This is a genomic window from Streptomyces sp. NPDC060031 (assembly GCF_042736805.1).
In the GTDB taxonomy this organism is placed as follows: Bacteria; Actinomycetota; Actinomycetes; order Streptomycetales; family Streptomycetaceae; genus Streptomyces.
Map to the genome: position 1 here is coordinate 92,633 of NZ_JBHWVM010000006.1, position 47,621 is coordinate 140,253.

At 71.9% G+C, this 47,621-nt stretch carries 48 protein-coding genes and 1 pseudogene (1 of these 49 cut by a window edge); 25 read left to right on the forward strand and 24 right to left on the reverse strand.

The window, feature by feature from the left end; genetic code table 11:
* Positions 1 to 481 carry the final stretch of a hypothetical protein gene (locus ACFWB8_RS04235; RefSeq protein ID WP_385222241.1) on the forward strand. The gene continues 551 nt to the left of window position 1, outside the view, so the window shows 481 of its 1,032 coding nt (coding positions 552–1,032); its start codon lies beyond the left edge, outside the window; the stop codon is at positions 479 to 481.
* A 34-nt stretch (positions 482 to 515) separates the two neighbouring features.
* Here ACFWB8_RS04235 and ACFWB8_RS04240 read toward each other — a convergent pair whose 3' ends face one another.
* From ACFWB8_RS04240 to ACFWB8_RS04250, 3 genes are read right to left on the reverse strand one after another with little or no spacing between them, the layout of a single operon-like run.
* Positions 516 to 731 carry a hypothetical protein gene (locus tag ACFWB8_RS04240; protein WP_385222244.1) on the reverse strand — a complete coding sequence of 72 codons (216 nt, stop codon included), beginning with the start codon at positions 729 to 731 and terminating at the stop codon, positions 516 to 518.
* Positions 677 to 1,627 (reverse strand): arylamine N-acetyltransferase, encoded by a 951-nt coding sequence (locus tag ACFWB8_RS04245; RefSeq protein WP_385222247.1) that lies wholly within the window; start codon positions 1,625 to 1,627, stop codon positions 677 to 679. The genes ACFWB8_RS04240 and ACFWB8_RS04245 overlap by 55 nt, the downstream gene beginning before the upstream one ends.
* Positions 1,624 to 2,766, reverse strand: a complete 1,143-nt coding sequence (locus ACFWB8_RS04250; protein ID WP_385222250.1) for an NADH-quinone oxidoreductase subunit D — start codon at positions 2,764 to 2,766, stop codon at positions 1,624 to 1,626. Before ACFWB8_RS04250 ends, ACFWB8_RS04245 begins: the two co-directional genes overlap by 4 nt.
* Positions 2,767 to 2,863: 97 nt before the next feature.
* On the opposite strand from ACFWB8_RS04250, the gene ACFWB8_RS04255 reads away from it, so the two are divergent.
* From ACFWB8_RS04255 to ACFWB8_RS04280, 6 genes and pseudogenes are all read left to right on the forward strand, one after another.
* Positions 2,864 to 3,355, forward strand: a complete 492-nt coding sequence (locus ACFWB8_RS04255; RefSeq protein WP_385222253.1) for a PH domain-containing protein — start codon at positions 2,864 to 2,866, stop codon at positions 3,353 to 3,355.
* 56 nt (positions 3,356 to 3,411) lie between these two features.
* On the forward strand, positions 3,412 to 4,722 hold the full coding sequence (locus tag ACFWB8_RS04260) for a PH domain-containing protein (protein WP_385222256.1): 1,311 nt from the start codon (positions 3,412 to 3,414) through the stop codon (positions 4,720 to 4,722).
* Positions 4,723 to 5,522: 800 nt separating this feature from the next.
* On the forward strand, positions 5,523 to 6,728 hold the full coding sequence (locus ACFWB8_RS04265) for a hypothetical protein (RefSeq protein WP_385222259.1): 1,206 nt from the start codon (positions 5,523 to 5,525) through the stop codon (positions 6,726 to 6,728).
* Positions 6,729 to 6,864: 136 nt separating this feature from the next.
* The gene (locus ACFWB8_RS04270; RefSeq protein WP_385222262.1) at positions 6,865 to 7,206 is read left to right on the forward strand and encodes a hypothetical protein; all 342 of its coding nucleotides are present in this window, start codon (positions 6,865 to 6,867) and stop codon (positions 7,204 to 7,206) included.
* Positions 7,207 to 7,271: 65 nt separating this feature from the next.
* Positions 7,272 to 7,604, forward strand: coding sequence for a hypothetical protein (locus ACFWB8_RS04275; RefSeq protein ID WP_385222265.1), 333 nt, complete (start codon positions 7,272 to 7,274; stop codon positions 7,602 to 7,604).
* 62 nt (positions 7,605 to 7,666) lie between these two features.
* Positions 7,667 to 7,849, forward strand: a pseudogene (locus ACFWB8_RS04280) (IS701 family transposase); the annotation flags it as partial.
* 159 nt (positions 7,850 to 8,008) lie between these two features.
* On the opposite strand, the gene ACFWB8_RS04285 reads toward ACFWB8_RS04280, so the two are convergent.
* Positions 8,009 to 8,521 (reverse strand): SRPBCC family protein, encoded by a 513-nt coding sequence (locus ACFWB8_RS04285; protein WP_385222268.1) that lies wholly within the window; start codon positions 8,519 to 8,521, stop codon positions 8,009 to 8,011.
* A gap of 64 nt (positions 8,522 to 8,585) precedes the next feature.
* Here ACFWB8_RS04285 and ACFWB8_RS04290 point away from each other — a divergent pair, with 64 nt between their 5' ends.
* Entirely contained in the window at positions 8,586 to 9,173 is a 588-nt protein-coding gene (locus ACFWB8_RS04290) for a TetR/AcrR family transcriptional regulator (RefSeq protein WP_385222271.1), read from the forward strand.
* A gap of 76 nt (positions 9,174 to 9,249) precedes the next feature.
* Here the strand turns inward: ACFWB8_RS04290 and ACFWB8_RS04295 are convergent, their stop codons facing one another.
* Both ACFWB8_RS04295 and ACFWB8_RS04300 read right to left on the reverse strand, forming a co-directional pair.
* Positions 9,250 to 9,927, reverse strand: coding sequence for a response regulator (locus ACFWB8_RS04295; RefSeq protein WP_385222274.1), 678 nt, complete (start codon positions 9,925 to 9,927; stop codon positions 9,250 to 9,252).
* Between the two features lie 30 nt (positions 9,928 to 9,957).
* Positions 9,958 to 11,160, reverse strand: coding sequence for a sensor histidine kinase (locus tag ACFWB8_RS04300; RefSeq protein WP_385222276.1), 1,203 nt, complete (start codon positions 11,158 to 11,160; stop codon positions 9,958 to 9,960).
* Positions 11,161 to 11,266: 106 nt separating this feature from the next.
* On the opposite strand from ACFWB8_RS04300, the gene ACFWB8_RS04305 reads away from it, so the two are divergent.
* The gene (locus ACFWB8_RS04305) at positions 11,267 to 12,331 is read left to right on the forward strand and encodes an SAM-dependent methyltransferase (RefSeq protein ID WP_385222279.1); all 1,065 of its coding nucleotides are present in this window, start codon (positions 11,267 to 11,269) and stop codon (positions 12,329 to 12,331) included.
* A gap of 42 nt (positions 12,332 to 12,373) precedes the next feature.
* On the opposite strand, the gene ACFWB8_RS04310 is transcribed toward ACFWB8_RS04305, so the two are convergent.
* Positions 12,374 to 13,930 carry a M28 family metallopeptidase gene (locus tag ACFWB8_RS04310; RefSeq protein ID WP_385222282.1) on the reverse strand — a complete coding sequence of 519 codons (1,557 nt, stop codon included), beginning with the start codon at positions 13,928 to 13,930 and terminating at the stop codon, positions 12,374 to 12,376.
* A gap of 172 nt (positions 13,931 to 14,102) precedes the next feature.
* Complete coding sequence (locus ACFWB8_RS04315; protein WP_385222285.1) at positions 14,103 to 15,227, reverse strand: DUF5937 family protein; 1,125 nt, start codon at positions 15,225 to 15,227, stop codon at positions 14,103 to 14,105.
* A 126-nt stretch (positions 15,228 to 15,353) separates the two neighbouring features.
* Between ACFWB8_RS04315 and ACFWB8_RS04320 the strand changes: the two genes are divergently transcribed.
* On the forward strand, positions 15,354 to 15,566 hold the full coding sequence (locus ACFWB8_RS04320; RefSeq protein WP_385222288.1) for a hypothetical protein: 213 nt from the start codon (positions 15,354 to 15,356) through the stop codon (positions 15,564 to 15,566).
* A 52-nt stretch (positions 15,567 to 15,618) separates the two neighbouring features.
* Here ACFWB8_RS04320 and ACFWB8_RS04325 read toward each other — a convergent pair whose 3' ends face one another.
* Genes ACFWB8_RS04325 through ACFWB8_RS04345 form a run of 5 tightly spaced genes read right to left on the reverse strand, consistent with a single transcriptional unit; the run spans position 15,619 to position 21,072 of the window.
* Positions 15,619 to 16,428: a type III pantothenate kinase gene (locus ACFWB8_RS04325; protein WP_385222291.1), complete on the reverse strand. Its 810-nt coding sequence runs from the start codon at positions 16,426 to 16,428 to the stop codon at positions 15,619 to 15,621.
* Positions 16,429 to 16,431: 3 nt separating this feature from the next.
* Positions 16,432 to 17,400, reverse strand: a complete 969-nt coding sequence (gene nadC / locus ACFWB8_RS04330; protein WP_385222294.1) for a carboxylating nicotinate-nucleotide diphosphorylase — start codon at positions 17,398 to 17,400, stop codon at positions 16,432 to 16,434.
* Between the two features lie 2 nt (positions 17,401 to 17,402).
* Positions 17,403 to 19,145, reverse strand: coding sequence for an L-aspartate oxidase (locus tag ACFWB8_RS04335; protein WP_385222297.1), 1,743 nt, complete (start codon positions 19,143 to 19,145; stop codon positions 17,403 to 17,405).
* On the reverse strand, positions 19,142 to 20,134 hold the full coding sequence (gene panC, locus ACFWB8_RS04340; protein ID WP_385222300.1) for a pantoate--beta-alanine ligase: 993 nt from the start codon (positions 20,132 to 20,134) through the stop codon (positions 19,142 to 19,144). Before panC ends, ACFWB8_RS04335 begins: the two co-directional genes overlap by 4 nt.
* Positions 20,131 to 21,072, reverse strand: coding sequence for a Rossmann-like and DUF2520 domain-containing protein (locus ACFWB8_RS04345; RefSeq protein ID WP_385222303.1), 942 nt, complete (start codon positions 21,070 to 21,072; stop codon positions 20,131 to 20,133). Before ACFWB8_RS04345 ends, panC begins: the two co-directional genes overlap by 4 nt.
* A 98-nt stretch (positions 21,073 to 21,170) precedes the next feature.
* Here ACFWB8_RS04345 and ACFWB8_RS04350 point away from each other — a divergent pair, with 98 nt between their 5' ends.
* The 7 genes from ACFWB8_RS04350 (at position 21,171) to ACFWB8_RS04380 (ending at position 25,381) form a co-directional block, all read left to right on the forward strand.
* Positions 21,171 to 22,331 carry a threonine aldolase family protein gene (locus ACFWB8_RS04350; RefSeq protein WP_385222306.1) on the forward strand — a complete coding sequence of 387 codons (1,161 nt, stop codon included), beginning with the start codon at positions 21,171 to 21,173 and terminating at the stop codon, positions 22,329 to 22,331.
* 190 nt (positions 22,332 to 22,521) lie between these two features.
* Complete coding sequence (locus ACFWB8_RS04355; protein WP_385222309.1) at positions 22,522 to 22,707, forward strand: DUF397 domain-containing protein; 186 nt, start codon at positions 22,522 to 22,524, stop codon at positions 22,705 to 22,707.
* Between the two features lie 98 nt (positions 22,708 to 22,805).
* The gene (locus tag ACFWB8_RS04360; RefSeq protein WP_385222312.1) at positions 22,806 to 23,411 is read left to right on the forward strand and encodes a hypothetical protein; all 606 of its coding nucleotides are present in this window, start codon (positions 22,806 to 22,808) and stop codon (positions 23,409 to 23,411) included.
* 174 nt (positions 23,412 to 23,585) lie between these two features.
* Positions 23,586 to 23,759 (forward strand): hypothetical protein, encoded by a 174-nt coding sequence (locus ACFWB8_RS04365; protein ID WP_385222315.1) that lies wholly within the window; start codon positions 23,586 to 23,588, stop codon positions 23,757 to 23,759.
* Positions 23,760 to 23,886: 127 nt separating this feature from the next.
* Positions 23,887 to 24,333, forward strand: a complete 447-nt coding sequence (locus ACFWB8_RS04370; protein WP_385222318.1) for a BlaI/MecI/CopY family transcriptional regulator — start codon at positions 23,887 to 23,889, stop codon at positions 24,331 to 24,333.
* Positions 24,334 to 24,343: 10 nt separating this feature from the next.
* Positions 24,344 to 24,874 carry an amino-acid N-acetyltransferase gene (locus tag ACFWB8_RS04375; protein ID WP_385222320.1) on the forward strand — a complete coding sequence of 177 codons (531 nt, stop codon included), beginning with the start codon at positions 24,344 to 24,346 and terminating at the stop codon, positions 24,872 to 24,874.
* Positions 24,875 to 25,039: 165 nt separating this feature from the next.
* Positions 25,040 to 25,381, forward strand: a complete 342-nt coding sequence (locus ACFWB8_RS04380) for an Lsr2 family protein (RefSeq protein ID WP_385222322.1) — start codon at positions 25,040 to 25,042, stop codon at positions 25,379 to 25,381.
* On the opposite strand, the gene ACFWB8_RS04385 is transcribed toward ACFWB8_RS04380, so the two are convergent.
* Complete coding sequence (locus ACFWB8_RS04385; protein WP_385222324.1) at positions 25,360 to 25,944, reverse strand: SCO3374 family protein; 585 nt, start codon at positions 25,942 to 25,944, stop codon at positions 25,360 to 25,362. The two genes, ACFWB8_RS04380 and ACFWB8_RS04385, sit on opposite strands and share 22 nt — an antisense overlap.
* A gap of 464 nt (positions 25,945 to 26,408) precedes the next feature.
* Here ACFWB8_RS04385 and ACFWB8_RS04390 point away from each other — a divergent pair, with 464 nt between their 5' ends.
* Together ACFWB8_RS04390 and ACFWB8_RS04395 are read left to right on the forward strand one after the other, a co-directional pair.
* A complete protein-coding gene (locus ACFWB8_RS04390; RefSeq protein WP_385222327.1) occupies positions 26,409 to 28,934 on the forward strand; it encodes an ATP-dependent Clp protease ATP-binding subunit in 2,526 nt (841 codons plus the stop codon).
* 370 nt (positions 28,935 to 29,304) lie between these two features.
* Positions 29,305 to 30,009 (forward strand): M23 family metallopeptidase, encoded by a 705-nt coding sequence (locus ACFWB8_RS04395; protein ID WP_385222329.1) that lies wholly within the window; start codon positions 29,305 to 29,307, stop codon positions 30,007 to 30,009.
* An 82-nt stretch (positions 30,010 to 30,091) separates the two neighbouring features.
* Here ACFWB8_RS04395 and ACFWB8_RS04400 read toward each other — a convergent pair whose 3' ends face one another.
* From ACFWB8_RS04400 to ACFWB8_RS04430, 7 genes are all read right to left on the reverse strand, one after another.
* Positions 30,092 to 31,270, reverse strand: a complete 1,179-nt coding sequence (locus ACFWB8_RS04400; RefSeq protein ID WP_385222332.1) for a LamG domain-containing protein — start codon at positions 31,268 to 31,270, stop codon at positions 30,092 to 30,094.
* A gap of 42 nt (positions 31,271 to 31,312) precedes the next feature.
* A complete protein-coding gene (gene cseC, locus ACFWB8_RS04405; protein WP_385222335.1) occupies positions 31,313 to 32,626 on the reverse strand; it encodes a two-component system sensor histidine kinase CseC in 1,314 nt (437 codons plus the stop codon).
* Positions 32,627 to 32,638: 12 nt separating this feature from the next.
* Positions 32,639 to 33,352 (reverse strand): two-component system response regulator CseB, encoded by a 714-nt coding sequence (gene cseB, locus ACFWB8_RS04410; RefSeq protein WP_385222338.1) that lies wholly within the window; start codon positions 33,350 to 33,352, stop codon positions 32,639 to 32,641.
* A gap of 25 nt (positions 33,353 to 33,377) precedes the next feature.
* On the reverse strand, positions 33,378 to 34,052 hold the full coding sequence (locus tag ACFWB8_RS04415) for a hypothetical protein (RefSeq protein ID WP_385222341.1): 675 nt from the start codon (positions 34,050 to 34,052) through the stop codon (positions 33,378 to 33,380).
* Positions 34,040 to 34,609, reverse strand: coding sequence for a SigE family RNA polymerase sigma factor (locus tag ACFWB8_RS04420; RefSeq protein WP_365923948.1), 570 nt, complete (start codon positions 34,607 to 34,609; stop codon positions 34,040 to 34,042). The genes ACFWB8_RS04415 and ACFWB8_RS04420 overlap by 13 nt, the downstream gene beginning before the upstream one ends.
* Before the next feature lie 230 nt (positions 34,610 to 34,839).
* Complete coding sequence (locus ACFWB8_RS04425; protein ID WP_385222343.1) at positions 34,840 to 35,751, reverse strand: A/G-specific adenine glycosylase; 912 nt, start codon at positions 35,749 to 35,751, stop codon at positions 34,840 to 34,842.
* Positions 35,752 to 35,781: 30 nt separating this feature from the next.
* Positions 35,782 to 36,390: a phosphatase PAP2 family protein gene (locus tag ACFWB8_RS04430; RefSeq protein WP_385222346.1), complete on the reverse strand. Its 609-nt coding sequence runs from the start codon at positions 36,388 to 36,390 to the stop codon at positions 35,782 to 35,784.
* Positions 36,391 to 36,550: 160 nt separating this feature from the next.
* Between ACFWB8_RS04430 and ACFWB8_RS04435 the strand changes: the two genes are divergently transcribed.
* Positions 36,551 to 37,357 carry a hypothetical protein gene (locus ACFWB8_RS04435; protein ID WP_385222348.1) on the forward strand — a complete coding sequence of 269 codons (807 nt, stop codon included), beginning with the start codon at positions 36,551 to 36,553 and terminating at the stop codon, positions 37,355 to 37,357.
* 181 nt (positions 37,358 to 37,538) lie between these two features.
* Here ACFWB8_RS04435 and disA read toward each other — a convergent pair whose 3' ends face one another.
* Both disA and radA read right to left on the reverse strand, forming a co-directional pair.
* The gene (disA, locus tag ACFWB8_RS04440; RefSeq protein ID WP_385222351.1) at positions 37,539 to 38,663 is read right to left on the reverse strand and encodes a DNA integrity scanning diadenylate cyclase DisA; all 1,125 of its coding nucleotides are present in this window, start codon (positions 38,661 to 38,663) and stop codon (positions 37,539 to 37,541) included.
* A 138-nt stretch (positions 38,664 to 38,801) separates the two neighbouring features.
* The gene (gene radA, locus ACFWB8_RS04445) at positions 38,802 to 40,217 is read right to left on the reverse strand and encodes a DNA repair protein RadA (RefSeq protein WP_385222354.1); all 1,416 of its coding nucleotides are present in this window, start codon (positions 40,215 to 40,217) and stop codon (positions 38,802 to 38,804) included.
* A gap of 169 nt (positions 40,218 to 40,386) precedes the next feature.
* On the opposite strand from radA, the gene ACFWB8_RS04450 reads away from it, so the two are divergent.
* On the forward strand, positions 40,387 to 42,123 hold the full coding sequence (locus tag ACFWB8_RS04450; protein WP_385222356.1) for a hypothetical protein: 1,737 nt from the start codon (positions 40,387 to 40,389) through the stop codon (positions 42,121 to 42,123).
* A 23-nt stretch (positions 42,124 to 42,146) separates the two neighbouring features.
* Here ACFWB8_RS04450 and ACFWB8_RS04455 read toward each other — a convergent pair whose 3' ends face one another.
* Positions 42,147 to 42,968 carry a hypothetical protein gene (locus ACFWB8_RS04455; protein WP_385222359.1) on the reverse strand — a complete coding sequence of 274 codons (822 nt, stop codon included), beginning with the start codon at positions 42,966 to 42,968 and terminating at the stop codon, positions 42,147 to 42,149.
* A gap of 63 nt (positions 42,969 to 43,031) precedes the next feature.
* Between ACFWB8_RS04455 and ACFWB8_RS04460 the strand changes: the two genes are divergently transcribed.
* From ACFWB8_RS04460 to ilvD, 4 genes are all read left to right on the forward strand, one after another.
* Positions 43,032 to 43,979, forward strand: coding sequence for a Ppx/GppA family phosphatase (locus tag ACFWB8_RS04460; RefSeq protein ID WP_385222362.1), 948 nt, complete (start codon positions 43,032 to 43,034; stop codon positions 43,977 to 43,979).
* An 86-nt stretch (positions 43,980 to 44,065) separates the two neighbouring features.
* Entirely contained in the window at positions 44,066 to 44,896 is an 831-nt protein-coding gene (locus ACFWB8_RS04465) for a sugar phosphate isomerase/epimerase family protein (RefSeq protein WP_385222365.1), read from the forward strand.
* Positions 44,893 to 45,513 carry a TetR family transcriptional regulator gene (locus ACFWB8_RS04470; protein WP_385222368.1) on the forward strand — a complete coding sequence of 207 codons (621 nt, stop codon included), beginning with the start codon at positions 44,893 to 44,895 and terminating at the stop codon, positions 45,511 to 45,513. Before ACFWB8_RS04465 ends, ACFWB8_RS04470 begins: the two co-directional genes overlap by 4 nt.
* A 134-nt stretch (positions 45,514 to 45,647) precedes the next feature.
* Positions 45,648 to 47,501, forward strand: a complete 1,854-nt coding sequence (ilvD, locus tag ACFWB8_RS04475) for a dihydroxy-acid dehydratase (protein ID WP_385222371.1) — start codon at positions 45,648 to 45,650, stop codon at positions 47,499 to 47,501.
* Positions 47,502 to 47,621: the final 120 nt, after the last annotated feature.

The following is a 47,621-nucleotide window of genomic DNA, read 5'->3' on the forward strand; positions in this document are numbered from 1 at the left end:
CCACGCGGCCCTGACGGCGCTGGCCCGCAAGGCCGGGGCGGCCGCCCCGGCTCCGGCGGGCCCGGCCGCCCTGCCGGCGGCTCCGGCCGCTCTGGCCCTGGAGGCGCACTCCCGGCCCGCGCCCGGCGGCAGTGGGCCGGCCGCCGCGGTCCCCGCGCGCCGGCTGGCGGCCGCGGTGGCCCCGTACTCCCCGCAGCGCCGGCCGGCGTCCCGCGTCGAGGGCGGCTTCGACTTCTTCGGCACCAAGACCGCGGCGCAGGCCCGTGCGGTCATCGAGTCGGTCCAGAACGAGGACCTGGCCGACGTGGTCGGCGCCGAGGTCCTCGCGGTCCACAAGGCCGAATCCGCCCAGGGCGCCGCGGAACCGGAGTTCAAGCAGGCCACCGCCGAACACCGTGCGGTGGGCCAGGTCATCGACCTGACGGCCCACGACGAGACGGAACCGATCGACGTGGCCCAGCTCCGCACCGCGATCTCCTAGCCCCCGGGTGCGCCCCCCCGTACCGGTCACGGCACTAGAACAGCGGTAGCTGTCCCGGGTGTTGCGGCAGTACGAAGCCGTCCAGTACGGGCGCCGACGCGCCGAGCACCACCCGGGCGCGCGAGCCGGGGCAGGACACGAGGTCGCCGCGGGAGCGCCCGGCCGGGGGGTCGTGGCGGGCGATCCGGCCGGCGGTCACGGCGCAGTCGCGGCCGCATGCGGGGCAGGCCCGGCGGGGGGAGTGGGACATGCCCCCAAGTCTGCCCTGCCGGCACCCTTGTCCGCCCCGTCGGCGCCCCTGTCGGCCTTGCCGGCCAGCCACGCCTCGTGCGCCCGCCCCACCCGCGCCCACAGCGCATCCCGGTCCGCCGGGGTGAGATCGTCGATCCGGCGCCCGAAGACGGTCTCGATGACGCGGAAGAACTCCCCGGGCGTCTCCAACTCCCGTTCGCTGGTGCCCCGCACCGGGTCGATCCGGCTCAACACCCGCCCCCGCAGAGCGTCGACGCCCCGCGCGTCGCGCCGCAGCAGCGCGAGGGTCCGTACGAAACCGGACTCCGCGGAGGTGGACATCCGCAGGTGTTCGGCCTCGAACTCGGCCATGTCGGCGGGCCCCGCGTGGAAGTTCATCACCGGCGCGGATCCGGCGTCGTTCACGTACCGCCAGCCGGCCACCGGACCGCCCAGCTCCTCCAGCCGGTACGTGAAGCCGCCCCGCCGGTACGTGCCCGCGCGCAGCGGCAGCGGCTCGTGCGGCCCGTCGCCGAGCCCGGTGTCGACCACGTACGCCGCGCCGTCCACCCGTACGGTCAGCGCGAGGTGGTCGCCCGTCGCGTCGCGCCGCTCCCGCTCCACCGGGAGGTGCACGGCGGCGAAGTGCCGGGTCACGTCGTAGCCGAGGGCGCGCAGGAGCACCGAGAAGGCCCCGTTGAGGTGCAGGCAGTACCCGCCGCGCCCGGCGGCGATGCGGCGCACGGACAGCTCGGGATCGATGCCGGGCGGCCGGCCGAGCTGGATGTCGAGGTTCTCGTACGGGATGCGTTCGAGGTGGGCCCGCTGGAGCGCGAAGAGCGCCTCGGCGGTGGGGCGCGGCGGCCCGGCGAACCCGAGCCGCCGCAGATAGCCGGCGAGGGGTGCGGAGATCACTTGTCGATGTCTCCGACCACGAAGAACAGCGAGCCCAGGATCGCGACCATGTCGGCGACGAGCTGCCCCGGCAGCAGGACCGACAGGGCCTGGATGTTGTTGTACGAGGCCGAGCGGAGCTTGAGCCGGTACGGAGTCTTCTCGCCCTTGGAGACCAGGTAGTAGCCGTTGATCCCGAGGGGGTTCTCGGTCCAGGCGTACGTCTCGCCCTCGGGCGCCTTCAGCACCTTGGGCAGGCGCTGGTTGATCGGCCCGGGCGGCAGCTCGGCCATCCGGTCCAGGCAGGCCACGGCCAGGTCGAGGGCGTTGTGCGTCTGGCCCAGCAGGACCTCGAAGCGGGCCAGGCAGTCGCCCTCGGTGCGCGTGACGACCTTGAGGACGTCCTGGAGTTCGCCGTAGGCGAGGTACGGCTCGTCGCGGCGCAGGTCGAAGTCGACGCCGGAGGCGCGGGCGATGGGGCCGGAGACCCCGTACGCGTGCACGGCCTCGGCGGACAGGACCCCCACCCCGCGGGTGCGGCCGCGGAAGATCTCGTTGCCCTGGACCAGCTTGTCGTAGACGTCCATGCGGGTGCGGACGTCGGCGATGGCGGCGCGGGCCCGGCCGAGCCAGCCGGCCGGGAGGTCCTCCTTGAGGCCGCCGACGCGGTTGAACATGTAGTGCATGCGGCCGCCGGAGATCTCCTCCAGGACGGCCTGGAGCTCTTCGCGCTCGCGGAACGCATGGAAGATCGGGGTGATCCCACCCAGTTCGAGCGGATACGACCCGAGGAACATCAGGTGGTTCAGCACCCGGTTCAACTCGGCGAGCAGGGTCCGCATCCACACGGCCCGCTCGGGCACCTCCATGCCGAGCATCCGCTCGACGGCCATGACCACGCCGAGCTCGTTGGAGAACGCGGACAGCCAGTCGTGGCGGTTCGCGAGCATCACGATCTGCCGGTAGTCGCGGGCCTCGAAGAGTTTCTCGGCGCCGCGGTGCATATAGCCGACGACCGGCTCGGCGCTGACGATCCGCTCGCCGTCCAGGACGAGGCGCAGGCGCAGGACGCCGTGCGTGGAAGGGTGCTGCGGCCCGATGTTGAGCACCATGTCGGTGCTCTCCGCCGCGCCGCCGATGCCGACCGTGGTCTCCGTCATGCGGGCATTGTCGCAGCCGCCGGGGGTGGCGTGCCGGGCAGGCCGGATCCGCCGCGAGCCCGGCCCGCCCGACACGCCACCCCCCTAGGCTGGGCGCATGGAAACCGGGACGAACGGTGAGACGAACGGGCCCGTGTGGGTGGGGCTGCCGGGTGGGCTGCTCACCCTGCGGCGGCTGCTGCTCGTGGTCTGGACGGGCCTGCTCACGGCGGTGACCGCCGTCCTGCTGGGCCTGCTCGTCGGGCCCGCGTGGGCCGCCGTCGGGGCCTGCTGGCTCGCCGTCGCGGTCTGGGGCTGGGTGCTGCTCGGCCGCAAGTGGCGGTCCTGGCGGTACGCCGAGCGCGCCGACGACCTGCTGATCAGCCGGGGCGTGCTGTGGCAGGAGGAGACCGTGGTCCCGTACGGCCGGATGCAACTGGTCGAGGTGACCTCGGGCCCGCTGGAGCGGCGCTTCGGACTGGCCTCCGTACAGCTGCACACGGCGGCCGCGGCCTCGGACGCTCGGATCCCCGGGCTGGTGCCCGCCGAGGCGGAGCGGCTGCGCGACCGGCTGACCGAGCTCGGCGGGGCAAGGTCGGCGGGGCTGTGAGCCTGGGACCGGTGCACCAGGGACCGGTGCACCAGGGACCGGTACACCAGGGACCGGTGACCCAGGGGCCCGTCCGCGACGCCGAGCGGCGGCTGCACCCCCTCACCCCGCTGCGCCGCGCCTGGGTGCCGATCGCCGCGACCGTCGGCGTGATCGCCCAGCAGGGCGAGAACGTGACGCGGTGGATAGTGGACCTCTCCGCCGTCCTGCGGGTGCTGGGGGTCGCCGGGCTGATCCTGGTCTTCGGCGCGTACGGCTTCCTCAGCTGGTGGTTCACGCACTACGCCGTCACCGACACCGAGCTGCGCATCCGCAGCGGTCTGCTCTTCCGCCGCACCGCGCACATCCGGGTCGACCGGATCCAGGCGGTGGACGTCACCCGGCCGCTACTGGCCCGCGTCGCCGGGGTCGCCAAGCTCCGGCTCGACGTGATCGGCACGGAGGACAAGGACGAGCTGGCCTTCCTGAGCGAGAGGGACGCGGTCGCGCTGCGCGCCGAACTCCTCGCGCGGGCGGCCGGCTTCGCCCCGGCGGAGGCGGCCGCGCTGGGCGAGGCCCCCGAGCGGGAACTGCTGCGCGTGCGCCCCCGGGACCTCGTGGTCTCGCTCCTGCTCAGCCTCGGTTTCTGGGCGGCGGTACTGGGCGGGCTCGGCGCGCCGGCGGCGGTGTGGTGGGTCAGCTCCAACCCCTGGGCCGCCCTCGTCACCCTCCTGCCGGTGCTCGGCGCGGTCTGGGCGGGCACCGTCGGCCGCTTCCTCGCGGAGTACGACTGGACGGTCGCGGAGTCCCCCGACGGGCTCCGGCTCGACCACGGACTGCTGGACCGGGCCCACGAGACGGTGCCGCCCGGGCGCGTGCAGAGCGTACGGATCGTGGAGCCGCTGCTGTGGCGGCGGCGCGGCTGGGTCCGGGTGGAGCTGGCGGTGGCCGGCTCGAAGAACGACGTCCTGGTCCCGGTGGCCTCCCGGGCGGCGGCGCACGCGGTGGTCGCCCGGGTCCTGCCGGGCGTGGACCTCGCCGGGCTGGAGTTCACCCCGTCCCCGCAGGCGGGGGCGCGGTGGGTGGTCCCGGTGTGGTGGAAGGGGTACGGCCTGGCCGTCTCCCCGGACGTGTTCGCCGCCCGCCACGGGCGCCTGTGCCGGCGTACGGAGATCGTGCCGCACGCCAAGGTGCAGAGCGTCCGCCTGAGCCAGGGCCCCTGGGAGCGCGCCCGCGGCGTCGCCGACGTACACGTGGACACCGGCGCCAACGGCACGGTCACGGCCCGGCTGCGCCCCTCGGCCGGAGCCGCCGCGCTCCTGCACGCGCAGGCGGCCCGCTCCCGTACCTCCCGGGCGTCGGCCCGCCCGGACCGCTGGATGACCTGACGGAGTCGTACTAGAACTAGGCCGACGCGGACGAGAACCTGAACTGGGCGGTCTCGGTGGGCTCCACGATCGTGCGGGCCCATCAGCATGCCGGCTGGGGCCCGCAAAAAGGGGTCCCAGCCGGCAAGCCGGATGACCTGCCGTCGGCCGGTCCCGCGGTGGGCTGACCACGACGATCCACCTCGCGGCCGGTGGACGCTCGATTGGTCCTCCTCGGGTCAATGAGGCTCGGTCAGTGACGGCCGGTTTCGAGGTAAAGCCCTGCACCATGCGAAAGCACGACCTTCGCAAAGATGCCGCCCAGCTGCGAACGGGCAACGCACGCAGCACGATGGCCACTTGGCGCAACCTCGCCTCGGCGCCCTCCGCCTTACCGGACACCGCGCGATCACTGCAGGGCTCCCGCAGGAAATACCCGCGACGACATCCGGCCCCTCGCGCGGTCCTCGCCATCCCGTGATCAAAAAGGGAGAATTACAGCTTCACGCCGAAGATCGGCGGTACTGGCAACTCGCCGTCCGTAGTGCAGAATCGGTCGCCTCGCCACGGGATATCTTGCTCAGGATAGACACCAACTCGCTCAGGATAGACGCCAACTCGTAAATAGAGGCACAGTGGAATAATGCCAGCTGAGATCCATGCGCGACTAGGGGCGCGGACACGACGCGATGCCGCGAATCTACTCAACAGGCGATCAAAGAACGTCAAGCGTAGGCTGGAAGGTGCTTCAGCGGAGGCTAGCGTTCCCTGGTGAGCATATGCACCCAACCCAGATCCGCATGCCAGGATCGGAGACTGTGATGGCTTCCCAGCTTATCGTGCCGATCATACGAGGCTACGACTTCGGTATCGGAGCCGAACTCAACACCGGAACTCCTATGTCCCGAGTCGTTGAGGGTGAGCGCAGCACTACGGAAGGCTCAGGCGGCGCGATCGTCAACTTTGCTCTGCAGCGCGTTCATACGACCAAAGAGCTGGAGCAATCCTTGGGAATCGATGTCGACTTGAACCTCGGTTGCGCGGCATTCGGTGCTGGCGTAAGTAACCGATTCTCATTCGCCAAGAACTCTAAAATCCAGTCGAGTTCACTATTTATGACAATCACTATAAACATGAATCTCGCGTCCATGTCCATTGATGAGCCTGTGCTTACGCCTGATGCAAGTGCGCTCGTTGATAACTCGCTAGTGTTCGCCCAGCGCTTCGGCAATATGTTTGTCCGCGGCGTGGGTCGAGGAGGATTGTTCGTGGGTGTGCTGCGCATCGAAACGTCCAGTAGCGAAGAAGCGCAGTCAATGTCAGATGACCTGTCAGGTAGCTACGGGCTATTCTCCGGAGACGCCCAGGTGAAGTTGTCCAACGTCCAGAAGTCGCACCAATCAGACCTGAGTTATCTCATGTACCACGAGGGCGGCCCTGTGGACTTGGAAGTGAAGCGCCCGGATGACCCGATAGAAATGCTGAATAACGCTAGCTTGTTCATACAGAGCTTTCACGAGCGACCGGACGAGGTGGCGGTCCCATACGATGCGGTGTTGGCTCCTATCACGATGGCGCGAGGTCCCTTGCCTCCGAACGCTGCCGATGTCCAACACGCCCAGGATGTCTTGATCTTCTGCTCTCGTCAACGAAGCGTGCTGCTTGACCAGCTGAACCTCTTGCAGTACATCGTCGATAACCCCTCCCGTTTCGACTTCTCCAACGGATCGGACCGACAAGCAATTGGTGCTGCAGCAACCGCCAAGCAGACAGATGTGGATCTCATTGCGGATTGCGCCAGTCAGGCCATGAACAGCCCCTCACAGGCAGCCTTGCCTGCGGTCTTTGCCACCCAGCACGGGACCCACTTCCCGATGACAGAAATGCCTGATCCGTTGCCTCTGGCGAAGACGGGTGAGCCTGTCGTCACGGCTCCACCCGTGCCCACCAGTCCGCCCGTGCAAGTCCATGCGAGCGATCTGGGCATAAGGCTGGCCCCGCGGCCAGGGATGATACTCGGCCCCTGAGGGTTGACACCACTCTGCGGCATCTCGCCGAGGCACTTACCCACGGGACAGAGGGGTAGAAGAACCGGACGAGATCATCTGTGGCAGAGATACAGGCTAGTGGTGAACGTTCCGATTCTCTCGAAGGAGAGACACCGTGTCGTACCAGGAAGAATTCGCTACCGCCATGGCGAGCCAGGGCGTTGCCATCGACGCCGGTATGGTGCCCGATCAAGCCACAGTCGACAATGATCTCAATCAGCTGAGCGACTGGCTCACGTCGCTTGAGACCGACACCCTGGCCGCGATCGACAGGGTGACGGCCGACTTCCCAGTTAAGGCCCACCTTGCGGATCCTTCGGTCGGCGTCGCCCCAAACTTGGGAGCACTTCTGCAAGCCTTCGACAACCTTGAGTCCAGCATCCCCGTCTCCTCAACCCTCAACATGATGAGGGCTGCTTCGACACAGGCTGCCGCAGCCGCCGAAGGCGTCGCCTAGCCAATGCGAGGGCGGCAGACGAGACCACAGGTAGCAGACGATCGCTCGTAGGGCGGAGGACTCTGATGACTACTCAGATTGACGACTTTAAGGAATGCTGCAGGATCCAAGGCGGGTTGGATCTGGAAGCCGTGGACGTCGCATTCATTGAGCCGCTGAAAGACCTCCACGCTTGGTGGCAGCGTCAGGCTGGTTCTACGCAAGCATTCCTCGGCTTCTTGGGGACTGGAGCCCTGACGGCGTTCGTGGCCGACCTTTTCAAGACGACCGCGTCGGTAGTTGCGCAGAGTTTCGGCGCTGCTGTTGCAGCCGTCACCTTGGGTATCGGCCTTGGCGTCGCGATGGACGTTCTCGGGCGATGCAAGCTCCAAGAGATTGAGCACATGGTCGACGGGTGAAGGCCGTGCTCGGCTGGGATACCGCCGCTCCACGCCTGCGGTCGGTGAGCAAGGCTCGGTAGGCGCGGTCGGGCTGGCGCATCGAGCACGACTACCGCGAGGTGAAACAGGCCTTGGGCCTGGCCCACTTCGAGGGCCGCACCTGGAACGGATGGCACCACCACGTCACCCTCGTCTCCGTCGCCCACGCCTTCTGCACCCTGCAACGACTGGCCAGAGCCCCAAAAGACACGGCGCCGGCCTGAGCCTCTACCGCATCATCCGCGAGCTACAGACCCTCCTCGCGACATGGACCGGCGTCTGCCCCACCTGCCACCACGGCATACCCACACCAGCCCAACCCGACCAGGCCCTGCCAGCGCTGTGACCCGGGTGGTCGGCCGGGTTGCCCGTCGGCTCCGGGGTCAGGCGGCGGACGGCTCCGCGGGCTCCCGGGTGCGGTAGCCGAAGACGAGGCGCAGCAGGCGGACCCGGGCGGACCAGCGGGCCGGGTGGGGCAGGTGGTGCGTGGCCGCGCGCTGGATGTTGTCGAAGACGTCCTGGAGCAGGGCTTCGTGCAGCCAGCGGATCACCAGGGGCCACATCAGGAGCATCTTGCCCTCAAGGCGCCCTGCGGCGGTGTGGGAGACCCGGCAGCGGGCCGGCCCCTCGGGGGTGATCAGGAATTCGTGGTACCCGGTCATGCCGAGCCCGGGAGCGAAGGTGAACCGGACCCTTCGGCCCGGTTCGTGAGCGGCGACCGAGTAGCGGATCCTGCCGTGGCCGCCGCTCGAACCGACCGCCAGGCCCGCGTCGAGGCTCAGCGGGGACCAGGCCGGGGTGGGCCAGATCAGGTCCTGCGGGGAGCCCAGCCGGTCGAGGAGGGCGCCGACCTCGGCGGCGGGCGCGTCGATGAGGCGCTGCTGGAAGTTCTGCACGTCGTCTCCTTGCCCCAGCCTCCATACGGAGGCGTATGGAATGACCGTACGGTAGCGTATGGACGTGGATCAAGGGCGACGACGACTGACGGCGGACGACTGGGCGGCGGCAGCGCTCGACGCGATCGGCGAGCGCGGGCTCGGCGCGGTGGCCGTGGAACCGCTCGCCGCGCGGCTGGGCACCACCAAGGGCAGCTTCTACTGGCACTTCACCCACCGCGACGCGCTCATCGAGGCGGCCCTCGCGCTGTGGGAGAGCCGGTTCACCGAGGCCACCATCACGATGCTGGCCGCCGAGCCCGACCCCAGGGCCCGACTGCGGGCCCTGCTCACGCGGGTGACCGGGGGCGCCGGACGGGGCGCCGCGGCGGCGAATCTGCTCGCGTCGGCCGACCACGAGCTGGTGGCGCCGGTGGTGCGACGCGTGGTGCAGCGACGGCTCGACTACACGATCGAGCTCTTCCAGGAGATCGGCTTCCCGCCGGCCGTCGCGGCCCAGCGCGCGATGCTCGGCTACGCCGCGTACGTCGGCCACGACGAGCTGGCGACGCGGCTTCCCGGCGTGCTCCCCCTCAGCAGCGACAGCCAACTGGCCGGCTACATCGACTCGGTGCTCGACCTGCTCCTGCACGGCGCGCCCGCCCGCCCCTAGCCCGTACGACCGCCAGCCGGGGCCGGGGCCGGCGACAGCACGGCGAGCACCGCCCCGGCGAGGTGTCAGTTCGTCGTCACGTGCCGGGGTTGCCGCCCGCGCGGACCAGCCCCGTCTCGTACGCGAGCACCACGACCTGGACCCGGTCGCGCAGGTTCAGCTTGGTCAGGATCCGGCCCACGTGGGTCTTGACGGTGGCCTCCGACAGCACCAGCCGGGCCGCGATCTCACCGTTCGACAGGCCCTGGGCGACCAGCAGCATGACCTCGCGCTCGCGCTCGGTCAGCCGCTCGACGTCCTTGTTCCGCGGCTCCTGCGCGGTGGTCGGCAGCATCGGGGCGAACCGGTCCAGCAGGCGCCGGGTCGTGGACGGGGCCACCACGGCGTCGCCGCTGTGCACGGACCGGATGGCCGCCAGCAGCTCGCCCGGCGGGACGTCCTTGAGCATGAAGCCGCTGGCACCGGCCTTCAGGCCGGAGAAGGCGTACTCGTCGAGGTCGAAGGTGGTCAGGATGATGACCTTGGGGTGTTCCTCCGGCTCGCAGATCCGGCGCGTGGCCTCGACCCCGTCGAGCCTGGGCATGCGGACGTCCATCAGCACCACGTCCACCTTGGTGGCCCGCAGCACCTCCAGCGCCTCCAGGCCGTCCCCGGCCTCGGCGACGACGTCCATGTCCGGCTGTGCGGCGAGCACCATCCGGAAGCCGGTGCGCAGCAGGACCTGATCGTCGACCAGCATCACTCGGATGGACATGAATTACCTCTTCTGAGTCTTCTGCGTCTTCTACGTCTTCTTGAGCGGGAGCAGAGCGCTGATCCGGAAGCCGCCGCCCGGGCGCGGGCCCGCGTCCAGGGTTCCCCCGACCATACCGATGCGCTCGCGCATGCCGATCAGCCCGTGTCCGGCGCCGTCCGCGCCGCCGTCCTCGTACATCTCGTGCGGGGAGCCCCGGCCGTCGTCCTCGACCAGCAGGCCGAGCCCGTCGTCGAAGTAGACCAGCCGGACGCTCGCCTTGGCGGCCGGGCCGCCGTGCTTGCGGGTGTTGGTCAGGGCCTCCTGCACGATCCGGTACGCCGTCAGCTCCACACCGCTGGGCAGCCGGCGCGGGGTGCCCTCGACCTCGAAGTCCACCGTGAGCCCGGCCGCCCGTACCTGCTCGACCAGGACCTCGATCTGCTCGACGTCCGGCTGCGGCACGTAGTCCTCGGACTCCTGCGGCTCGCCGGTGCGCAGGACGCCCAGCAGGCGGCGCATCTCGGCCAGCGCCTGGCGCCCGGTGCCGGAGATGGTCTGCAGGGCTTCCTTGGCCTGTTCCGGGGCCACGTCCATCACGTACGCGGCGCCGTCGGCCTGGACCACCATCACCGAGACGTTGTGCGCGACGACGTCGTGCAGCTCGCGGGCGATCCGGGCGCGCTCGGCGGCGACGGCCACCTTGGCCTGGGCCGCGCGCTCCTTCTCCAGGCGCTGGTTCCGCTCGATGAGCTGGGCGTAGTAGGCCCGGCGGGTGCGCAGGGAGTCGCCCATCACCCAGGCGAGGACGAAGGGGACGATCATGAAGAGGGTGAAGAGGACGTTGTCGACGGTGTTGGTGCCCTTGTCCACGCCGTACCGCAGGAAGTACAGCGGGGCGGCGACCAGCCCCCAGCCCAGGGCGGTACGGGAGACCCAGCGCGGGACCTCGCTCGCGGCGACCGTGAAGAGGATCACGAACATGGCGACGTCGTAGAACCCCGCGACGATGCCCAGCGCCAGCTGGTAGACCCCCGCTCCGAGGGTGAGCCAGAACATCGCCTGCGTCCACTTGCGGCGCAGTGCCACGGCGGTGCTCAGCGCGATCACCACGGGAACGGCAGCGAGCTTCAGCCCGGTGCTGAGCCCGGACTCCGCCGCGACGTTCAGCATCGAGAACCCGAACAGGAGGACAGCCCAGAAGCTGTCGACGCCCGTCGGGTGTCTGCGGAGGAAGTCGTAGAGGCGTTGCACGTAACCCAGAGTAGGGAACGGATATAGGTGCTGGAGTCAACCACAGGTGCGATCCGGTCCGAGGGGGTGTACTCCCCAAGGTGGACGTGAGCTTAGCCTTTCAGCGATGAGCACTCAGGGTGAACGCGTAGGTCCGGCGACTCCCGCGGGGCCCCCGGTCCGGTGGCTGACGGCGATGGAGCAGGCGCTGTACGGGCCGGGTGGTTTCTACGTACGCCCTGGCGGGCCGGGTCCGGCCGGGCACTTCCGGACCTCGGTGCACGCCTCGCCGCTCTACGCGGGGGCGGTGGCCCGCCTCCTGCTGTGGGTGGATGCCGAGCTCGGCCGCCCGGAGGAGCTGGACCTGGTCGACGTGGGGGCCGGGCGGGGGGAGCTGCTGTCCGGGGTACTGGCCGCGCTGCCGGGGGAGGTGGCCGCGCGGGTGCGGGCGTACGGGGTGGAACGCGCGGGCCGGCCCGACGGGCTGGACGGGCGGATCCGCTGGGTGGCCGAGGCGCCCCGGCGGACGCGGGGGCTGCTCTTCGCGAACGAGTGGCTCGACAACGTTCCCCTGGAGATCGCCGAGGACGGGAGGTACGTCCTGGTGGCGCCCGACGGCACGGAGAGCGCGGGCGAACCGGTGCGCGGCGAGGACCTGGCGTGGCTGGAGCGCTGGTGGCCGGGCCCGGGCCGGGTGGAGATCGGCCGGGCGCGGGACGAGGCGTGGGCGGGGGCCGTCGCCACCGTCGAGCGGGGGCTCGCGGTGGCGGTGGACTACGCGCACGTGCGGGGGGCGCGGCCGCCGTACGGGACGCTGACGGGCTTTCGCGCGGGGCGGGAGGTCGCGCCGGTGCCGGACGGGAGCTGCGACGTGACCGCGCACGTGGCGCTGGACGCGTGTGCGGGGCCGGGTGCGGTGCTGCTCCCTCAGCGGGAGGCTCTGGCCGCGCTCGGCGTCTTGGGCGCGAGGCCGGCGCTGGCGCTGGCTTCGGCGGATCCGGTGGCGTACGTCCGGGCCCTCGCCTCCGCCGGCGAGGCGGCCGAGCTGACCGCCCGCGGCGGGCTGGGGGACTTCGGCTGGCTGGTGCAGCCGGTCGGAACCGCCCCCTGGCCCGGGACCCCCGGGCTCCGCCCGGACCCTGCCCCGGACTCCGTCCGGGAGGGGCGCCCGCCCAGACGCCGGACGGGCTGACATCGCCCTGCGGGCAACCCAGCCCGTCCGGGCGGAATTCCGCTACTGCTTCGCCTCGTGGTCGTGACCCTCGCGGAGGCCGCCGCCGGCGCCCGCGGAGCCGTCCGTCGGCTTCGAGGCGACCGGCTGCGTCAGCGGAGCGAGGTCGTACGCGTAGTGGCCCACCGCGTTCGCGATGACGTCGACGTTGATGTCGAGCGCCTTCTGGTCGATGTTCGCGATCGTGTCGCCCTTGCCGTGGTAGTTCACGTCGTACGCGACCCCGGCCCGGCCGCCGAACTTCGCTGCCTGGGCCTGCGTCTTGATGCCCTCCGCGCCCGTGTCCGTGCCGCCGGACGGGATGCCCGCCTCGATGAACGGGCCGTAGTCCGAGCGGCCGGTGAAGTCCGAGCCCTCGTGCGGGATGTTCCGCGCGTCGAGGAAGTCGGTGATGCCCTTCTCCAGCTGCGCCGAGCCCTCCGGGCCGGGGCCCGAGCCGACGTGGTCGGAGTCGTCGCCGTCGTACACGAAGTACGCGGCGTTCGGCGAGGCGATCATGTCGAAGTTCAGGTAGAGCCTGATCTGCTTCTTCTGCTCCGCCGTCAGCCCGCCGACGTACGCCTCGGAGCCGAGCAGACCGAACTCCTCCGCCGACCACCAGGCGAACTTGACCTTGTTCTTGATCTTCGTCTGGCTGCTCGCGAGCCGCTGCGCGACCTGCAGGATGCCGGCCGAGCCGGAGCCGTTGTCGTTGATGCCGGGGCCCGCCGCGACCGAGTCGAGGTGCGCGCCGAGGAAGACGGTGTTGTTCTCGTCGCCGCCGCGGGTCTCCGCGACGACGTTGTACGTCTTGCGGTTCTCGCGGAACTCGCGGATGTCCAGGGTGACCTCGACCGGGCCGGCCGCGGCCTCGGCGGCGAGCTTCTCGCCCTCCTCCTGGGAGAGGCCGCCGGTGGGGACCTTGCCCGCGTCCGGCTCGCCCAGGGTGCCGTTCAGGGCGCCCGCGGTGTTGTTGTAAATGACCGCACCGACCGCGCCCGCCGCCGCCGCGTTGGCCTGCTTGGCCGCGAAGGTGCAGCCGCCGCGCTTGATCAGGGCGATCCGGCCGGTGAAGGCGCCCCCGGCGAAGTCGCCGGGCTCGCAGCCGTTCGTGTTGTCCGCGTCGACGGGGGCGACGGCGATCCGCGCCCTCACACCGTCCGCCGGGCCGCTCGCGGTGTACGTCATCAGCTTGATCGGGACGTCGCGGCCGGCGGCCCCGTTCACCGTGAGCGTCTCGGCGACCGTCTCGACGTACACGAAGTCGAACTCGTTCTTCGTGACCTTGTAACCCGCGGCGCGCATCACGGCCTCGACGTACTGCGCGGACTGCACGTGGCCCTTGGAGCCGGCCACGCGGGTGCCCTTGTTGTAGTCGGCGATGGCCTGCAGGACCTTCAGGTGGTTGTTGGCGCCCTTGCCGGTCGCCTCCTTGACCAGCTTCTTGGCCAGGGCGTCCCCCCGGGCCGCGTCGCTCTGCGGAGAGCCGGTGGCTCCGGCCGGTCCGGCGAGCAGCAGCGGGGAAACGAGGGCCGCGGCAGCCAGGGCGGCCGTTGCTGCGGCTATACGACGTGAGGGCATGAAGGTCCTTCCACGAAAGTGCACGGACAGGCGTGAGCAGTACGTGTGACGCGGGGGGAGCGGTGGACGCACGTTAGACAGCAAGTGGCCGCCCTGGCCAGAGTTTTCGCCGATTCCGGTTTATGAATTCCTTATATCGGAGCATCTGCGCCGTCGGAATCCGGCCACAGCGCTAGCGCAGGATGCCCTCGATGAAGTCCGACCCGATCCGGGCCACCACGGACAGGTCCAACTGGTGCTGGGCGTACCGTCCCTGACGGCGCGTGTGCAGCAGCCCGGCCTTCTTCAGAACCGCCAGGTGACGGGAGACCTCCGGTGCGGTGATCCCGTACACGGCGGCCAGCTCGCCGGTCGTGTACGGGGCGCGCGCCAGGCTCCGGCACAGCATCATCCGCATCGGGTGGGCCAGGGCCTCCATCCGCCGCTGGAGCAGCTCCACCGAGCCCGGCGCGGGGGCCAGTTCGGGGGAGTCGAGCGGATAGTGGACCACCGGGCGCCAGCCGGGCGCGTGCAGCACCAGCAGGTGCGGCCAGCCGAAGTTGGTCGGCACGAAGACCAGGCCGTCGCCTATTCGCGGATCGGTGGCGGTCGCATTGCCGTTGACCATCTTGTCGGCGGTGATCGTGGTGTGCTTCTCGTCGACGCTCAGCGCCGCCGAGACCTCCTTGAGCGCGGTCGCCAGGCCCTTGTGGCGCAGCACCTCGGTCTTGTGGCGGGCGTCGGCGCTCTGGCGGGGCTCGACGCGCTGCCACGTCCGCGCGAAGAACGCCTCGTCGCAGTCCTCCAGCAGCCGCCGCAGCCACACCCGGACGCCGGCGGGGTCGTCCAGCAGCCGGACGGAGAACTCCAGTTGCCGCGGCCCGCGGGCGGCGGCCGTCTCCAGCGCCTTGGCGCGTGCGCGCGGGTCGTGCAGCGGGGAGGGCCCGCCGCCCTCGTTGTACAGCGCGAGCCAGCAGTGCTCCAGGGCGGCCATCACGAACCGGTCGTCGTCCAGCCGGTCGAGTACGTCGAGCTCCTCGGCCAGGGTCGCGGCGGGCAGGCCGGTGCCGCCGGGGAGCCCCGCGAAGGGCATGAAGATGTCGGCGAAGGAGCCCCGCCACATGAAATCGGCCTCCAGCAGCCGGTCCGCGAGGCAGGGGTCGAGCCCGGCGGTGGTCGCGGTGGTCCAGGAGGCGAGCCCGGGGTGGTGCGCGGGCTGCGAGAGCGCGTGCAGGGCCATGCAGAGCTCCGCGAGCGGGGAAGGCGCGAAGGCGATCCGCTCGACGGGGAGCCCGGCGATGTCGATGGTGACGCTCATCGCACCATTCTGTCGCGGGCCGCGACCGGTGGCGGCGCGGGCCCGGCCGGACGGCCCAACGGACGTCGTTTGACGCGGAGCGTCAATCGTCGCGCGCCCCGCGCCGGGCGGGTTCAGGGTGGATACATGACCGCGATCGAGCAGTACCTCATCGACACGTACCGGGCGTCCCAGCAGGGTGCCCCGATGCCCCCGCCACCGGGTCGCGACGACGTGGCCGTCCTGCGCGCGGCCCGCTCGTACGAGCAGTTCCACGCCGTCCTGGACGGCCGCCCGGCCCGCCACCCCTGGCGCTCGGCCTTCCAGCGCCTGCTGGGCCGCCCGCACCACCCCTGCTAGGTCCTGCCCGGGGGCGGTGGGGCCGCGGCGCCGCGGGGCGGCCGGGGGCGGGCTACTCGAAGTTCGGCGCGTTGCGCTCGTAGACCAGACGCAGGCCGATCAGGGTCAGCCAGGGCTCGTGGTCGTCGATCACCGAGGCTTCGCCGAGGACGATCGGGGCCAGGCCGCCGGTGGCGATGACGCGGACGTCGTCCGGGTCGCCGCCCGGGCCCGCGAGCTCCTTGGCCATGCGGGTGACGATCCCGTCGACCTGGCCCGCGAAGCCGTAGACCACGCCCGACTGCATCGCCTCGACCGTGGACTTGCCGATCACGTTGCGCGGGCGGGCCAGCTCGATCTTGCGGAGCTGGGCGCCCCGTACGCCGAGCGCCTCCATGGAGATCTCGATGCCGGGGGAGATCACCCCGCCCACGTACTCGCCCTTCGCGGACACCGCGTCGAAGGTGGTCGCCGTACCGAAGTCGACGACGATCGCCGGGCCGCCGTAGAGGTCGACGGCCGCGACCGCGTTGATGATGCGGTCCGCGCCGACCTCCTTCGGGTTGTCCATCAGGATCGGGACGCCCGTCTTGATCCCCGGCTCCACCAAGACCGCCGGCACGTCCCCGTAGTACCGGCGGGTGACCTCGCGCAGCTCGTGCAGCACCGAGGGCACCGTCGAGCAGATCGCGATGCCGTGGATGCCGTCGCCCAGCTCGCTGCCGAGCATCGGGTGCATGCCCATCAGGCCCTGCATCAGCACGGCCATCTCGTCGGCCGTGCGACGCGGGTCGGTCGAGATGCGCCAGTGCTCGACGATCTCGTCACCGTCGAACAGGCCCAGGACCGTGTGGGTGTTGCCCACGTCGATGGTGAGGAGCACGGCTTACACCGCCTCGCGCAGATCGAGGCCGATGTCCAGGATCGGGGAGGAGTGGGTCAGGCCGCCGACCGCGAGGTAGTCGACGCCCGTCTCGGCGTACGCGCGGGCGTTCGCCACGGTCAGGCGGCCCGAGGACTCCAGCACCGCGCGGCCGTGGACCAGCGCCACGGCCTCCTCGGTCTCCATCGGGGTGAAGTTGTCGAGCAGGATCAGGTCCGCGCCGGCCGTCAGGGCCTCCCGCACCTGCTGGAGGGTGTCGACCTCGACCTCGACGGGCAGGTCGGGGAACTGCTCGCGCACGGCCTTGAACGCCTCCGCGACACCGCCCGCCGCGATCACGTGGTTGTCCTTCACCAGCGCCGCGTCCGACAGCGACATCCGGTGGTTGACGCCGCCGCCGCAGCGCACCGCGTACTTCTCCAGGCAGCGCAGGCCGGGGGTGGTCTTGCGGGTGTCGCGGACCTTGGCCTTGGTGCCCTCCAGCTCGTCGGCCCACTTGCGGGTCGCCGTCGCGATGCCCGACATCAGGCACAGCAGGTTCAGCGCGCTGCGCTCGCCGGTGAGCAGGGCGCGGGTGCGGGCCGTGACCGACAGCAGCACCTGGCCGGCCTCGACGCGGTCCCCGTCCTCGGCGTGCCGCTCGACCTCGAACGCGTCGGTGCACACGATCGAGAGGACCGCTTCGGCGACGCGCAGGCCGGCGACCGTGCCCGCCTCGCGCGCGGTGAAGTCGGCCGTCGCGACGGCGTCCTCGGGGACGGTGGCGACGGTGGTCACGTCCACCCCGCCGTCCAGGTCCTCGGACATCGCCATGTGGGCGATGTCCTCGACCTCGATGGGGTCCAGGCCGGCGTCCTCGAGCAGCTGGGCCAGCGCCGGGTCGAGCCCGGTCTCCTCGCCGTCGCCGCAGGCGCAGTCGTCGCCGCAGCCGCCGTCGTTCTGGTCGATCAGGGGGAGTTCGGGGGTGCTCACGGTCACTGCTCCTGGCTGTGGGGACTGAGGGGGTGGAGTACGGAAGGGAAGTCCGCGGAGTCGGTGGGGATGACGACCAGCGCCCGCCTCTCGGTGGCGGACAGCCGTACGACGAGGTGGCGGCGCCACGCGGCGTCGTCGCGGTCGGGGTGGTCCTCGCGCCAGTGGCAGCCGCGGGTCTCCGCGCGCCGCTGGGCGGCGGCGACCAGCACCCGGGCCACGCACAGCAGGTTCGTGGCCTCCCAGGTGTCGACCCCGGGTTCGGCGGTCTTGCCGTGCGCCTCGAGGTTGTTCAGCGCGGTGGCGTACAGGGCCTCCAGCGCCTCGGCGGCCGTGCGCAGCGACTCGGCGGAGCGGAGCACGCCCGCGCCGCCGGTCATGATGCGCTGGATCTCGTACCGCGCCTCGGCGGGCTGGAGCGGGCCGGTCGCCGGGACCGGGATGCCGGGGCCGCTGCCGGCGGGGGCGTGCGCCACGATGTCGTCGGCGATGCGCTCGGCGAAGACCAGGCCCTCCAGCAGCGAGTTGGAGGCGAGCCGGTTCGCGCCGTGCACGCCGGTGCAGGCGACCTCGCCGCACGCGTACAGGCCGGGGACGGTGGTGCGGCCGTGCAGGTCGGTCCGTACGCCGCCGGACGCGTAGTGCGCGGCGGGCGCGACCGGGATGGGCTCGGTCACCGGGTCGATGCCGTGCGAGCGGCACGCGGCGAGGATGGTGGGGAAACGCTGCTCCCACATCTCGGCGCCGAAGTGGCGGGCGTCCAGGTACATGTGCTGCGCGCCCTGTTCCTGCATGCGGCGCATGATGCCCTTGGCCACGATGTCGCGCGGGGCCAGCTCGGCGAGCTCGTGCTGGCCGACCATGAAGCGGACGCCGTCCGCGTCGACGAGGTACGCGCCTTCGCCCCGGACGGCTTCCGACACCAGGGGCTGCTGCCCCTCGGCGTCCGCGCCCAGGAACAGCACCGTCGGGTGGAACTGCACGAACTCCAGGTCGGAGACCTCGGCCCCGGCGCGCAGCGCCAGCGCCACGCCGTCGCCGGTGGACACCGACGGGTTGGTGGTGGCGGAGAAGACCTGGCCCATGCCGCCGGTCGCCAGGATCACGGCGGGCGCGTGGACGGCGCCGACGCCGTCGTGCTGGCCCTCGCCCATGACGTGCAGGGTGACGCCCGCGGTACGGCCGCGCGCGTCCTGGAGCAGGTCCAGTACGAGCGCGTTCTCGACCGTCTCGATGCCCGCCGCCTGCACGGCTTCGACCAGGGCCCGGGAGATCTCGGCGCCGGTGGCGTCGCCGCCCGCGTGCGCGATCCGGCGGCGGTGGTGGCCGCCCTCGCGGGTCAGCTCTATCTCGCCGGTCTCGGCGGAGGTGTCGAAGACCGCGCCGGCCGCCATCAGCCGGCGCACCGCGTCGGGACCCTCGGTGACCAGGAGCCGCACGGCCGTCTCGTCGCACAGGCCCGCGCCCGCCACCAGGGTGTCGTCCAGGTGCTGCTCGGGTGTGTCGCCGTCGCCGAGGGCCGCGGCGATGCCGCCCTGGGCCCAGCGGGTCGAGCCGTCGTCGAGCCGGGCCTTGGTGACCACGACCGTGCGGCGTCCCGCGGCGGCGCAGCGCAGGGCCGCGGTCAGGCCGGCGACGCCGGAGCCGACGACGATGACATCGGCGTCGAGGGACCAGCCGGGGGCGGGGGCGTGCAGCCGTATGCCGGTGCTTCCGGGGGCGGGGCCTCTGCCTGGGGTGCTCACGAGTGCGCTCCGAACTCCAATGGGATGTTGTCGATCAGCCGGGTCGTGCCCACCTTCGCGGCGACGGCCAGCACCGCCCGGCCGGTGAAACCGGGCCCGGCGTCGGTGAAGTCCTGCGGGTCCACCAGGGCGAGGTAGTCCAGTACGAGCGGCGGGTCGTAGCGGCCCGCGTCGTCCAGGACGTGCCGCGCGGCGGCCCGTACGGCCTCCGGCAGGCCGGCGCCCGCCGCCGAGACGGCGTGCGCGTCGGCGGAGGCCCGGATCTCGCCGAGCCTGGCCAGCGCGGTGGCCCGCTCGTCGCTGGCCGGGGCCGCCTCGGCGCGCGCCTGCAGCGCGGCCTGCGCGGCCAGCCGGTCGCGGCCGGCGAACAGGGCCCGCGAGAGCGCCAGGGCCGTGCGGCGCTCCAGCTGCGAGAGGTAGCGGTTGCGCGAGGACAGCGCGAGCCCGTCCTCCTCGCGGACGGTCGTGACGCCGACCACCTCGACGGGGAAGTTCAGGTCGGTCACCATCCGCCGGATCAGCGCCAGTTGCTGGGCGTCCTTCTGGCCGAAGAGGGCCAGGTCGGGGCGGGTGAGGTGGAGCAGCTTCGCGACGACGGTCAGCATGCCGTCGAAGTGGCCGGGGCGGGTGGCGCCTTCGAGGCGCTCGCCCATCGGGCCGGCGCTGATCCGCACCTGGGGGTCGCCGCCGGGGTAGACCTCGTCGACGGCCGGGGCGAACACGGCGTCGGCGCCCGCCTCCCGGGCGATCGCGAGGTCGGCGTCGAGGGTGCGGGGGTAGCGGTCGAGGTCCTCGTTCGCCCCGAACTGCAGGGGGTTGACGAAGACGGTGACGACGACCTGCCCCTCGGGCCCGGCCTGGTCGCGCGCCGTGCGGATCAGGGTGGCGTGGCCGTCGTGCAGGGCGCCCATGGTCATGACCACGGCCCGGCGGCCGGTGCGCGGGAGCCGGTGCAGCTCCTCGGCGGTGTGCAGCAGCAGGTCGGTCACCGGGTCCCCCCGTCCAGATCCGGGTCTGTGTCCGTGTCCGGGTCGGGGTCCGGGTCGGCGAGGACACCGAGCAGGTCCTCGGCGAGTTCCGGCTTGAGCAGCCCGTGCGCCAGGGCCCGGTCGGCCGTGGTGCGGGCCATCGCCAGGTACCCGGGGACCGTGGCCGGGGCGTGCTTGCGCAGCTCCGAGATGTGGGCGGCGACCGTACCGGCGTCGCCGCGGGCCACCGGGCCGGTCAGGGCGGCGTCGCCCGAGCGCAGGGCGTTGTCGAGGGCCGCGCCGAGGAGCGGGCCGAGCATCCGGTCGGGGTGTTCCACGCCCGCCTTGGCCAGCAGCTCCATGGCCTGTGCGACCAGGGTGACCAGGTGGTTCGCACCGAGGGCGAGGGCCGCGTGGTAGAGCGGACGGTTGACCTCCGCGATCCACTCGGGCTCCCCGCCCATCTCGATGACCAGCGCCTCGGCGGCGAGCCGCAGCTCGTCGGGGGCGGTCACGCCGAAGGAGCAGCCGGCCAGGCGCTGGACGTCCACCTCGGTACCGGTGAAGGTCATCGCCGGGTGCAGGGCCAGCGGCAGGGCGCCCGCGCGGCGCGCGGGGTCAAGCACGGCGGTGCCGTAGCGCCCGGAAGTGTGGACGATGAGCTGCCCGGGGCGCACGGCGCCCGTCTCGGCGAGGCCCTCGACCAGCGAGGGCAGTGCGTCGTCGGGGACGGTGAGCAGCACGAGGTCGGCGTACTCCAGGACCTGCGCGGGCGTCACGACCGGCACGTCCGGCAGCATCCGGGCGGCGCGCCGCCGGGACGCGTCGGAGACACCGGACACGGCGACGGGCCGGTGCCCGGTCTGCTGCAGGGCGCGGGCCAGCGCGGGGCCGACCCGCCCGGCCCCGACGACGCCGACGGTGAGCCGGGCAGGGCGCGGCTGCTGTGATGAGTTCACGCGGGGTGGGCCTTCCGTTCCAGTCCGCGGGGGGTACCGGACGATACGTCGCCATGCTAGCTCCTGGGTGTCCCGCCCGGTCGGCGATGATCGCAGGCATGACGGACGACACGGATGACGACACGGATCTGGAAGAGCTGCGCGCGAAGCGGCTGGTGGCGGCGGGGAGGGCGGCCGAGCGGAGGCTTTCGGGCAGCCTGCGCGAGGCCACGGTCGGCGAACTGCTCGCCGGGCTGACGGCGCCGGATCCGGACGAGCCGGCCGACCTGTACGGCGACGGGGTCGTCACCCGCCTGGAGCGGCGGGTCGCGGAGCTGCTGGGGACGCAGGACGCGGCGTTCTTCCCGACGGGGACGATGGCCCAGCAGGTCGCGCTGCGCTGCTGGGCGGGCCGGACCGGCAACCCGGTGGTCGCGCTGCACCCGATGAGCCATCCGGAGCGGTGGGAGGCGGGTGCGCTGTCGGTCGTCTCGGGGCTGCGGACCGTCCACCCGACGACCGAGCCGCGCCAGCCGACGCCGCAGGAGGTCCGGGAGCTGCCCGAGCCCTTCGGCACGCTGATGCTGGAGCTTCCGCTGCGGGACGCCGGTTTCCTGCTGCCCGCCTGGGAGGAGCTGGAGGAGCTCGTGGCCGCCGCGCGGGAGCGCGACGCGATCGTCCACTTCGACGGGGCCCGGCTGTGGGAGTCGACGGTGCACTTCGGCCGCTCCCTGGCGGAGGTCGCGGCGCTGGCCGACTCGGTCTACGTCTCGTTCTACAAGTCCCTGGGCGGGCTGAGCGGGGCCGCGCTCGCCGGGTCCGAGTCGCTGGTCGCGGAGGCGAGGGTCTGGCGGCACAGGTACGGCGGCCAGATCTTCCGCCAGTTCCCCGCGGCGCTGTCGGCGCTGGCAGGGCTGGAGGCGGAGCTGCCGCGGCTCCCGTCGTACGTGGCGCAGGCGCGGGTCGTCGCGCAGGCCCTGCGGGAGGCGTTCGCGGCGGCCGGGGTGCCATGGTTCCGCGTCCACCCGGAGGCGCCGCACACGCACCAGTTCCAGGTGTGGCTCCCGTACGAGGCCGACCGCCTCACGGACGCGGGCCTGCGCCTGGCGGAGGAGACGGGCACGGTCCTCTTCCGCCGGTGGTCCGCCGACGGCCCGCCGGGGGTTTCGATGACGGAGGTCGAGGTCACCTCCCCGGGCCTCACCTGGACCCCGGAGTCCACCAGGGCCGCCGCCGAGGCCTTCCTGACCCGTCTGACAAACAGCCCCGCCGGCGTTTGAGGCGCGGGGTCCGGGGCGGAGCCCCATCGGGGCCGGGCGGAGCCCGGGGGCGCCCGGGGGCGCGACGGAAAAAAGGGGCGCCGCCTCGGTGCGACCCACCGAATTAGCCGGAAACACCCCGGCTGGAACCCGCCGTGGGGTTACCGTCCCCCCACGGGAATTACCGGCGCCGTTGTCGGAGGAGACACAAATGACCACTCAGCCCGTCTGGCAGAAGTCGTCGTTCTGCGGCGAGGGGGACACCTGCGTGTACGTCGCCGCCGCCCCCGGCGCCCTCGTACGGGTCGCCGACCGCGCCGACCCCGCGCACCTCGTGCTCGCCACGACCCAGGCCGCCTGGACGGACTTCCTCCGCGCCGTCAAGCAGTCGGGCTGACCCGCCCGCCGCAGCCCCCGCAGCTGCCGCCGCCCCCGCCACGCCGCGCCAACGCCACCCTCAGGGGATTTTGTCCGATTAGCGCGTATCTTCGGCCCATGCCCACGCCTTACGGATCCCGCGGCGGCATGGCGTTCAGCGCAGCTGAGCTGCTCGTGCTCAGGCGTTCGCTCGCCCACGCCCTCCAGTCCTCCACGGCCCCCCTGACGACCGCGGAGGTCCAGGACTGCCTGTGCCTCGCACGGTCGGTGGACGACGCGGTCGAGGAGGCGGGGCGGCTCAGAGAGTTCCTCCTCGCCGACCTGGCCCGCTACCGGGCGGCGTTGCCCGGCAGCCTCTCCGGCTTCCTGGAGCTGCTGCAGGACGCGCTGGCCGCCGGGTACGAGCCCGTGCCCGACGACCTCGCCGCCCTGCGCGCGCTGCGCGCCAACCCGGTGGCGGCCGCGCTGCTGGACCGGGCGCAGGGCGTCGCGGAGCGCTCCGTACGCCGCAGGCTCTCCACGACCCCCGCGCCCCGCACCCGGCTGCTGGCCCTGGCCGGCGGCAAGGAGGACGAGCCGCGCACCGCCCCGCGCAAACCGCAGCCCGAGCGGCCGCAGGAGCCCGGGCAGCCCAAGGAGCGGCCCATTCCGACGCCCGGCGAGGTGTTCCCGCCACGCCGCAAGCCCACCCCGCCCCCGACGGCCGGCCGCGCCGTCGGCTAGTGCTCTGGCCGGAAAGGTTTGCCGGTTCGCGGCGTCCGGTGCGGTGCATCGCAAGGCGGAGGGCCACGGCTCGTACTGGACGTACTTGCGTGGTCCGACAACGCGGCGAGGTGCCGTGCCGGGCGTCGTGAGGCGGTGGACCTTTCCGGTCAGGGCACTAGCTAGGCTGGGGCCATGGACTACGTTTCCGCGCTCGTGCCCCCGTTCGTGATGGCCGTGTTCTTCATCGCCCTCGTCGTGACGATCGTGAAGAGCCAGGGCGGTGCCAACAAGGCGAAGGAAGACGCGGCGGTCGATGCCGTGCTCGCTCGCGCCGAGGGCGCCCAGCAGGCGAAGCCGCAGGAGTAGCCGGGGCGGCGGCCCCGCAAACGCAAGGACGGGTGTACGGCACTTCCGGGCCGTACGCCCGATTTTTGTTGCGCGTTGCCGGCCGAATAGTCGGGCAATTCCCTACATCCCGCACTATCGTGCTGTTGTGCCTCGCCCCTTGGGAGAACTCGAAGACGCCGTCATGACGCGGGTGTGGCAGTGGAACCGCCCGGTCACTGTTCGGGAAGTGCTGGAAGACCTCCAGCAGGAACGGTCCATCGCGTACACGACGGTCATGACCGTTATGGACAATCTTCATCAGAAGGGCTGGGTCCGCCGGGAAGCGGAAGGCCGCGCCTATCGATATACGGCGGTCTCGACCCGTGCCGCCTACTCGGCCGCACTGATGAACGAAGCGTGGTCGACGAGCGACAACCCCGCGGCCGCCCTCGTGGCCTTCTTCGGCATGATGTCCGCCGAGCAGCGAGAGGCCCTGCGCGACGCCGTACGGATCGTCCAGCCCGCCGAAGGGGCGCAAGAGCCCGCTGAACCCGCCGAACCCGCCGAACCCGCGGGGGACGCCGCCGAGCAGCGGCCCGAACCGGGGCGATAGCGTCCGGGGCATGGGAGAGTTTTCCGCTGCAGATGCAAAAACCGTGACGATCCGCCGCGCGCGCACCGGTGATGTTCCCGCGCTGCGCCGCCTGCTCGACCAGTACGTGCAGCAGAGGATCCTGCTCGACAAAGCCCCGGTCGTCCTTTACGAGGACATCCAGGAGTTCTGGGTCGCGGAACGCGTCGGTGACGGCCAAGTGGTGGGCTGCGGCGCTCTCCACGTCATGTGGGAAGACCTCGCCGAAGTACGCACTCTCGCCGTCGACCGCGAGTTGAAGGGCGGGGGAGTCGGGCATCTGGTGCTGGACAAGTTGTTGCACACCGCCCGCCGGCTCGGGGTGAGCAGGGTTTTCTGCCTGACCTTCGAAGTGGACTTCTTCGCGAAGCACGGCTTCGTCGAGATCGGGGAGACGCCGGTCGAGACCGATGTCTACATGGAGCTCCTGCGTTCCTATGACGAGGGCGTTGCCGAGTTCCTCGGTCTCGAACGAGTGAAGCCGAACACCTTGGGCAACAGTCGGATGCTTCTGCACCTGTGAACGATCAAGGCGGCTTTTCCCGCGGTCCGCACACCTGTGGCCTATGTCCGAATCGCGCACGTTTCCCGCCCCGTTGCGGTCTCGAACCTTCCCAGGGGGGTTTGTGTTTTCCAGGCAAAAGCGGTTTCCTTTCCGCGTACTGCATTTTCGATGAAAGGAAATCCGGTGGCACAGAAGGTTCAGGTCCTTCTTGTCGACGACCTCGACGGTGGCGAGGCGGACGAGACCGTGACGTTCGCTCTGGATGGCAAGACCTACGAGATCGACCTCACCACCGCCAACGCTGAAAAGCTCCGCGGGCTGCTCGACCCGTACACCAAGGGCGGTCGCCGCACCGGTGGCCGTGCCGCGGCCGGGCGTGCCAAGGGTGGCCGCGCCGCCGCTGCGTCCGGCAACCCGGACACCGCGGAGATCCGCGCGTGGGCGAAGTCCCAGGGGCTGAGCGTCAACGACCGCGGTCGTGTCCCCGCGGAGATCCGCGAGGCCTACGAGAACGCCAAGGGCTGAGGCGTACGCCGCCGCAGGCGGGCGCGGTGGCATTCCGTCGCCGCCGCGGCGACGAGGCGTACGAGATCGGCCCCGTCCCCCGTGACGGGTCCGACGCCCTGCCCCGTACCGGGCAGGGCGGGCAGTGATGCCTCGCACCCCGGCTCGGGGGGTCGCAGCCACACGGCGGCCCCCCGGGGAATCCCCTCCGCGTCCGGTCCCGCCGGGTGCCCCGGGGGTACCGGAGCGGTGATCCGGCCGCCCGCACCCAGGGCGGTGAGATCCAGGGCCACCCCGCCCCATTCGAGCCAGTCGAGCAGGCCCGCCAGCTCCTCCGCGCCGCCCGGGGCCACCAGGAAACGCATCCTGCGCCCCATGACCGCCACCGGACCGGTGGCGACGCGCCTGCGCAGCACCGCGGTCCCCGCATCGGCCGGCAGCTCCAGCACGTCGAACCGCACCCCCGTGACGAGCTGCACGGGCGGGCCTCCCGCGACCGCCCAGCCGAGCACGCGTTCGTACCAGGACGCCCGGGGGGCGCTTTCCTCCGCCGGGACGCGGGGCAGCGGGACGGTGAGAGCCATGACCGGAGCAACTCCCGAAACGCTCCGGGGTTACGCCGCGATGTGACGCACCGCACCCGTATCAATGCGGAACGTAAACGTCCGTCGGGGTGGAGCCCCGGATTCGGGACGCGAACGTGTTCGCCCGTAGCGGAGGGAACCGGTGCCACCGGCATGGAGTGTCAGTCCTTACGGGTAAGACATTCCTAGTGGATCGGGGCGACACGCTGATTTGACCGGCTTCCGTTCGCCATCGGCGTACACGTGTGACGGGTATCTGCCTGGCCTGCGGGAACATCGTCTCGCACCATCGGGTTGGAGCAGTTGTCGGCACTTCAAGCCGGTTTTCCCCGCTGAAGCGGGGGTGAGCCGCGGAGCGATGTCGGCAGTTGGAATGAGCTGTCCCGCCCCGCGGGACTAGCATGCGGAAGGACAGGGCGGGGACCGACCCCGAACTGCCCGACCGCTCTGAGGAGCGATAAACGATGTTCGAGAGGTTCACCGACCGCGCGCGGCGGGTTGTCGTCCTGGCTCAGGAAGAAGCCCGGATGCTCAACCACAACTACATCGGCACCGAGCACATCCTCCTGGGCTTGATCCACGAGGGTGAGGGTGTCGCCGCTAAGGCCCTGGAGAGCCTCGGGATTTCGCTCGAGGCTGTTCGCCAGCAGGTTGAGGAGATCATCGGTCAGGGGCAGCAGGCCCCGTCCGGCCACATCCCCTTCACCCCGCGGGCGAAGAAGGTCCTGGAGCTTTCGCTCCGAGAGGCCCTCCAGCTCGGCCACAACTACATCGGCACCGAGCACATCCTGCTCGGCCTGATCCGCGAGGGCGAGGGCGTCGCCGCCCAGGTCCTCGTGAAGCTGGGCGCCGATCTCAACCGAGTCAGGCAGCAGGTCATCCAGCTGCTCTCCGGCTACTCCGGAGGCGGCAAGGAGTCGGCCACTGCCGGCGGCCCGGCCGAGGGCACCCCCTCGACCTCGCTCGTCCTGGACCAGTTCGGCCGCAACCTCACCCAGGCCGCTCGCGAATCCAAGCTCGACCCGGTCATCGGGCGCGAGAAGGAGATCGAGCGGGTCATGCAGGTGCTGTCCCGCCGTACGAAGAACAACCCGGTCCTCATCGGCGAGCCCGGCGTCGGCAAGACCGCCGTCGTGGAGGGCCTGGCCCAGGCGATCGTCAAGGGCGAGGTTCCCGAGACGCTCAAGGACAAGCACCTCTACACGCTTGACCTCGGCGCCCTGGTCGCCGGCTCCCGTTACCGCGGTGACTTCGAAGAGCGCCTCAAGAAGGTGCTCAAGGAGATCCGCACCCGCGGCGACATCATCCTGTTCATCGACGAGCTCCACACCCTCGTGGGTGCGGGCGCCGCCGAGGGCGCGATCGACGCCGCCAGCATCCTCAAGCCCATGCTGGCCCGTGGTGAGCTCCAGACCATCGGTGCCACGACGCTTGACGAGTACCGCAAGCACCTCGAGAAGGACGCGGCGCTGGAGCGCCGCTTCCAGCCGATCCAGGTGGCGGAGCCTTCCCTCCCCCACACGATCGAGATCCTCAAGGGGCTGCGCGACCGCTACGAGGCCCACCACCGTGTCTCCATCACGGACTCGGCCCTCGTCGCCGCCGCCACGCTGGCCGACCGGTACATCTCGGACCGCTTCCTCCCGGACAAGGCGATCGACCTGATCGACGAGGCCGGCTCCCGGATGCGCATCCGCCGGATGACCGCGCCGCCGGACCTGCGCGAGTTCGACGAGAAGATCGCGAACGTGCGCCGCGACAAGGAGTCGGCGATCGACTCCCAGGACTTCGAGAAGGCGGCCTCTCTCCGTGACACGGAGAAGCAGCTGCTGGCTGGGAAGGCCAAGCGCGAGAAGGAATGGAAGTCCGGCGACATGGACGTCGTCGCCGAGGTGGACGAGGAGCTGATCGCCGAGGTCCTCGCGACCGCGACGGGCATTCCGGTCTTCAAGCTCACCGAGGAGGAGTCCTCGCGACTGCTCCGCATGGAGGACGAGCTCCACCGTCGGGTCATCGGCCAGAAGGACGCCATCAAGGCGCTCTCCCAGGCGATCCGCCGTACCCGTGCGGGTCTGAAGGACCCGAAGCGCCCGGGTGGCTCGTTCATCTTCGCCGGCCCGTCCGGTGTCGGTAAGACCGAGCTCTCCAAGACGCTCGCCGAATTCCTCTTCGGCGACGAGGACGCGCTGATCTCCCTCGACATGTCGGAGTTCAGCGAGAAGCACACGGTTTCCCGTCTCTTCGGTTCGCCCCCCGGCTACGTGGGCTACGAAGAGGGCGGCCAGCTGACCGAGAAGGTCCGCCGGAAGCCGTTCTCCGTCGTCCTCTTCGACGAGGTCGAGAAGGCGCACCCGGATATCTTCAATTCCCTTCTCCAGATCCTGGAAGACGGTCGTCTGACCGACTCCCAGGGCCGGGTCGTGGACTTCAAGAACACGGTCATCATCATGACGACCAACCTGGGTACGCGGGACATCTCGAAGGGCTTCAACCTCGGCTTCGCGGCCCAGGGTGACACCAAGACCGGATACGACCGGATGAAGGCGAAGGTCAACGAAGAGCTCAAGCAGCACTTCCGGCCCGAGTTCCTCAACCGTGTCGATGACACGGTCGTCTTCCACCAGCTCACCGAGGAAGACATCATTCAGATCGTCGACCTCATGATCGCCAAGGTCGACGAGCGCCTGAAGGACCGCGACATGGGCATCGAGCTGAGCGGCGACGCGAAGCTCCTGCTCGCCAAGCGCGGCTACGACCCGATCATGGGCGCCCGCCCGCTGCGCCGGACCATCCAGCGCGAGATCGAGGACCTGCTCTCGGAGAAGATCCTCTTCGGCGAGCTGCGTCCCGGTCAGATCGTGGTCGTCGGCAAGGAGGGCGAGGGCGACGACGCCAAGTTCACCTTCCGCGGCGAGGACAAGTCCACCCTGCCGGACCTGCCCCCGATCGAGGCCACGGGCTCCGGCCCGGACCTCTCCAAGGGTGCGTAAGCGGTAGCGACGCCAAGGGGCGGCCCGGAACCCACGAGGTTCCGGGCCGCCCCTTCGTCATGGGGCGGGCCTCGCCGGCGGAGGCCCTGCGGCGGTGACAAGCCGCACAGGGCAAATCGGACCTACTAGGAACTTTCGTAGATCCAAAGGTCCGCTTTGCCCTACCCCAGTCCCGGGAAGCACGGGGTCAACAGGACTGAGAGCCCCCTGTGCACCTACGAGTCCCGGTAGTAAGAGCGGGGTTTGGGGAAGACGGGGGCCGCGGGTTACCAAGGATGAGCAAAGCCCGGCACCCCCCATCGGTGTGCCGGGTCGCTTGTTGCCCGAACGGGCCAACTCGTCCTTGTCCCCGGCCCCGGAGGTCTCCTTCATGTCCGCGAACCGCGTCAGCACCCGTCGTATCCGCATCGCCCTCGGCGCCACCGCCCTCGGTGCGGCCCTGGCGCTCGGGGCCGGGACGACCGCCGCGTTCGCCGACGAGACCCAGACCGGCCTGACCGGGACCGCCGAGCTGGTGGCCGCCCAGGCCAAGGCCCAGGCCAAGGCTCAGGCCAAGGCCCAGGCCAAGGCTCAGGCCAAGGCCCAGGCTCAGGCCAAGACCAAGGCCAAAGCCCAGGCCAAGGCCAAGGCCGTCGCCGCAGCGAAGCAGGCCGCGGTCGCCTGGAAGAAGCCCGTCGACCGCTACACGCTCTCCGCGACCTTCGGCAAGGGCGGCAACATGTGGTCCCACAAGCACTCGGGCCAGGACTTCGCCGTCCCGACCGGCACCCCGGTCGGCGCCGCCTCCGCGGGCACGATCGTCAAGGCGGGCCCCAACGGCGGCGGCGACGGCCCGGCCTACGGCAACGCCATCGTGATCAAGCACGCGAACAACACGTACTCGCAGTACGCGCACCTCTCGAAGATCCAGGTCAAGATCGGCCAGAAGGTCTCCAAGGGCCAGCGGATCGCCCTGTCCGGCAACACCGGCAACTCCAGCGGCCCGCACCTGCACTTCGAGATCCGCACCACCCCGAACTACGGCTCGGCCGTGAACCCGGTGGCCTTCCTGCGCACGGCCGGCGTCACCGTCTGACCCGACGCCGCCCCGCGGCGCCCCCGCAACACCTCAGCGCTTCCCGGAGCCCCGGACCCCTCAGGGTCCGGGGCTCCCGGCGTCAGATGAGCCAGGCGTGCGCCGGCTTGCCCAGCTTGTCGAGCTTGCCGGAGTCCAGCACCGCGACCTGCTCCGGGGACAGCGCCTTGTTCCAGATCCGGATCCGGTCGAGCGAGCCGACGAACGAGCCGCTCCAGATCCCGTGGTGGCGCGCCCGGCCCAGCTGCACCGGGCCGGGGCCTCCCCAGATGCCGCTGACCTGGGCCGTTCCGGCCGGCTTGTCGTTCACGTAGAGGGCGATCGTCTTCTTCTCGGCGTCGTACGTGCCGGTCAGCTGGGTCCACTTCTTCAGCGCGTCCGGAGCCTCCACGACCACCTGCTGCGCGGTGGCGGCGGCTCCCTTGTCGCCGGTCTGGACCCGGAACACCCAGGACTTCTTGCCGTTCACCACTTCGAAGCCCATCTCGAAGGAGTACGAGTCCCCGTCGCCCTGGCTGATCGCCATGCGGGAGCCGTTCTCGGTGACGCTGTAGATGCGCGTGGTGACGGTGAAGCTCTTGGTGACGTCCACGGCCGGTTCGGCGCCCTGGGCGAAGGAGTTCGGGCCGCCCTTGAAGCGGACCTCGTTGCGCTCGCCCATCTTGGCCAGCTCGACGTCCGGGGACATCGAGAGCTGGACCGGCGGCCCCGCGTTCGCGCGGTCGCGCAGCAGGGTGGGCTCGCCCGCCACCGTCGCCGAGGTGTCCTCGCCGCCCTGGGAGGGGCTCGCGGAGCCCGAGGCGGCCATGGTCGGCTTGTTGTCCTGCGGCGTGCCGTCCGAGCCACCGGTGAAGACCAGGTAGCCCGCGCCCGCGGCGAGGACCACGGCGACGGCGCCGCCGATGAGGGTCAGCATCTTGCGGCGCGAGCGCTGCGACTCGCTGCGGTCGGCCAGCGCCTGCCAGTCCGGCTGCGGGGCCGGGGTGAAGGCCGGCTCCTGGAGCGGCGCCGGGTCACCGAAGCCCGTGGGCTGCCCGAAGCCGGCCGGCTCCCCGAATCCCGGGCCCGCCGGTTCGCCGAACGCGCCGGGCTGGCCGGGCTGGCCGGGCGCGCCGGGCTGCGGCGGGTAGGGGTTCGGCTGCCCCGACTGCGGATATCCGTAGCCGCCGCCGGGTATCTGGCCCTGCGGGTATCCGTATCCGCCGTTCCCCGTGGCGGGGTCCGGCTGTGGGTTGTGGGGGCGATCCGTACCTTCAGTCATGGCACGGATGCTAAGACATCAGCGGCGAAGAGCGACGGCCGACTACTCCTGAGGCTTGACGACCGGGAAGCTGCCCGTCGCCGTCGGCGCGTGTTCGGGCAGCCACAGCACCGCCACCGCGCCCGCCGCCGCGCCCTCGTGGTCGAAGCCGCCCGGGGCCGCCACGTTGCGGAACGTGAGCCGCGCGCCCAGCACCCGGGCCTGGCCCTCCGCGATCGTCAGCCCGAGCCCGTGCCCCACGCCCGCGCGGTCCGTGGTGCCGGTGCGGAAGCGGCTGGGCCCCTCCCGCAGCAGCGCCTCGGGGAAGCCCGGACCGTGGTCCCGTACGCGCACGACCCGGCCCTCGACGCCCACCTGCACCGGCGGCCGTCCGTAGCGCGCCGCGTTCGCGAGGAGGTTGCCCAGGATCCGCTCCAGGCGCCGCGGATCGGTGCTGACGATCTCGTCCGCCACGACCCGTACGGTCGCCTCGGGCATCAGCGCCGCCACCCGGCGGCTCACGAACTCGCCCAGCGCCACGTCCTGGAGCTCCGCCCGCTCGGAGGCGCTGTCCAGCCGGGCCACCTCCAGTACGTCCTCGACCAGGACGCGCATGGCCTGCGCCCGGTCCCGTACGAGCTCGGTCGGGCGGCCCGGAGGCAGCAGCTCCGCCGCCGTGAGCAGGCCCGTCACGGGGGTCCGCAGCTCGTGCGCGATGTCCGCGGTCACCCGCCGCTCGGCCTCCAGCCGCTGCTGGAGCGCGTCCGCCATGGCGTCCACGGCCCGCGCGAGGTCGTCGGTCTCGTCCCGTACGACGCCTCCGACCGCGTCCCGCACCCGTACCCCGGGACCCCCGTGCGCCACCCGCTGGGCCGCGGCCGCGGCCTTGCGCAGCCGGCGCGAGATCTGCCCGCCGATGAGCACGCCGAGCGCGGAGCTGCCGATCACGACGGCGAAGGAGCCCACGACCAGGGCCCGGTCCAGGTCGCGCACGATGTTGGCGCTCTCCCGGAACTGCGTGTGCAGCGACAGCACCTGCCCGTTGCCGAGCGGTACGGCGGCCCACACCTCCGGGAGGCCGTTCGGGTTGTCCTGGACGTACGTGCCGCGCCGCCCGGAGCGTGCCTTCTCGCGCAGCTCGGCGGGCAGCTCCGGGTCGTTGAGCTTGGCGCCCATGGGGGGCTTGCGCCCGGCCTCGGCGTTGCGGGAGATGAACTGCACCCGGTCCAGCTGCACCTCGCGGGCGCTCTCCAGCATCGACACCCGGGCAGCACTGTGCACCACCAGACTCAGCGCGAGCACCGTGAGCGCGCCCACGGAGGCGATCGCGAGGGTGATCTTCCAGCGGATGCTCGTGCGGAGATTGAACCGCTTCATTCCGTTGGGGCCTCAGGCCTTCAACTTGTAGCCGAAGCCCCGGACCGTCTCGATCCGGTCCTGTCCGATCTTGGTGCGCAGGCGCTGGACGTGGACGTCCACCACGCGGGTGTCGCCGCCCCAGTCGTAGTCCCAGACCCGCTCCAGCAGCCGGTCGCGCGAGAGCACGGTGCCGGGGGCGGAGGAGAACTCCAGCAGCAGTCGCATCTCGGTCGGCGTCAGGGCCACCGCGGCGCCCGCCTTGCGGACCTCCATGCCCTCGGTGTCGACCTCCAGGTCACCGAAGGCCAGCACGCCGCGCTCCCCGGAGCCGTCCTCGTCGGCCCCCGCGGAGCCGCCGTTCTGCGGTCCGCCGGCGTGGCCGAAGCGGCGCAGGACCGCGCGGATGCGGGCGACGAGCACCGAGCCGTCGAAGGGCTTGGTGACGTAGTCGTCGGCGCCCGCCTCCAGGCCCAGCACCACGTCGATGGAGTCGGCGCGCGCCGACAGCATGATCACCGGGACGGTGGACTCGTCGCGGATGCGGCGGCACAGGCTCACGCCGTCCATGCCGGGCACCATCACGTCGAGCAGTGCGATGTCGGGCCGGTCGGCGCGGAAGGACTCCAGACCGGACAGCCCGTCGGGCATGGCCGTGACCACGAACCCGTCGCGCTCCAGCGCCAGGGTCGTGGCCTCACGGATGACGTCGTCGTCCTCCACGAACAGGACATGGGTCTCGGCCATGCGGAAGCCTCGCCTCGGTTCTTCGTTACTTGGTGACGGCCGGGGCGGGCGCCACACCGCCGTCGACCACGTTGCTGTAGTCCGAGTGGACCCGGTCCTGCTCGGTGAACATCTCCCCGCTCCAGCGGTACGTGATCACGTCCTCGCCCGACGGGTAGGCGAGCGCGTCGCTCTTCCCGTAGACCGGCTTGTTGACCACCAGGGCCCCGCGGTCGATCTCCGCGTAGACGGGCGGCTGCTCGTCCGAGAACACATTCTCGTACGTTCCGCCGTCCGCCCGGTACACGTACGAGCCGCGGCCCAGCGCGTCGGCGCAGGACAGCACGTTGACGACGATGTCCACGGCCGAGCCGCCGGTGAGCTTCCCGTAGCTGACGTCGACCGGGTACTCCTTGCCCGTGCAGGGCTTGAGGTCCCGCTTGACCTCGGCGCTCACCTTGGGGTCCGCCTTCAGCAGTGCGACCGGGTCGACCTTCTTCGCCGGCTTGCCGGCGGCGGAGGCGGCGGCCGACGGGGCGGGGGGCGGCGGGCCGGTCTTCGCCACGGACTCGGTACGGGCCGGGCCGCCGTCGCGCAGGCCGGTGCCGCCGGTGGAGCAGCCGACCGCGAACAGCACTGTGCCGACGAGGACGACCGTCCCCGCCGACGTCAGTACCAGCGGACCTCTGCCGCTCAGGCTTTGGCCATTCAGGCCGCGCACCGCTCACGCCCCTCGTACCGGATGGTGTGGTCGCCGCGTTCGAGCGCGCGCATGTCCAGGTCCCGGCTCTCCAGCTCCTGCCGGAGGCGGGCCAGCGCGCGGTGCAGGGTGCTCTTCACGGTTCCCGCCGACATGCCGAGCGCCGCGGCCGTCTCCTCGGTGCTCATCTGCTCCCAGTGTCGCAGGACGACCACACTGCGCTGCTTGGGCGCGAGCACCTTCAGGATGTCCATCAGCAGGGCGCGGTCGGCGCGCTGGTCCGAGCCGTCCTCGACGGAGGCGTCCGGGAGCTGCTCGGTGGGGACCTCTTCGAGCTTGCGGGCGCGCCACCACTCGGTACGGGTGTTGATCATGACCCGGCGCAGGTAGGCGTCGGCCAGGGACTTGTCGGCGATGCCGTCCCAGCGGCCGTAGGTGCGCACGAGCGCGGTCTGCAGGAGGTCCTGCGCGTCGGTGGGGTCCGGGACCAGGCGCCGGGCGCTGCGCAGCAGCGCGTCCTGCCGCGTGCGTACGTACTCCTCGAATTCGAGTACCTCGCCGTGCGCCGTGTGCGCCATCTCAGACCGCCTCCGTACCGACCGACAACCGCTCATCCGTTGCCTAACGGATTCGAAGGTACGGAGGCGTTGTCACGGGCCTGTGCGGGCCAGCCTTCGGTGGGCGCACGGACACCCATAGGTTGTGTAACAGCGCCCGTGAGCTGGGGTTTCGCCGGCGCAAACGGAATCTCAGAGTCAGCTTTGGCGGCCCGCGGTCCGTGGTGGATCAGTGCCGGCTCCGTGGTGGATCAGCTCTGCGGAAGCCGGTACATGCCCTGCGCCAGCGGTTCCACGAGCCCGTCGGAGACCAGCCCGTCCAGCGCCCGGGCGCGCTGCACCGGTTCGTCCCAGACCGTGTCGAGCACCGCTTGCGGAACCGCGCCCACCGCCTCCCGCAGCACCGCGAGGAGCTTGCCGCGGACCTGCCGGTCGGTCCCGGCGTACGTCTGCCCGCGCCGCGGCGGTCCCTCGTGCGCAGGCTTCCCCGCGAGCCGCCACGCGCACAGCCCGGCCACCGGGCAGCGGGCGCAGTCCGGGCTCTTGGCCGTGCAGACCAGGGCCCCGAGCTCCATGGAGGCCGCGGCCCAGCGGGCCGCGGTGTCCTCGTCCTCGGGCAGCAGCTCCCGGGCCAGGCGCCGCTCGGCCGCGGTGGTGGCGTTCGGCGGGTACTCGACTCCCGTGGCGGTGCGCGCGAAGACCCGCCGGACGTTGGTGTCGAGCACGGCGTGCCGTTGCCCGTACGCGAAGGAGGCCACCGCGGCCGCGGTGTACTCGCCGATCCCGGGCAGGGCGAGCAGGTGCGCGTGCTCCCGGGGTACGTCGCCCCCGTGCCGCTCCGTTATCGCGACGGCCGCGCCGTGCAGGCGCAGGGCCCGGCGGGGGTAGCCGAGCCGCCCCCAGGCCCGTACGGCCTCACCGGAGGGCTCGGCGGCCAGGTCGGCGGGCCGGGGCCAACGGGCGAGCCACTGCTCGTATACGGGCAGGACCCGGTTGACCGGGGTCTGCTGGAGCATGAACTCGCTGACCATGACCCCCCAGGGGCCGGCCTCGGGGCGGCGCCAGGGCAGGTCGCGGGCGTGCTCGTCGAACCACGCGATGACGGGGGAGTGCAGCGCGTGCGCGGAGTCGTGGGATACAGGTGCAGTCATGGCAGACGGCATCCTGACACGTTTCGGGCCCGCCGCGCCGCTCTACCGCGCGGCGCCGGGGCCGGTGAACCAGACGGCGGCGCGGCCGCCGCTCGTCCGCACGGCGGTGGTGAGCGTACTGATCGGACCGGTCAGCACGAGGACGGCGAGGGCGGCGAGCGAACCGCCGAGCAGCAGCCCCATCGCGACGTCGTGCGGGTAGTGCACCCCGACGAACACACGGGAGAAGGCCATCAGGAGCGCGAGCGGCACGGTCAGCAGCACCATGCGCCGGACGGCCAGGGCGAGCGCGACGGCGGCCGCGGCGGCGATGGTGGCGTGGTTGCTGGGGAAGGACCAGTCCCCGGGGGCCGGGCACGTGACGAGCGAGGCCGCCGCTCCGGCGACCGCCCGGCAGGGCCGCTCCTCGTACACGGTGGACTTCACGACCTCGGAGACGAGGTAGGCGAGGGCGGTCGCCGCCGGCGCCAGGACGGCGAGGGCGACGGCCCGGGGGTCGCCCTGGCGGCGCGCACGCCACCAGACGGCCACGAAGAGCAGGCCGAAGAGCAGCAGCCCGTACTTCGTCCAGACCTCGACGGCCGACTGCACCCAGGCGGGTGTGGAGTGGGCGAAGTCGGTGATGTCGCGATAAAGGCCGGAACTGTCCATGGTCACCGAGAGTACTGAAAGGGGATTAATGACTCTGTGAGGTGATTGGCCTGTTCTGATCGCCCGGCGGCCCCCCGGCGAGATGATCATCGCCAAAACAAGCCGTCTGCGCGGCATGTGGGGCACGGATCGCGCCGCGAACTCTCGTAAAGTTCCCTCCGTGGGATCTCTGCGCAATCCGGTCGGGCCGCTCCCCTCCTCCATCTACTGGCGACGGAGGGCTGTGCTGGCGTCCGTTGCCGCGCTCCTCGCGCTCCTCGCCGTATGGACCGTCAGTTCCGGCGGGGGGAAGTCGAGTACGAACGGCAAGGGCGGCGGCGGACCCAAGCCCGTCACCGCGATCACCCCGGGCCCGTCGGGCAGTGGCCCGGCGATCAGTCAGGCCCCGGGCGGCCGGGCGGAATCGGGCACCGGCTCCGAGGGCGGCAGCGGCGGCGCCGGCGGCGGCTCGGCGGGCACGGGCAAGAACGGCGAACCGGGCGGCGCCGCGGGCTCCGGCTCGGGCGGCTCAGGTGCCGCTTCGGGCGGCGATTCGACCCAGGTCCCGGCGGACTCGCCGCTGCCGACGTGTGCGGCGGGGGCGGTCCAGTGGGAAGTGCGGAGCGTGAAGAACGAGTACGAGGCGAACGAGAAGCCGCGTCTCGAACTCCTCGCGCGCAACGTCTCCGGTACGACCTGCAAGGTCGATCTCGGGCCCAAGCAGGCGGTGCTGACGATTGTTCAGGCGACGACCACCAAGGCCGTATGGTCCTCGGCGGACTGCCCGTCGGGCGCGGGGAACGTCTTCTACCGGGTCCCGGCGCAGGGTGAGACGAAGCAGTCCCTGGAATGGGACCGGCACTTCAGCGCGGCGGACCAGTGCGCGACGCCCCCGGCGGGGTCCGCGGCCCCGGACACCTACGTGGTCGAGGTCAAGTCCCCCGGCATGCCGGTGGCGCGAACCTCGTTCGTCCTGAAGCAGGACTGAGCCGGGGCGGCACTGCCGGGGGCCCCGCCCGCGGGGCTCCGCGCCCCAGACTCCCCCGGCTGCCGCTGGGGGCCCCGGGCAAGGCTGCTGGATGTGGGCTGATGCCGCGCAAAAAGCAGCCCCGCCGGCGCGTGAGGCGCGGGCGGGGTCTGGGGCGGAGCCCCGGCAGTGGCCGCGCAGGCTAGACGTACCGCTCCAGGATCGAGGATTCCGCCAGGCGGGACAGGCCCTCGCGGACGCTGCGCGCACGCGCCTCGCCGACGCCGTCGACCGTCTGGAGGTCGTCCACCGACGCCGCCAGCAGCTTCTGCAGACCCCCGAAGTGCTCCACCAGCCGCTCGATGATCGCCCCCGGCAGCCGCGGAATCTTCGCCAGCAGCCGGTACCCCCGGGGGGACACCGCCGAGTCCAGGGTCTCCGGCGAGCCCGTGTAGCCCAGCGCCTTCGCCACGATCGCCAGCTCCAGCAGCTCCGGATGCGTCAGCGCGTCCAGTTCCGCCAGGGCCTCGTCCACCGTGCGGGAACGCTTCGCCGTCGGCTCCGGGACGTAATCCCGGATCACCAGCTCCCGCTCCTGCTCGATGCCGACCGTCAGCTCGTCCAACTGGAGCGACAGCAGCCGCCCGTCCGTGCCCAGTTCGACCACGTACTCGGCGATCTCGGTCGCGATCCGGCGGACCATTTCCAGCCGCTGCGCGACCGCCGTCACATCGCGGACCGTCACCAGGTCCTCGATCTCCAGCGCCGACAGCGTGCCCGCGACCTCGTCCAGCCGCAGCTTGTACCGCTCCAGCGTGGCCAGCGCCTGGTTCGCCCGCGACAGGATCGCCCCGGACTCCTCCAGCACGCGCCGCTCGCCGTCCACGTACAGCGCGATCAGCCGCATCGACTGGGACACCGACACCACCGGGAAGCCGCACTGCTTCGACACCCGGTCCGCCGTGCGGTGCCGGGTGCCCGTCTCCTCCGTGTGGATCGACGCGTCGGGCACCAGCTGCACGCCGGCCCGCAGGATCTTGGTGATGTCCTTGTCGAGGATGAGCGCGCCGTCGAGCTTGCACAGCTCGCGCAGCCGGGTCGCGGTGAACTCCACGTCCAGCACGAAGCCGCCGGTGCACATCGAGTCGACCGACTTGTCCATGCCGAGGACGATCAGTCCGCCGGTGTTGCCGCGGACGATCCGTTCCAGCCCGTCACGCAGCGGCTGACCAGGTGCGACCGCGCTCAGCGAGGCACGCATCATGGCCTCCTGCTTGGAGCTCGCGCCCGACTTTCCGGATGCTGCTGCACCGTCCTTGGCTGCCACTGCACTCCTCCGGTCGCGGGTTGTGCCGCCTGCGTACGGCCGGGCGGACCAGCACAAAGTCTACCGGCGCGCACTGCGGCCCCGCCGAGCGTTGGTCGAGGCGGTCGCCACGGAGCCCGGTACGGGCCCGCCGAGCGGCTACTCGGCGCCCCCGTCCCGGGCCGGCGTACGGGATCGGCCGCGCGGCAGGACCCGTAGCGCATCGCCCACGTCGGCGACCTCGATGACCTTCATGCCGGCCGGCACCTTGCCCGGATCCACCGGCACCAGGGCGTGCGTGAACCCCAGCCGGTGCGCCTCCGCGAGCCGCCGCTGTACGCCCGTCACGCGCCGCACCTCGCCGGCCAGCCCGACCTCGCCGATGGCGACGAGGTTCTTCGGGAGCGGGACGTCACTGGCGGCCGAGGCCAGCGCCAGCGCGATGGCCAGGTCGGCGGCCGGCTCGGTCAGCTTCACCCCGCCCACGGTCGCGCTGTAGATGTCGCGCTTGCCGAGCGCGGTGATCCGGCCGCGCTGTTCCAGTACGGCCAGCATCATCGAGACGCGGGAGGTCTCCAGCCCGGAGGTGGTCCGGCGGGGCGAGGGGATCTGCGAGTCCACCGTCAGCGCCTGCACCTCGGCGACCAGCGGACGCTTGCCCTCCAGGGTCACCGTCAGGCAGGTCCCCGGCACCGCCTCGGCGCGCCGGGTCAGGAACAGGCCGCTCGGGTCGGCGAGTCCGGTGATGCCCTCGTCGTGCAGTTCGAAGCAGCCGACCTCGTCCGTGGCCCCGTAACGGTTCTTGATGCCGCGCACCAGGCGCAGCCGCGCATGCCGGTCTCCCTCGAAGCTGAGCACGACGTCCACCAGGTGCTCCAGCAGCCGGGGTCCGGCGATGGCCCCGTCCTTGGTGACGTGCCCGACGAGCAGCGTGGCCATCCCGCGCTCCTTGGAGGCGCGGATCAACGCCCCCGCCACCTCCCGCACCTGGGCCATGCCGCCGGGCGCGCCGTCGATCTCGGGGGAGGCCACGGTCTGTACGGAGTCCAGGACCAGCAGGGACGGCTTCACGGCGTCGAGGTGGCCCAGTACGGCGGACAGGTCGGTCTCGGCCGCGAGGAAGAGGTGGTCGCTCAGCGCGTGGATCCGGTCGGCCCGCAGCCGCACCTGGCTCGCCGACTCCTCGCCGGTGACGTAGAGGGTGCGGTGCTCGTCGCTGGCCGCCTTCGCCGCGACGTCGAGCAGCAGCGTCGACTTGCCGACGCCGGGCTCGCCCGCGAGCAGTACGACGGCGCCGGGGACCAGCCCACCGCCGAGGACCCGGTCCAGCTCGTCCACGCCGGTGCTGCGCGCGGTCGCGGTGCGGCCGTCGACCTGCGCGATCGGGAGGGCGGGCGCGGACACCCGCCCGGCCGCGGTGGTCCGTACGGCGGGCGCGCCGCCCAGTTCCTCGACCGTCCCCCAGGCCTGGCACTCGGGGCACCGGCCGAGCCACTTGGCGGTGGAGTACCCGCACTCGGTACAGCGGTAGGACGGCCGGTCCTTGGCGGATGAACGAGATGTACGGGCAGCCATGCGCCCCACCGTAGCCGCAGCCACTGACACGGCCGGGTCCCGCCGGGTCCCGCCGGGTGGCGGGCGGCGTCAGGGGCTCGGTCAGTGCGGTACCGATCTGTTCACCCGTAAGGGCTAACTGTGGTGAAGGCTTCCGGAGTGTGAGCGGCACGCCGCCTACGGTCGCCAGGTGAACAGCAGCAGCCAGTCACACCCCGCATCACGCACCGGCGCACACCGGGCGCACGGGCGCACGCCCCGCGAGGGGCATTCGGCGGAGCAGCCGCCCCCGTTCCGGTACGAGCCCTACCTGGACGGTCTGTTCACGTACTGCCTCTCGGTCCTGTGCGACCACGACACCGCCACCGACGTGCTGGGCGACGTACTCGCGGTCGCCGAACGGCACCCGGGCCGGTGTCCCGACGAGGGGGACCGGCGCGCCTGGCTGTACGCGCTGGCGCGCTGGGCCTGCCTGCGCCGCCTCGCCGAACAGCGGCGCGCCCGGCAGGGGGCGCATTCCACCCGGCGCGCGCCGGAGCGCACGGGTGCGGGGGGTGCGCCTGGGGCTGCCGGCACCCCCGCCCCCGGCGCCCACCGGCCGGTCGACGTCAGCACGTACCGCCGCACCGAACTGGCCCGGCTCGCCTGGCCGGAGGCCGCCGGGACCACGCCCGGGCAGCGCGAGGCCCTCGAACTGGCCGTCCGCCACCGCCTCGGCGTGCCCGAACTCGCCGCCGTCCTCGGCACCCCCCAGACCGCCGCCCGCGAACTGCTGACCGGGGCCGCCTGCGAGGTGGAGCGCACCCGCGCCGCCCTCGCGGTCGTGGAGACGGGCAACTGCCCGACCGTGTCCCGGCTCACCGGCGACGACGGCGACGGCGGCGACGGTCAGGTACTGCTGTCCACCAGCCTGCGCGCCGAGCTGGTCCGGCACGTCGACGACTGCCCGCGCTGCCGCCGCGTCGCCGAGCGGGTCGGTGCCGGCGGGCCCTGGCCGGGCTCCGGCGGGGTCGAGACCGCCGCGCTGCCGCTGGTCCCCGCGCCCCGTACCGCCGTGCACGCCGCGATGGTCCGCTCCGGCCGGCGCCGCGGACCCGGGCCGCGCTTCGACCGGACCGGCTTCCCGATGGACCCCAAGGACCGCGCCGCCCGCCGCGACCGGCTGCGCACCCGGGCCATTACCACCACCGTGGTCGCCACCGTCGTCGCGGCCCCGGTGCTGGCGCTCTGGGCGGCGTACCGGGGCGCCCCCGACACGGGCGAACCCGTCGGCGGCAGCTCCGCCCGCATCTCCGCGAGCGAGTCGGAGATCCCGCTGCCGCGCGCCGACGGCCGCCCGCTGGCGGCGTACGAGAACGCGGGCAACGCCGCCGTCACCACCGGCGGCCCGGGCTTCGCCCCCGGCAGCGCCGCGCCCGACGTGTCCGTCGAGGTGATCAGCACCGGACCGCCGGCCACTCCCGACCGGCCGGGGCCGGGCGCCCCCGGCCGGCTCGCCGTGACCGCGTCCTCCCACGGCGCCACCACCGTGCTCACCCTCAGCGCGTCGGGCGGCGGCCCCGTGGACTGGCGGCTCTGGTCCGACGCCCCGTGGCTGCGCGCGAGCCGGACCTCGGGCACCCTCTCCCCCGGAGAATCGGTCACCCTACGGATCGACGTGGACCCCGAAGCCCAGCCCGTCGGGGCGTGGAGGGCCCGGGTCGGGGTCGACCCGGACGGCGCGGTCGTCGCCATCCAGGGCCGCGGCCGCCCGGCGCCGACGCCCACGGACCCGGCGACGCCGACCCCGACGCCCACCCCCACCCCCACGCCTACTCCGACGCCGACGCCGACGCCGACGCCGCCCCCGTCGCAGACGCCCACGCCCACCCCGACGGGCTCAGCAGGAACGGTTGACCCGGCGCCGGGGCCGTCCGCGCAGGGATAGCCGCCGTATCGCGGCGTACCGCGTCAGGCGGGACGCACCGGGTCGGCCGGGTGCGGGGCCATCGGCAGCAGCGAGGACAGCCGCGCCTCGCACAGCTTCACCAGCGCCTCGTACCCCTCCTTGCCCATCAGCTCGGTCAGCTCGGCGCGGTACGACACGTACACCGGGGCCCCGGCGCCGTGCGCGGACGTGGCCGAGGTGCACCACCAGTGCAGGTCGTGGCCCCCAGGGCCCCAGCCGCGCCGGTCGTACTCGCCGATGGACACCTGCAGTACGCGGGTGTCGTCCGGCCGGTCGATCCAGTCGTAGGTCCGCCGGATCGGCAGCTGCCAGCACACGTCCGGCTTGGTCTCCAGCGGCTCCTTGCCCTCGCGCACGGCGAGGATGTGCAGCGAACAGCCGGCCCCGGCGGGGAAGCCGGGACGGTTCAGGAAGATGCAGGCCCCGTCCCAGCGGCGGGTCTGCTTCTCCCCGTCGTCGTCGGCCTGCGTCCAGCCGGTCTCGCTGCCCACGTCGTGGAACTGCCACAGCTCCGGCGTCAGCCGGGCCACGTGCTCCGCGACGCGCTTCTCGTCGTCCTCGTCGGAGAAGTGCGCGCCGAGCGTGCAGCAGCCGTCGTCCGCCCGCCCGGGCTGGATGCCCTGGCAGCCGCTGCCGAAGATGCAGGTCCAGCGGGAGGTCAGCCAGGTCAGGTCGCAGCGGAAGACCTGCTCGTCATCGGCGGGATCGGGGAACTCCACCCACGCCCGGGGGAAGTCGATCCCCGTCTCGTCCGTCGTGGTCTTGGCTTCCGTCCGGGACTTCGACTTAGACCGGGTCTTGTTGGCCTTCTTCGTATTTGGCACAAACCCAAGCCTAAGGGCCCCTCACTCCACCCCTCGGCGATCTGCGCAGTAGCGTTCCCCCCTATGAGACTCGGTGTCCTTGATGTGGGTTCGAACACGATCCATCTGCTGGTGGTGGACGCGCACCCCGGTGCGCGCCCGCAGCCGGCGCACTCGCACAAGGTGGAACTGCGGCTGGCGGAGCTCCTCGACGCACACGGCGCGGTCACGCCCGCGGGCGTCGAGCGGCTCGTTTCGGTGATCGGCGGCGCGGTGCAGGCCGCCGAGGACAAGGGGTGCGAGGACGTGCTCCCCTTCGCGACGAGCGCGGTGCGCGAGGCGACCAACGCGGACGAGGTACTGGCCCGGGTCAAGATCGAGACGGGTGTCGACCTCCCCGTGCTGAGCGGCGACGACGAGGCGAGGCTGACGTTCCTGGCCGCCCGGCGCTGGTTCGGCTGGTCCGCGGGGAAGCTGCTGGTCCTGGACATCGGGGGCGGCTCGCTGGAGATCGCCTTCGGCATCGACGAGGACCCGGACGCGGCCGTCTCCCTCCCGCTCGGCGCGGGCCGCCTCACGGCGGGCTGGCTCCAGGGCGACCCGCCGGACCCCTCCGACGTCCGGGCGCTGCGCCGCCACGCGCGGGCCCAGATCGCGCGGAAGGTCGGCGTGTTCAGCCGCTTCGGGGCGCCGGACCGGGTGGTGGCGACGTCGAAGACGTTCAAGCAGCTGGCCCGCATCGCGGGCGCGGCCCGCTCGGCCGACGGCCTGTACGTCCAGCGGGACCTGACCCGCAAGTCCCTGGAGGAGTGGGTCCCGCGGCTGGCGGCGATGACGGCCTCCCAGCGGGCGGCCCTCCCGGGCGTCTCGGAGGGCCGCGCCTCGCAGCTCCTGGCCGGGGCGCTGGTCGCGGAGGGCGCGATGGACCTCTTCGGCGTCGACGCACTCGAAATCTGCCCCTGGGCCCTGCGCGAGGGCGTCATCCTCCGCCGCCTGGACCACCTGCCCCCGGCGGCGTCGCCCTCTTCTTGACGGCCGTCCGGCGCGCGGGCCCGGGGCGGCGGGGGACGTTCTCCCCGTACCGCCCCGCAGGGCAAGGGCATCGGTACCCTGTCCCCGTGGCAAAACCAGTCCGGGTTCCGAATGCGAAAGTCGCCCTCTCCACCGCCTCCGTGTATCCGGAGTCGACGGCGACCGCCTTCGAGATCGCCGCGCGCCTCGGTTACGACGGCGTCGAGGTCATGGTCTGGACGGATCCGGTCAGTCAGGACGTCGACGCCCTGCGGCGGCTCTCCGACGATCACCAGGTGCCGATCCTGGCGATCCACGCCCCCTGCCTCCTCATCACGCAGCGCGTGTGGTCCACCGACCCCTGGACCAAACTGCGGCGCGCCCAGTCGGCGGCCGAGCGGCTCGGGGCGAGCGCCGTCGTCGTGCACCCGCCGTTCCGGTGGCAGCGGCAGTACTCGCGCGACTTCGTCACCGGCATCTGGCGGATGGCCGACGAGACGGACGTCCGGTTCGCCGTCGAGAACATGTACCCGTGGCGGTACCGCGACCGCGAGATGCTCGCGTACGCGCCCGAGTGGGACGTGACGAAGGACGACTACCGGCACTTCACCGTCGACCTCTCGCACACGGCGACCGCCCGCACCGACGCCACCGCGATGATCGACCGGATGGGCGACCGGCTCGCCCACGTCCACCTCGCCGACGGAAACGGTTCCGCGAAGGACGAGCACCTCGTCCCGGGGCGCGGCACCCAGCCCTGCGCGGAGCTGCTGGAGCGGCTCGCCCGTACGTCCTTCGACGGGCACGTGGTCATCGAGGTCAACACCCGGCGCGCGATGTCCTCCGCCGAGCGCGAGGCCGATCTCGCCGAGGCGCTGGCCTTCACCCGCCTCCACCTGGCCACGAGCCCGGCCGCGGCCCCGGCGCCCCGCCCGTGACCGCCCCCGCGCAGCGCCCCCGCCGCGGCCCCGGCCGCCCCCGCCAGGACGAGGCCGACGACGGCCCGGGCACCCAGGAACGGATCCGCCTCGCGGCCCGTTCCGAGTTCGCCGCGCGCGGGTACGACAAGACCTCCGTACGCGGGATCGCCAAGGCGGCGGGCGTGGACCCGGCCCTGGTGCACCACTACTTCGGGACGAAGGACGACCTGTTCGCCGCCGCCATCGAGCTGAGCATCGAGCCGGCGCTCGTGGTCCCGGCGATCATCGGTGAGGGCCCGGCAGGGATCGGGGAGCGCCTCGCCCGCTACTTCCTGGAGATCTGGGAGAACCCCGTCACCCGGGCCCCGCTGCTCGCCGTGATCCGGTCCGCGCTCACCCACGAGGCCGCCGCGAAGGTGTTGCGCCGGCTCATCCTGCGCCGGGTCCTGGAGCGCGTCGCCGCCGACCTCGACGTCCCCGACCCCACCTTCCGGGCCGAGCTCGCCGCCTCGCACATGATCGGCATCGCGCTGCTGCGCTACGTCGTCCAGGTCGAGCCCCTCGCGTCCGCCGACGCGGAGGACATCGTGGCCCTGGTGGCCCCGACCCTGCAGCGCTACCTGACCGAAGGGTGACCGAGGGCTGAGCCGCCCGTCCCGCCATCCGGACACCGCGTCCGGATCGCGGGCGGTGGGCGTAGCCTCGTAACCGAGCCATATCCACAGTCGCGGCGGTCCCGTACAGCCGCACTCATGGGGAGTGAAACCGCATGCCTGAGCTGAGGTCCCGCACCGTCACCCACGGCCGCAACATGGCGGGCGCACGCGCCCTGATGCGCGCGTCGGGCGTAGCGAGCGAGGACATCGGCAAGCCGATCATCGCGGTCGCCAACTCCTTCACCGAGTTCGTCCCCGGTCACACCCACCTCGCCCCGGTCGGCCGGATCGTCTCCGACGCCATCCGCGCCGCCGGCGCGATCCCGCGCGAGTTCAACACGATCGCGGTGGACGACGGCATCGCGATGGGGCACGGCGGGATGCTGTACTCCCTGCCCTCCCGCGACCTGATCGCGGACTCCGTGGAGTACATGGTCGAGGCGCACTGCGCCGACGCGCTGATCTGCATCTCCAACTGCGACAAGATCACCCCGGGCATGCTGATGGCCGCGATGCGCCTCAACATCCCGGTCGTCTTCGTGTCCGGCGGACCGATGGAGGCCGGCCAGGCCATCCTCGTCGACGGCACCGTCCGCAAGCTCGACCTGATCGACGCCATGGTCGACGCCTCCAACGAGAACATCTCCGACGAGGACGTCCTGCGGATCGAGGAGAACGCCTGTCCGACCTGCGGGTCGTGTTCGGGCATGTTCACCGCCAACTCGATGAACTGCCTCGCCGAGGCCATCGGCCTCGCCCTCCCCGGCAACGGCTCGGTCCTCGCGACGCACACCGCCCGCCGCGCCCTGTACGAGGACGCCGGCCGGACCGTCGTGGAGATCACCAAGCGGTACTACGAGGACGGCGACGAGTCCGTTCTGCCGCGCAACATCGCCACCCGCGAGGCCTTCGAGAACGCCATGGCCCTCGACATCGCCATGGGCGGCTCGACCAACACGATCCTGCACCTGCTGGCCGCGGCGCAGGAGGCGGGCCTCGACTACGACCTCACCGACATCGACGCCGTCTCGCGCCGGGTCCCGTGCCTGTCCAAGGTCGCCCCGAACGTGGCGCCCGGCGGCACGTACTACATGGAGGACATCCACCGCGCCGGCGGCATCCCCGCCATCCTCGGCGAGCTGCACCGCGGCGGTCTCCTCAACAAGGACGTCACCACCGTCCACTCCGAGGGCCTGGAGGACTGGCTCGCGAAGTGGGACGCCCGCTCCGGCACGGCGAGCGAGGTGGCCATGGAGCTGTGGCACGCCGCCCCCGGCTGCAAGCGTTCCGCGACCGCCTTCTCCCAGTCCGAGCGCTGGAGCACCCTCGACCTCGACGCCGAGGGCGGATGCATCCGCTCCGTGCAGCACGCGTACTCCAAGGACGGCGGCCTCGCCGTCCTGCGCGGCAACATCGCCGTCGACGGGTGCGTGGTCAAGACGGCCGGTGTCGACGAGTCGATCTGGACCTTCGAGGGTCCGGCCGTCGTCTGCGAGTCGCAGGACGAGGCCGTCGACAAGATCCTGACGAAGCAGATCAAGGAGGGCGACGTCGTCGTCATCCGTTACGAGGGCCCGCGCGGCGGTCCCGGCATGCAGGAGATGCTCTACCCGACCTCCTTCCTCAAGGGCCGCGGCCTCGGCAAGGCGTGCGCGCTGGTCACGGACGGCCGCTTCTCCGGCGGCACTTCGGGCCTGTCCATCGGCCACGCCTCCCCGGAGGCGGCCTCGGGCGGCACGATCGCCCTGGTCGAGGACGGCGACCGGATCCGGATCGACATCCCGAACCGCTCGATCGAGCTGCTGGTCGACGACGAGACCCTGGCGGCCCGCCGCGAGGCCCTGGGCGGCGTCTACGCCCCGAAGAACCGCGAGCGCAAGGTCTCCGCGGCCCTGCGCGCGTACGCGGCGATGGCCACCAGCGCGGACAAGGGCGCGGTCCGCGACGTCAGCCTGCTGGGCGGCTGACCCCGACGCGGTAGCCGCTGCTGCGGGCTCCGCCCCCAGACCCCCGCGCCTCGAACGCCGACGAGGCTGGATTGAGCCCCGCCGGCGTTGGAGGCCCGGGGTGCGGGGGCGGTGGCCCGG

Coding starts and splice junctions, on each gene's coding strand:
- ACFWB8_RS04365 (WP_385222315.1), top strand. CDS start 23,586: ATGGACTACGTTTCCGCGCTCGTGCCCCCGTTCGTGATGGCCGTGTTC.
- ACFWB8_RS04430 (WP_385222346.1), bottom strand. CDS start 36,390: ATGGACAGTTCCGGCCTTTATCGCGACATCACCGACTTCGCCCACTCC.
- cseC (WP_385222335.1), bottom strand. CDS start 32,626: ATGAAGCGGTTCAATCTCCGCACGAGCATCCGCTGGAAGATCACCCTC.
- radA (WP_385222354.1), bottom strand. CDS start 40,217: ATGGCTGCCCGTACATCTCGTTCATCCGCCAAGGACCGGCCGTCCTAC.
- ACFWB8_RS04275 (WP_385222265.1), top strand. CDS start 7,272: ATGACTACTCAGATTGACGACTTTAAGGAATGCTGCAGGATCCAAGGC.
- ACFWB8_RS04250 (WP_385222250.1), bottom strand. CDS start 2,766: ATGACGGAGACCACGGTCGGCATCGGCGGCGCGGCGGAGAGCACCGAC.
- ACFWB8_RS04395 (WP_385222329.1), top strand. CDS start 29,305: ATGTCCGCGAACCGCGTCAGCACCCGTCGTATCCGCATCGCCCTCGGC.
- ilvD (WP_385222371.1), top strand. CDS start 45,648: ATGCCTGAGCTGAGGTCCCGCACCGTCACCCACGGCCGCAACATGGCG.
- ACFWB8_RS04400 (WP_385222332.1), bottom strand. CDS start 31,270: ATGACTGAAGGTACGGATCGCCCCCACAACCCACAGCCGGACCCCGCC.
- ACFWB8_RS04310 (WP_385222282.1), bottom strand. CDS start 13,930: ATGCCCTCACGTCGTATAGCCGCAGCAACGGCCGCCCTGGCTGCCGCG.
- ACFWB8_RS04305 (WP_385222279.1), top strand. CDS start 11,267: ATGAGCACTCAGGGTGAACGCGTAGGTCCGGCGACTCCCGCGGGGCCC.
- ACFWB8_RS04420 (WP_365923948.1), bottom strand. CDS start 34,609: ATGGCGCACACGGCGCACGGCGAGGTACTCGAATTCGAGGAGTACGTA.
- ACFWB8_RS04375 (WP_385222320.1), top strand. CDS start 24,344: ATGGGAGAGTTTTCCGCTGCAGATGCAAAAACCGTGACGATCCGCCGC.
- ACFWB8_RS04360 (WP_385222312.1), top strand. CDS start 22,806: ATGCCCACGCCTTACGGATCCCGCGGCGGCATGGCGTTCAGCGCAGCT.
- ACFWB8_RS04385 (WP_385222324.1), bottom strand. CDS start 25,944: ATGGCTCTCACCGTCCCGCTGCCCCGCGTCCCGGCGGAGGAAAGCGCC.
- ACFWB8_RS04320 (WP_385222288.1), top strand. CDS start 15,354: ATGACCGCGATCGAGCAGTACCTCATCGACACGTACCGGGCGTCCCAG.
- ACFWB8_RS04425 (WP_385222343.1), bottom strand. CDS start 35,751: ATGCCGTCTGCCATGACTGCACCTGTATCCCACGACTCCGCGCACGCG.
- ACFWB8_RS04460 (WP_385222362.1), top strand. CDS start 43,032: ATGAGACTCGGTGTCCTTGATGTGGGTTCGAACACGATCCATCTGCTG.
- ACFWB8_RS04265 (WP_385222259.1), top strand. CDS start 5,523: ATGGCTTCCCAGCTTATCGTGCCGATCATACGAGGCTACGACTTCGGT.
- ACFWB8_RS04240 (WP_385222244.1), bottom strand. CDS start 731: ATGTCCCACTCCCCCCGCCGGGCCTGCCCCGCATGCGGCCGCGACTGC.
- ACFWB8_RS04255 (WP_385222253.1), top strand. CDS start 2,864: ATGGAAACCGGGACGAACGGTGAGACGAACGGGCCCGTGTGGGTGGGG.
- ACFWB8_RS04355 (WP_385222309.1), top strand. CDS start 22,522: ATGACCACTCAGCCCGTCTGGCAGAAGTCGTCGTTCTGCGGCGAGGGG.
- ACFWB8_RS04350 (WP_385222306.1), top strand. CDS start 21,171: ATGACGGACGACACGGATGACGACACGGATCTGGAAGAGCTGCGCGCG.
- ACFWB8_RS04390 (WP_385222327.1), top strand. CDS start 26,409: ATGTTCGAGAGGTTCACCGACCGCGCGCGGCGGGTTGTCGTCCTGGCT.
- cseB (WP_385222338.1), bottom strand. CDS start 33,352: ATGGCCGAGACCCATGTCCTGTTCGTGGAGGACGACGACGTCATCCGT.
- ACFWB8_RS04315 (WP_385222285.1), bottom strand. CDS start 15,227: ATGAGCGTCACCATCGACATCGCCGGGCTCCCCGTCGAGCGGATCGCC.
- ACFWB8_RS04295 (WP_385222274.1), bottom strand. CDS start 9,927: ATGTCCATCCGAGTGATGCTGGTCGACGATCAGGTCCTGCTGCGCACC.